The following is a 57,671-nucleotide window of genomic DNA, read 5'->3' on the forward strand; positions in this document are numbered from 1 at the left end:
GGGGGGGGGGGGGGGGGGGGGGGGGGGGGGGGGGGGGGGGGGGGGGGGGGGGGGGGGGGGGGGGGGGGGGGGGGGGGGGGGGGGGGGGGAGAGGGGGGGGGGTGTGGGGTAGAATAATGAAGTTACAGGTGAGTTGGTGGAAAGTCGTGCTGTAACACGATATTCTCAGGCTGGGCAGTAATATGAGATTGAAATTTACCGTGGTTCTGAAAACATTCAAAAATCTTCCCAAACCACACCGGACCGGATTGGTGATCGCCAGTTTTTTACTGGGTGGTCTTATTCTTCTTCCTTCCGAACCGGTCGAAGCAAGTCGTCATCAGGAATCCCTGATTTTAGACGCAGGTGTGCGTTACCCTGTTGCGCTTTCAGTCATTGAAACGCCGGAAATCTATGTCGAAGAAGACGAGGGTAGCTGGGAAACATTCAAAGTGGGTCGTGGCGACACACTGGCTAAAATATTCAAGCGTGCAGGTTTTTCTGCCCGCGATACTTATGACGTGACTCAGGCAGGCGAACTGGCAAAAACCCTGGTCACCCTGATTCCGGGTGACGAGTTGCAGTTGCGCGCCGGTGAAGATGGCAGTTTTGACGGACTGCGTTACGCCATTTCTTATAAAGAAGCGTTGCTTATCAAGCGCAATGCTGAAGACGATGGCCTCACCGCTCAGCTGGAAGCGAAAGAAATCGAAACACGCTACAGCTTTGCACAGGGTGAAATCGACTCCAGCTTCTGGAATGCCGGTGTTGATGCCGGTCTGACCGACAATCAGATCATGCACCTTGCGGGTATTTTCGGCTGGGATATTGACTTCGCTATGGGTATCCGTCAGGGCGATTTGTTCAATATCGTGTATGAAGAAAACTATATCGACGGTGAATTCGTGGGCTACGGCGATATCGTTGCCGCTGAATTTGTGAATCAGGGTGAGCGCTTTGTTGCTATCCAGCATGATGACGGCAATTACTATACGCCGGAAGGCCGCAGCATGCGTAAAAGCTTCTTACGTGCGCCGATTAACTTCAAATACGTGAGCTCTAACTTTACTAAAGCCCGTTTCCATCCGGTGCAGAAACGCTGGAAATCTCACAACGGTACAGACTACGTGGCAGCCGTCGGTACGCCTATCATGGCCGCCGGTGACGGTAAGGTTATTGAAGCGTCGTATAACCGCTTTAATGGTAACTACGTGTTCATTCAGCATGGTGAGAAATACGTCACCAAGTACCTGCACCTTAAAAAGCGTGGTGTGAAGCGTGGTGACACGGTGAAACAGGGCCAGACAGTAGGCTATCTTGGTTCAACAGGTATGGTAACCGGCGCTCACCTTCACTATGAATTCCTGGTAGATGGTGTACACCGTAACCCCAGAACCGTAGAGTTGCCGAAAGCGCGTCCTATCGACTCATCAGAAAAAGACGCCTTTATGAAAATTGCTGAGGTACGCTTAGGTCAGCTGGATAACACCAAGCGTCTGATGCTGGCGATGAAATAAGCCTGTCGCGCAGACAATGAACATACTGAAAATGCCCGCTATGCGGGCATTTTTGTTCCCGCACAATGAAATATAAACAACAACCGGTATGCCCTATGAACACCCATAAACTGGCAGTGCTCAGCAGTGAAGCGCAGGAATATGCGCCGTTGATCCCCGCATTACTCCCTGACAACGTGGTACTTGATTGCATTACAACGGAACCGGTGGATGTGGACAAAGACAGTGTCACCATTCTGCTGGCGGATCCTGACCTTGCTGCCCTGGTGATCCCCCAAATGCCGGCACTGAAATGGTGTCAGTCGGTTTGGGCGGGCAACAGACCCTTACTGGCGCTGGACAGACAAGACTATCTGCTGACAGCAGCAAAGGGGATTTTCGGCGTACAGATGAGGGAATATGTATTTACCTGGCTGTTGCACTATTCCCGCTCTGTTGATGATTATGCACAAGCACAACGCAATGCTGTCTGGTCACCTCCCGGCTATGCTCGCCTGCAGGGTAAAACGCTCGGGATCACCGGCGCAGGTTCCATTGCGGATGCATTGTTGCCGGTGGCAGAAGTATTCGGGTTGAATGTCATCGGGTTAAGCCGCAGTGGTAAACCAAAAGCAGGTTACACCGCGATGTACACGCAGGCGTCAGTGCATGAGTTTGCCGGCCGGTGCGATTTTGTACTGAATCTGATGCCGGATACGCCGGACACAAGAGGTTTACTGAATGCTGATTTCTTTTCTGCATTGCCCGGTGAATGTGTACTGATTAATGCCGGGCGGGGCTCTGCCATCGTTGAAGAGGATTTGCTCTCTGCACTGGATAACGGGCAATTGAAAGCCGCGGTACTGGATGTCTTTAATGAAGAACCATTGCCAGCCACACACCCATTCTGGCAACACCCCAAAATCAAAATAACGCAGCACACCGCGGCGGAATCCCGCCCTGACGATGTGGCTGCGCTATTTGCAGATAACTTACAGCGTTATTTATCCTGTCAGCCCCTGATGCATCAGTTCGATTTTAGACGGGGCTATTAGTGCTTAACCGCGGGGGTCAGTAGCGGTGACCTCTATCCGGTCAATGTGCTGTTCGCGGAAGGCTTTCAGCGCATCAAGACCGGTAAGGGGATGCAGTTCACGGAACTCAACCCAGTCAATAAGTGTAAACAGCGCCACCGACGGATAACCCCAACCATCAAACTCGCCGGCACTGACCATTTCATTCAGCAAGCCAAGCGTAGAAGCAATACGTTCTTTCTGCAGGCGGAAAAACAACTGATCGTTGGTAGCCTCAATGCCTGAACGCTTAAGCATGAAAAGCTGAACAAACGAGTCGTTAGCACCGTCAATCATCGTCAACTGGTTTTCCTGGTCCCAGCTCAAAGGCGGCAGATCCAGCTTTGCCAGCAAATAACTGTGGATCACACGGGAGTCGAAGATTAACTGTCCATCATCTTCAAGACACGGCACTTTCAGGGTAGGGTTTTTAGATGCCAGTATGTCCCGGCCCTCACCCTCAAAGATGTTCAGATTAATAAACTCGTGCTCTGTAGCAGACAGCACGATGCGGATGCGGCGAACATAAGGCGATGTAACGGAGCCGTACAGTTTCATCATAAAATTCCTCAGCAACATTGAGAACAAAGTGATGACGACACAGTAACGGGTATAACCGGAAAATGGTACAGGGTGCACAGGTTAAATCAGACCGGTGCACCTGAGAGAATGATGAGTTACAGGATGCTCAGATACTGAAGCTTGAACCACACCCGCAGGTGGTTGTGGCGTTGGGGTTATCCACCAGGAAGCGGGAACCTTCCAGACCGTCTACATAGTCAACGGTACCGCCCACCAGATATTGCAGGCTCATAGGATCGACCACCAGCGTAACGCTGTCTTTTTCGATGGTCATGTCACCTTCATTTACCTTCTCGTCGAAAGTGAAGCCATACTGAAAGCCCGAGCAGCCACCGCCAGTGACATACACACGCAATTTCAGATTCGGATTTTCTTCCTCTGTGACCAGCTCTTTCACTTTCTTCGCAGCAGAATCAGAAAAATCGATTGGCAGCGCCATTTCTACAGACATAGTTACCTCGCAAAATACCACGGGCTTTCGCCCTGAAAACATCCCTGAACGTCTCACAAACCTGAACCACACATCAGCTCAGTAGCAGAGCCGGTGAACGGGATGTGGCTAATTATCTAATACCTGACCAAATCAATCAACTAATCCGCGCAATCCTGTGCTCCGCGACTCTGACCGGAAACTGCTGAAAACAACATTCGTTTGCACCACACGAAGACGAGCGCACCAAAATAATGCAACCGACATGGGCAACGTGTCCGGGTGAATTTCTAACTCATTGAAATCATGAAATAAAAAAACAGGCATGGTTTTCGCTAACTCTATGTCGGGTTAACATCCAATGCTTTCCAGCATAATGAGTTTTTACCACAGAGCCGGCCGAAGACCGGATGTGACACAATCTGTTATCAGGCAATGATGCCCGGCGTTGAACTATCAGCGCCGGGTTTTTTTATTTAAGGGCACAATCAATGAGTGTTGAAAAATTTAATCTTTTCTCCTTCACCGGAAAAATGAAAATTCTCCACCTGTCATGGATGGTCTTCTTCGTGACCTTCGTGGTGTGGTTCAACATGGCACCGCTTAAACAGGTGATCATGAATGATATGGGGCTGAGCATTGAAGAATGGAAGACCTTACTGATCCTCAATGTGGCGCTGACCATTCCGGCCCGAGTGATCATTGGTGCACTCACTGATAAATACGGCCCCCGCATCGTTTATTCCGCATTGCTTGCCGTCTGCTCTGTCCCCTGTTTTGTATTTGCCTTCGCCGACAATTTCACTCAGTTAGCTATCGCCCGTTTTGCTTTGGGCTTTATCGGCGCTGGTTTTGTCATTGGTATCCGTATGGTCAGTGAGTGGTTCCCTCCTAAAGAGTTGGGCACTGCCGAGGGTGTGTATGGTGGCTGGGGCAACTTTGGCTCTGCGGCTGCAGCATTTACCTTACCGGCGCTGGCGCTGCTGTTTGGCGGTGATGATGGCTGGCGCTACGCCGTTGCCCTTACCGGAGTACTTTGCCTGATCTTCAGTGTGATTTACTTCACCAACGTCACAGATACGCCCAAAGGCTCGACTTACTTCCGTCCGAAAAACCTGGGTGGGATGGAAGTCACCAGTAAAGGCGATTTCTTCTTTCTGCTGGTGATGAAAACACCTATGTATGCCGCGCTGGCACTACTGAACTGGAAATTATCCCCGCAAGGCGTAGCCATGCTCAGCGAAAGTGTAGCGGTAACCCTCTATGTGCTACTGGCTGCGCTGTATCTTTTTGATGCCTGGTCTACCTTCAAAGTGAACCGCGAAATATTTAAAACGCCGGTTGCCCCTGAACACCGTTATGAGTTTAAACAGGTTGCGGTTCTGAACATCCTGTATTTTGCGACCTTTGGTTCAGAACTGGCCGTAGTTTCAATGTTACCGGCTTTCTTTGCTGAAACCTTTGAATTGTCAATGGCAACAGCCGGTCTGCTGGCGGGTATGTATGCATTTATGAATCTGATGTCCCGTCCGGGCGGTGGCTTGATTTCTGACAAATTCGGTCGTAAGAAAACCCTGCTTATCCTCACCGCCGGTCTGGCACTGGGCTACTTCACGTTAAGTCATATTACCGGTCAATGGCCCGTCTGGCTGGCAGTCCTTGCTGTTATGGCTTGCTCTTTCTTCGTGCAATCCGGTGAAGGTGCTGTATTTGCCGTGGTGCCGCTCATCAAGCGTCGCCTGACCGGCCAGATAGCAGGAATGACAGGTGCTTACGGTAATGTGGGTGCGGTGACATATTTAACGGTTTACTCTTTTGTCGATGCCTCCGTCTTCTTCCTGGTGATCAGTGCCACTGCTGCACTGGGCTTTGTAGCACTGCTATTCATGCGTGAACCGGGAGGTACTATTACCGAAGTCAATGAAGATGGTACAGTTGAACTTATTCAGGTAGGTTCACACTAAGGCCCTTCCGTTTGTCTCAATTAGATCTCAGTTTTGGCGGTTACAGTACGCAGGGCATCAAAGATGAAAATCAGGATGCCTTTGCGGCCTGGCAGGCCAGAGACCACGCAGTAAAAGACAAAGGTATCGCCGTCGCCATTGCCGACGGCGTGTCTGCCTGTACACGGGCAAAGGAAGCGGCTAACACAGCCGTCACCAACTTTATTCACGACTACATGCAAACCCCGGCAAGCTGGACCGTTCAGCGCGCCGCAGGCCAGGTACTTAACAGCCTTAACCGCTGGTGTCACGGGCAGTATGACTATTCTCACGGTGGCTACAGCCAGATGCTGACCACGCTCAGCAGCGTGATATTCAAATCCCGCTGCGGATTTATGCTCCACGTGGGAGACAGCCGGATCTACCGCTATTCGCAGGGCAACCTGGAACAACTCACCCGAGATCATTCAGCGAGACAGGGCAGTAATATTGTCCTCACCCGTGCCATCGGGCTGGAGGCAAAACTGGATGTGGATTTTTCCCGTTTTGCGCTGAGCAAAGATGAAATTTACGTACTGACAACCGACGGCGTTACTAACTTTTTGTCTTCAAGGCAAATCCGTCAGCATCTCGACAGTCACACCAATGATCTTGAACAAACGGCATTTAATATCGTCAGTGCAGCCCTGAAAGCAGGCAGTGACGACAACACAACCTGTCTGCTGGTAAAGGTGAATGATTTGCCCGCCGGTGATACCGCGGATGCGGATGCAATGCTGGATTCCTTGCGCCTGTTACCGCCGCTGGAACCCGGCCACAAAGTTGACGGTTACCGGGTGATTGAACAATTTTTTAATGGTACCCGCTCCAGTTTGTATAAAATCGCCGATGAAAAAACCGGTAAAGTGTACGGCTTAAAAACGCCTACAGAGTATTTTGAAGACGACCCCACCCATCTGAAGGGTTTTCTGCGGGAAGAGTGGATAGGCAAACACCTGGATAACCCCGCCGTGATGAAGGTCTTTCCCCGGCCTGACAATGCCAGATTTATTTATCACATCTGCGAATACGTTGAAGGGATCACCCTGCGACAGTGGATGATTGATAATCCGAAGCCCGCCCCTGAACAGGTACGCCGCATCGTTAAACAAATTATTGCCGGACTCAGAGTATTTCAGCGCAATGATATGGTGTACCGCGACATCAAACCGGAAAACATCATGCTAACCGATACCGGTGAAGTCAAAATCATTGATTTCGGTACTGTACAGGTAAAGGCTCTGCTGGAAACCGGTGAACAGGAGCAGGAAGACTACCCGGTGGGATCGGTAAACTATATTGCGCCGGAATTTTTGATCGATAACCACAGCGATTTTCAATCCGACCTGTTTTCTCTCGGGGTTGTGGTGTACGAAATGTTCACCGGCGAACTCCCCTACCAGCCCTTTAAATTTAAGGATTACATTCCGGCCAACGTTTTTGAATACAAGTACCGCAGCCTGAAATCATATCGTCCCGATCTGCCGGCGTGGCTGGATATCTGCCTGAAAAAAGCCACGCAACCGGAACGGGAGAAGCGGTTTAATGCCTATTCTGAGTTCGAAACCGCGTTAAGTAATCCAAAAGAACTCATTGTCAGTGAACAAACATTCTCTCCTTTGCTGGAACGAAATCCTGTCCTGTTCTGGCAAATGATTTGCGCCGTACTTTGCGGGGTCATAGTGTGGATGACCTGGCTGCTCAACCGATGAAGCGTTAACCGTAACTGAACTTATTCTTTAGTTTTCTGTAAAAAACAGTGATGTTATGACAGCCTGACAATCAGGCGCAGGAGACACTAATGAATAAAGTTACATCATTACTAATTGTTGCCCTTACCCTTACGCTGGCCGCCTGTGCCAGCCAGCCTGCATACCGCGAAGCCTCGAATGGCGGCTTCGGTTATACGGAAACCAAACTTACCGATACACAATACCGCGTGTACTTCAAAGCCAGAGGCTCAGATAAAACCAGAGCCATGGATTACGCCATGCTTCGTGCTGCTGAAATTACACTGGAAAATCAATATGACTGGTTTACGGTAACGGAGCGCGAAACACTCGTGGATAAAGAAACCGTATCGACGGGACCTGAGACGATGTTTTCACAGCGCTACGCCCGGGTGACTGAATGCGGTGCACTTACCTGCCGGACAAGCTGGCAGCCTCAGACCATGGTTTCCACCGGAGTTTTCATTGGCGGCCGTGAGCAGAGTGAAATTGAGAGCACACTGAATATAAAGATGGGTAAAGGCACCGCGCCGGAAGACAACGAAACCTTTAATGCAGAGCAGGTAAAAACCAATCTGCTGATGCAACTGGAAACAGAATAAAACTGACGTTTAACTGTCCAGACTCCCCTCCTCTGGCGGGGAGTCGTATACATCAATCCAGTTTACGCTGTTGATATACTCCCCCCGTTTGCTTTTCCATTGAAATACCTCTGTGGAAAACACAATCTGTTCAGGAATAAATCCCGCCGGTAGTGTGAACTCCTCATCAACGGTCTGGAAAAACTTAAATCCCCATTTGATGTTTCCATTGGGTAGAAATCCCCCCTCACCGGCTTTAATTTCGTGAGGTTTTCCACCCAGACTCCCTTTAATGAGTACCGCAAGCTCACCTTTCAGCATGGCTTTATTTTCATTTTGCTGGAGTAACACCGCCTTGAGCCGGTAACGGTTATCACTGGCCAGGGGAGACACCTGGATCCCGTCGATAAAAAAGCCGTCCTGAGTCACTTCCGGAGCAACCACCCGCTGATAAAAGCTGAGCTGTTCTTCTAAAGAACGCCCCTGCTGCTCTCTGGCTTCGAGCATCTTCTTGTACGATGACACCGAGCTGGCTGCCATTACGCTCTCTACCTGTAATGCAGCAACCTGCTTTCGTAACGCTGCGTTTTCATCTTCCAGATATTGCCGGGTCTGCTTTTCACTCAGCGCGACTTTTTCTTCGTTTTGCTGCTGAAACTGCGCCAGCTGATAACCCGTGACCAGCATAAACAACAATCCGGCCACACAGGCCAGGGTAAACCTGTACAGCCCCCATTTTTGGATTAATTCAGCGCGTTGTAACGGTAACTTCATTGTTCTTCTATATTCAATTTTAAACCAACAAACAGGCACACTACTTGATAGGAAAAGCAGTGACTTATGATAGAATAACGCCACAGCAAAAGGATAAGCCACTTTAATGCGACTTTCAGCACTTCGCCAGGAACTAGCCCATCCCAGAACCTCCGTTCAGGTGTGTATGCTGGGCATTGTGGGAGGCCTCATTGCTGCCGGCCTGATAATCCTGTTCCGGTTATGTGTGGAATGGGTGCAAGGTAGTGCGCTTACGTTGTTAAAGCAAGTGGTTTCCGATGAATGGATGGTGTGGTTTCTGATGCCGCTGTGTGCAGTGACCTGCATCCTGATCATTGCCTGGATCACAGGTTTCAAACATTACCGCCTCGGTATTCCTTTCGTTATCCACCGTGTTAAACATCACTACGGACTGATCCCGTTCCGAACCACAATTAATCAATTCTTTGGCGGTATGCTGGCGCTGGCCGGCGGGTTTGTTGTTGGCCGTGAAGGGCCGTCTGTACACCTTGGTGCATTTGGCAGCAGCTTCCTTGGCCAGTGGTTACGTCTTCCCTATAACAGTATTCGTATACTGGCGGGTTGCGGCATTGCAGCCGGTATATCAGCTTCATTCAACACCCCCTTCGCCGCGGTCATCTTTGTAATGGAGGTGGTGCTCAGAGAGTATAAAATTCACATCTTCGTACCGGTGATGCTGGCGGCAGCCATAGGTTCGGTGCTCACCCGTATGGTCTTCGGGGAAGTGAACGAGTTATCCTTTCTCGCCATCGCCGCCTTTGATGAATGGATGTATTTCTATTTCATTTTCCTTGGCATTGCTCTTGGTGCGCTGGCAACCTTATTTAACTCTCAACTGATGCGGGTAATGCAATTTTTCCGGCCGATTAATATGATCTGGCGACTCATTCTTGCAGCGCTTATCACCGGTACCATCGGCATTTTCCTGCCGGAAAGTTTAGGCGCCAGTTTTGATGATGTGGACCATCTTTTCCACACCCATCCGGGCACCTTACTACTCCTGTCGATTCTTTCGGCCAAACTGATCCTGGCGATTTTTACCATCGGACTGGGCGTCCCGGGTGGTATCATCGGGCCTGTCATGGTGATTGGTATGCTGGCGGGCTCTGTACTGCTAATGCCCCTGCAATCGCTGGTAGATGTTGATGACTACACCAGCAGCTTTGCCCTGCTCGGCGTTGCAGGCATGCTTACAGCAGTACTGCATGCTCCCCTCGCTGCACTATCGGCAGTGATGGAGTTGTCGTACAGTCCGGAAATCATTCTGCCGGCCATGCTGGTGATTGTGCCGGCATACGTTACGGCCACCCAGTTTTTAGGCAACCGGTCTATCTTTATCCGTCAGCTCGATTATCAGAATCTGCCGTATGCCGTGACCTCTATCCGCGAAGCACTGGAAAAAACCGGTGTGCTGGCTGCCATGACCACGGAATACAAACTGTTTCTGGATGCGCCGGAACAGGCTATCGAAAATTATCTGTCTGAGAATCCCACTTACGTGGTGGTACAGAAATCCCGCACAGAGCTGGATGTCCATTACAAACTGGTTCAATACGATGTCAGTCTGGACCATAATGCACACCCATTGAGTTATTTCAGTATGGAAGGTGTCAGCAGTCAGGCCACGTTGCACGAAGTGTACGAAAAGCTGAAGAACGGCCGGAGCGGAGCGGTATATGTATACGACCAGTCTGTGCAGGAAGTCAAAGGGGTAATTACCTGGAACATTCTGCAAACCTTCCTGCAAAGAGCACAGTATTAACGGAAACCGGTTATGATTTTGTGGTTAAAAGCGTTACACATCTTTTTTATGGTCGCCTGGCTGGCGGGAATTTTTTATCTTCCGCGGCTGTTTGTTTATCATGCAGAAGCAAAAGAACAAAATATTCGCGATCAATTTAAAATAATGGAAAGAAGGCTATGGTTTTTTGTCACGCCTTTTGCCATATTAACACTTATATTCGGTGTGTCTCTGATTTACGTTTACGGCATGGCCTGGTTCCGGGCTTCAGCGTGGCTACATGTTAAACTAACGCTTTTACTTGCCATTTATGCATATCACTTCTATTTATTTAAACTGGTTAATCAATTTGCCCGCGACGAAAATACCCGGTCGCCTAAGTTTTACCGTTTTTTAAATGAAGCACCCGTATTACTTTTACTGGCAATTGTGATCTTAGCTGTCGTTAAACCGTTCTAAAAACCATTAGCAGGCCAGTTTAACCCGCTTTATCCTAAGCGATATCGTTGTCATAAAATTAAAGGAAGCAATTTTGTGGCGAATTTTCTCCGGAAACGTGACAAGGCAAACCAAAACATGGATGTGAGTAACGAACATTTGAAGTCCTTACTGGAAAAGACCGATGAGGCTTTTCAGGCGCTTCTGAAAGAACCGGATTCAGACGAACTAAACGACGCCTATGAAGCGGCGCGGGTGGAACTGAACAGTTACATCAGCTCAATGCGTCACAATCTCGCCCAGCGACTTAAGTAAAGCTTTTCAAGCCGGCGGACGCCCTACTCTTTCATCTGCACAAAAGTTTCAAATTGATCAGGTAAAACACCGGCCAGTTCTCCTGCCAGATCAACATACTCTTTCAGCATCGCCGGTAACTGTGCAGCCAGTTGCGGAAGATGCTGCTGCAAAGCCGCTGCCTGTTCATCTGTACGCCTTTCCATTGCGAGATCGGGATTCGCCAGTGTTGAAAATAACTTAAGACAGCGGGACAGCCGCTTTGCAGGATCTTCATTCCCCTTCACGCCTTTATCTTTCTCAGGGTTTGCCACTGCCAGTTGCCATGCTTTTTGCCATACCGGTTCAAGCCTGCCATGGGCGCTGAGCAAACCGGTAAGCCATGCCGTTAACTCCTTCCGCTCTTCGGCATTGTCATGCCACTGACAAACTCCGGGCAGCAACGACGTATTATTTCTCATCGCCTGCAAGTCCTGCCTTAAACCGTCCATCAGGCCCTCTGCCATGTGTTCGAACGAGACATCAGAAGCCGCCACTGGCGCATTCGCCACCAGCCAGGGCATCCATTGTTCGGGCATAGGAATTTCAGGACTGGTTGCCACAGCGAAAATGAATCCGCGACAATGGCATTGCGACGGGAGCAAAGCCGCCAGGGCCGGTTCTGCAAATAATGATGAAAACGGCGTGCTGTTATTTTCCATTTATTCTGAACACTTTGATTAACCACGAAGAATCGTTATGCTGCATGCACTATAACAATAACACTTAAATGGAGTACGCAGTATGGCAAGTGACAAATCAGGCTATATTGTTGCGGCGGCTTTTATTGGTCCGGGAACAGTAACAACGGCCAGCATGGCCGGCGCAGGTTTTGGTTTTCACCTTGCTTGGGCACTCCTGTTTTCTGTAATAGCCACTATGGTATTGCAGGATATGGCTGCGCGGCTGGGCACAGGAACCGGAAAGGGCTTGTCGGATGCCTTAATGACACTGACAGAAAATAAAGCCTTACGCATTACCATTGCGGCTTTGATTGTGTCCGCCATCGGTATTGGCAATGCGGCCTATGAATCCGGCAACCTTACCGGAGCAGCCATAGGCCTGGATGCCATTACTCCGTTAGGTACGTCTCAATGGGCTTTCATCCTGGGCGCACTTGCAGCGCTGTTGTTGTACACCGGAAAGTATAAATTAATTGAGTCAGTGCTGGTGTCACTGGTTGCCATCATGGCCCTGGTGTTTGTCATCACCCTGTTTTTTGCCGGGCCGGACTGGTCTGCCATGCTCAGTCAACTTCTTCATCCGCAACTTGATGCCGGCACGATTACCATGGTGCTGGCTCTTGTAGGTACCACTATCGTCCCGTACAACCTGTTCTTACATGCCAGCCTTGTGGCACAGCAGTACGGGAAAACAAACGACGATGCCGCTCTGAAGGCCTGCAGGAAGCAATCTGTGACTGCTATCGGATTCGGGGGCATTATTACGATAATTATCGTTGCCACCGCGATGACCGCGTTTTACGGACAGAGTGAGTCTCTTGATGCCGGTAATATGAGCCGTCAGCTTGCGCCGGTACTCGGGGATTATGCACAGTGTTTTTTTGCCGCCGGTTTGTTCGCTGCCGGTCTCACCAGCGCTATAACCGCCCCTCTGGCAGCATCCTACGCGGTGTGCGGTGCTTTGGGTAAACCAGCGGATATGACAGGCAGGTTATTTAAAGGTGTGTGGCTGGTGGTTATTCTGAGCGGCGTGATTATCGCCAGTATCGGCATTAAACCATTACTCGCCATCTTGTTCGCTCAGGCCACTAACGGGCTGCTTCTGCCCTTTATTGCGGTATTTTTATTAGCCGTTATGAACCGGCAATCACTGCCAGCCACATACAGAAACAGCACGTTCAGCAACCTCACCGGTGCTGCAATCGTGCTGTTTGTGGTATGTCTCGGGCTGTATAAAGTCGCCTCACTGTTTTTGTGAGGCGCAATATCAGCCGGCCGGCTGACTGATCAGGCTTTACCTGCCAGTCTGCCAAGCACATTGTTCAGCATGTTACGGCTGCAACCAAAGTTAATGCGGAAATGATCCGGCGCAAGGAAGTCAGCGCCGGGTGATGGTCCCACGCCCCGGCTTTCTGCCCATTTCTGCACATTCGCCACATCCAGCCCGCTTGCGTCTATCCATGCCAGAAATGTTGCCTGCGACTGATGCACTTTCAGACCGTCAATGGCATTCACCTGTTCAATCAGTGTTGCCTGGTTACCTTTCAGGTAGGTCAGCAATTCAGAATGCCACTGATCACATTGGGTAAAGGCCGCTTCAGTGGCCACCAGCCCCAACAGGTTTACCCACGGCATGTGACCGGCTGCGGACTGCACGAACTGCTGACGCAGCTGACGGTCAGGGATAATCGCAAATGAAGCACCCAGACCGGCCACGTTGAAGGTTTTACTGGCAGCCATCAGGGTAACGCTGACATCTTTCAGCGCTTCTACTCTGCCTGCCGGAATGTGTTTTACTGTTTCATCGAGGATCAAATCGCAGTGAATTTCATCACTGCACAATTTCACGTCGTTTTGCAGGCAAATCTCAGCAACACGATCAACCTCCTGCTGGCTCAGCACACTCCCCACAGGATTCATCGGGTTGCACAGAATCAGTAACTTACACTTTGGATCCGCGGCCTGGGTTTCCAGCTCAGCAAAATCCAGTGTGGGCCGGCCGTCTACGTCAACAGTACCGATATCGACACGCTCCATGCCGTTAATTTTCGGCGCAGCCAGCAACGGCGGATAATTGGGCGTTTGCACCATCACTTTATCACCGGGCTTACAATACGCTTTAATGGCAATGTTAAATGCCGGCACGACGCCCGGCGTCCATACCAGCCAGTCAGGATCAATAACCCAGTCGTGTTTGTCTTCAAGCCAGCGCTGAACAGCCTCAATAGCCGGCTTGTACTGCGCCGGCAATACATAACCCATGATGCCGTGATCAACACTGGAAGAGAGTGCATCCAGAATGGCGGGGGCGCAACGGAATTCCATATCGGCAACCCATGCCGGAATGATGTCCTGACCGGCGTATTTTTGCCATTTAAAAGAATAGGTATCCTGACGGGAAGGCGTATCGTCGAAATTGAAAGGCACGTGAGATTTTCCTGTGTTGCAGTGCTAAAAGAAAGTGCGAGAAGGCCCCTGCGGGCCATATCTTTATGCCTGTAACACTACAACGATTAACGGTCAGCTTCAATCCACCAGTTGCTTAACTTTCTGCACCAGGTTTTCTGATGTGAACGGTTTGGCAAGAAACTGGGTGGCCCCGCCTTTTTTCGCTGCGATTACCGTGTCACGTGTGGCATCAGCCGTCAGTAAGATGAAAGGGGTTTTCAGCCCAGCTTCACGGCACGCTTTCAGCAACGTTAAACCGTCGTATTGGGGCATGTTCTGATCACTGATGATCAAAGACAAATTATCCTGCGGCTGGTTGACTAAAAAGTCATGCGCCATTTCACTCCGGCTGAAAGCAAACACATTGGCACCCAACTCCTCTTCCAGTGCATAGGTCACAATGTCTAACGTTATCGTATCATCATCTATCACTGCGATGGTGTATTCAGCCACACTTTACTCCTTAACAGCATGCTACAGCAGCTCTGAACTATTTATCTTTCCGGACATTCCGGCACTCAGTGTACACACATACATTGCCGGCTCCGGCGCAACATGAAGAATAAGTCTTATTCACCGGGATTGAAACAATACTTCAGGCGAAAAAAAAGCGTCCATCAGGACGCTTTTTCAAAAATACTCAGTACTTATTTCGCACGACCGGCACGTTTACGGTCGTTTTCAGTCAGCAGCTTCTTACGAATACGGATGCTTACCGGCGTAACTTCTACCAGTTCATCGTCATCGATAAATTCCAGCGCCTGTTCAAGAGACATCTTCACAGGTGGAACCAGAGTTTGCGCTTCATCAGTACCTGATGCACGCACGTTTGTCAGTTGCTTACCTTTCAGGGCGTTTACTGTCAGGTCATTGTCACGGCTGTGAATACCGATGATCATACCTTCGTAAACTTCAACACCGTGTCCGATGAACAGACGACCACGTTCCTGCAGGTTAAACAGGGCGTTTGTCAGTGCTTTACCCATTGCATTGGCAATCAGTACACCATTCTTACGCTTACCGATAGTACCGCCTTTGTGCGGACCGTAATGGTCGAACGTGTGGTACAACAGACCTGAACCGGAAGTCAGCGTCATGAACTCAGTCTGGAAACCAATCAGACCACGGCTTGGAATGATGAAGTCCATACGGATACGGCCTTTGCCATCCGGGTTCATGTCACGCATTTCTGCTTTACGCAGACCAAGCTGTTCCATGATTGAACCCTGGTGCTCGTCTTCACAGTCGATAGTCAGTGTTTCAAACGGTTCCTGCAGCTCGCCGTCAACTTCTTTCAGGATTACTTCCGGACGTGATACCGCCAGCTCGTAACCTTCACGACGCATATTTTCAATCAGGATACCTAAGTGCAGTTCACCACGGCCTGATACGCGGAATTTATCCGGGTCAGCGGTTTCTTCAACGCGCAGTGCCACGTTATGTACCAGCTCGTCCTGCAGACGCTCAAGGATGTTACGTGAAGTCACGTACTTACCTTCTTTACCGGCAAACGGAGATGTGTTTACCTGGAACGTCATGGTTACTGTTGGTTCGTCAACCGTCAGCGGAGGCAAGGCTTCTACTGTATTAACGTCACACACAGTATCAGAAATTTTCAGTTCGCCCAGACCGGTAATCGCGATGATGTCACCTGCGCTTGCAGAGTCGACTTCATGACGCTCAAGACCTAAGTAACCCAGTACCTGACCCACTTTACCGTTGCGCTTCTTACCATCAGCACCAACAACAGTAACCTGCTGGTTCATCTTCACGCTACCGCGCTTAACACGACCAACACCGATTACGCCAACATATGAGTTGTAGTCCAGCTGAGAGATTTGCATCTGGAATGCACCGGCAGGGTCTGCATTTGGCGCTTCAACCTGATCCACGATTAACTGGAACAGTGGCGTCATGTCTTCGCCTTTGGTGTCTGCATCCATTGATGCCCAGCCATTCAGTGCTGATGCATAGATAACCTGGAAGTCTAACTGCTCATCAGTCGCACCTAAGTTATCGAACAGGTCAAAAACCTGATCCATTACCCAGTCAGGACGTGCGCCCGGCTTGTCAATTTTATTGATTACTACGATTGGCTTCAGACCCTGAGCAAACGCTTTTTGCGTTACGAAACGGGTTTGCGGCATAGGACCTTCCTGCGCATCAACCAGCAGCAGTACACAGTCAGCCATCGACATTACACGCTCTACCTCACCACCGAAGTCGGCGTGTCCCGGGGTATCTACGATGTTGATGCGGTAGTCATTCCAGTTAATGGCGGTGTTTTTCGCCAGAATGGTAATACCACGCTCTTTCTCGATGTCGTTAGAGTCCATTACCCGTTCCTGGGCTTCGCCACGGCTTTCCAGCGTACCGGATTGCTGTAACAGTTTGTCAACCAGAGTCGTTTTACCATGGTCAACGTGCGCGATAATCGCGATATTGCGTAATTTATTAATATCAGTGGTCATTGGGTCAAAGCCTTGGAAATCAGCGTTGCAGATGTAAGAAAAACATCAGGCAGATTTGATTGCTAAAACGGAATAGTAAAATGTGCGCGGATTGTACAGAAATTCCTTTCGCTTTGCGCATCTTTTTTTATTTTTCTTTGTGACACTTTTCTGGATTGTGTGCGGATCTAATTTATTCCAATGTTTTATCAATGATCCTACTAGTATCCGGGTTTGCTTTGTTCTAGTCTAAGCATCAGTTCTTATCTTCATATACTGCAATTTCTGCATTGTCACAGCCTTTATTCTTCTGCTCCGGTTCGAATCATTCCGGTACGGATAAATCACGGCTTAATAATGTTCAGCAGTCCGATAGAACCCGATGAATCAAAACACCCTTACGCACCAAAACAGAGCTTCACCGCACCATTATAGTGCACTTGCGTTTGTGGATTTTTGTGCTACTGCCTGCTAAGCCGCGTTTTACCGTCTTCATGTAAGTGGCATGAAAATAGCTTTAATGATTCTCAATTATTTTGGAGTGAAATTGTTCATTCCACGTTTATTCTAATAAATCCGGAGGACACGATGTCAATAGAAAAGGCATTAGAGCTGATCAAAGAAAGCGAAGCTAAATTTGTAGACTTACGCTTTACCGACACAAAAGGTAAGGAGCAACACGTATCGATCCCTGCAGGTCTGGTCGATGACGAGTTCTTTGAAGAAGGTAAGATGTTTGATGGTTCTTCAATTTCTGGTTGGAAACACATCAACGAATCAGACATGATCCTGATGCCAGACGCAGCATCTTGCGTTGTTGACCCGTTCGCAGAAGAAACTCAGGTAAACATCCGTTGTGACATCGTTGAGCCGTCTACCCTGGAAGGCTACGACCGTGACCCTCGCTCTGTTGCACGTCGTGCAGAAGAGTTCCTGAAGTCTACTGGTATCGGTGACACTGCTTTCTTCGGTCCAGAGCCAGAATTCTTCCTGTTTGACGATGTGAAATTCCACACTGACATGGCGGGTTCTTTCTTCAAGATCGATTCTTCTGAAGCAAAATGGAACTCCGGTGCAGAATTCGAAGGCGGTAACCTTGCTCACCGTCCTGGCGTAAAAGGCGGTTACTTCCCGGTTCCACCAGTAGACTCAGCACACGACATCCGTGGCGCAATGTGTCTGGTTATGGAAGAAATGGGTCTGGTCGTTGAAGCTCACCACCACGAAGTAGCAACTGCTGGTCAGAACGAAATCGCTTGTGCTTTCAACACGCTGGTTAAGAAAGCTGACGAAGTTCAAATCTATAAGTATGTTGTACACAACGTTGCAAATGCATACGGTCAGTCTGCGACATTCATGCCTAAGCCTCTGGTTGGTGACAACGGTTCTGGTATGCACGTTCACCAGTCTATCGCTAAAGATGGCAAAAACATCTTCGCAGGCGACAAGTACGCTGGTATGTCTGAAGAAGCGCTGTACTACATCGGCGGTATCATCAAGCACGCCCGTGCAATCAACGCATTCACTAACGCTTCTACTAACTCGTACAAGCGCCTGGTACCAGGCTTTGAAGCACCGGTTATGCTGGCTTACTCTGCACGTAACCGTTCTGCGTCAATCCGTATTCCTTACGTAACAAGCGATAAAGCGCGTCGTATCGAAGTACGTTTCCCTGACCCGACTGGTAACCCTTACCTGGGCTTCACTGCTATGTTAATGGCGGGTATCGACGGTATCATCAACAAGATTCACCCTGGTGACTCTATGGATAAAGACCTGTACGACTTACCACCAGAAGAAGCAGCAGAAATCCCAACTGTTGCCAGCTCACTGGAAATGGCTCTGGAAGCGCTGGACAACGACCGTGACTTCCTGAAAGCCGGTGGCGTTATGACTGATGACATGATCGATGCATACATCGGTCTGAAGTCTGAAGAAGTAACGACTCTGAACATGTCTACTCACCCTGTTGAGTTCGACATGTACTACAGCGTATAAGAAGCCATTCGCTGATTTGATTTGAAAAAGCCCGCATCTGCGGGCTTTTTTTCGTCCCGGCTTTTGCTAGACTGAGAATTCTTTCGTTGTGAAAATGGTGTCCGATGATACTTCGCATTTTGCTTGTCACCGCTTTATTCGTGCCTTCAGTACAGTCACAAACAATTTATAAAGTCGTGAAAGAAGACGGTACCGTTCTGTATACAGACGTGCCACAGGACGGCGCAGAGACCCTTGAGTTCGAAGCCAATACCAGTAATGTTGCAGACAGCCCCGACATCAAAGCCACGCAACAGACGCAATCCCGCGACAAACAGCCCAACTATAAAGTATCCATTTCCTCTCCGGAACCGGAAGCCACAATCCGCAATAACAACGGTCAGTTTTCTATAACAGCCGCTACCACCCCGGCCTTCCGTGGCCGTTACCGCCTTACTTTCGACGGCCAGCCAACCCGCATCAACAGTAGCGGTAAGTTTAACCTCGCCGGCATTGACCGTGGCGCCCACACTTATCATATAGACATAATTGATAATAAGGGCAAGACTCTTGCATCATCTCCTCAGCAAACACTTTATTTGCATCAGGCATCAGTGTTTATCAATAACAATTAGCGTTCTTTGGTGGCGCAGCCAGCGCACCATGCGGGTTCATCAGAAAATTTTATTTTGGTGCAATTAACACCGTTTGAACGCGTTAAACTATAATGCACTATAAAAGTGCAAATGAGGAATGCTCGGCATGCAAGCCACCGAGTTTGAAACAAACCATTTATTGAACAACCTGAACACAGCGTTGGTAATGGTCAACGAACGATTGCAAATCGTTTATGCCAATCACGCAGGGGAAGCGTTGTTCGAAACTGGGGTGAAGCAGCTCTCCGGACACAAGCTATCGGACTTTTTTGTGCCGAACGCCATCAATGATGCCCGTTTGCGGGCGGCAATTCGTCATGGCGAAGACTTTACTGAAAACGATTTACGTCTGTGCTTCAAAGACGGGCGTTGTGTATTGTCTGATCTCACTGTCACTAACCTGAATACCGATGACGGCCCTAAACTGATGTTTGAGGTGCGCCGTATCGACCAGCAACGCCGCATCTCCAGAGAAAATCAGCAAAATGCCCAGCACGATGCCGCCAGAGAACTGATCCGCGGCCTCGCCCATGAAATTAAAAATCCCTTAGGGGGAATTCGCGGTGCCGCCCAGTTGCTGGAAAAAGAGCTGACAAATCCCGACCATAATGAATTCACGCAGATGATCATCGAGCAATCAGACCGGCTGCGAAACCTGGTTGACCGTTTGCTCGGGCCCAACGCGCTGCCAAGGCTTGAGTGGAGTAATCTCCATCAGGCGCTTGAGAAAGTGCGCAGCCTGATGAGGGTCGACTCTGATAACCCAATCACTATCATCCGCGATTATGACCCGAGTATTCCGGATCTGAAAGTAGACCAGGACATGATTCAGCAATCGGTGCTGAACATTTTAAGAAACAGTGTTCAAGCGCTCACAGAAGCGAAAACACCGTCACCGCAAATTCGGCTTGTTACCCGTATAGACAGACAAATGACCATTTTGGGTAAGCGGCACTCTCTGGTGGCCAAAATCCAGATCATTGATAACGGACCGGGTATCCCCGCCGCAATCAGAGACACCCTTTTTTATCCCATGGTCAGCAGCAAGCAGAACGGAAGCGGGCTGGGCCTGTCTATTGCACAAACATTAATAAATCACCACGGCGGAAAAATTGAGGTAGACAGCCATCCGGGCCACACCGAATTTACGCTATATCTCCCTGTCCCCAGAAAGGAGTCGGATAATGAATAATGAATCCGTATGGATTGTAGATGACGACAGCTCAATCCGCTGGGTTCTGCAAAAGGCATTACAGGCAGCCAATATCGGGTGTTTGAGTTTTGAGAATCCTGAAGATCTTTTACTGCAATTACAAAGTGGTCAGCGCCCTGAGGTTATCGTTTCAGATATCCGTATGCCTCAGATGGACGGCATGACACTGCTGGGGGAAGTACATAATACTGACCCGCTCATTCCGGTCATCATCATGACCGCGCATTCTGATTTAGATAGTGCTGTAAATGCCTACCAGAGTGGTGCGTTTGAATACCTGCCAAAACCCTTTGATATCGACGAAGCCGTTACGCTGGTGCAGCGGGCGCTGGCCCATGCACGGGAACAGAGCCGGCAAAATCAGGTACCTCAGGATGAAGCGGTTACTGAAATTATCGGTGAAGCGCCGGCCATGCAGGAAGTTTTCCGTGCCATCGGCCGGTTGTCCCGCTCCTCCATCAGCGTGCTGATTAATGGTCAGTCCGGTACAGGTAAAGAGCTGGTTGCTCATGCCCTGCACCGTCACAGCCCCCGTGCGGCCAATCCGTTCATTGCACTGAATATGGCAGCCATCCCGGCAGACCTCGTGGAATCAGAACTTTTCGGTCACGAAAAAGGCGCCTTTACCGGCGCACAAACTGCCCGTCAGGGCCGTTTTGAGCAGGCAAACGGCGGTACCCTTTTCCTTGACGAAATTGGTGATATGCCGCTGGACGTTCAGACCCGTTTGTTACGGGTACTGGCTGACGGACAATTTTATCGCGTCGGCGGACATCAGTCAGTGACTGTTGATGTACGGATCATCGCTGCAACCCACCAGAATCTGGAAAAACGGGTGGCAGAAGGTAAGTTCCGTGAGGATTTATTTCACCGCCTGAACGTTATCCGTATCCACATTCCGTCGCTGGCAGAGCGCCGTGAAGATATTCCTCTGCTGGCAAGACACTTCCTGCGCCGTGCTGCGAAGGAGCTGGATGTAGAGACTAAGTCGCTGAGTAAAGATGCAGAGAAGCTGATGACCCGCCTGCCCTGGCCGGGTAACGTACGTCAGCTGGAAAACGTGTGCCGCTGGCTTACCGTTATGGCAAGCGGACAGGAAGTTTTACCCGGCGATCTGCCGCCGGAAATCCACTCAGAGGGCACTATCGAGAAAAGTGGCGGTACCGCTACCGGCGACTGGCCCGAGTTACTGGCGAGATGGACCGACACTCAGCTTCGTGAAGGACATTACAATATCCTGAATGACGCCATGCTCACGTTTGAGAAAATCATGCTGGAACGTGCACTCAGTTACACTCATGGCCACAAACAGGATGCCGCCAAGCGTCTTGGCTGGGGTCGGAACACGCTGACCCGTAAACTTAAAGAGCTGGATGTGAACGGCTGAATAACGCCAGACGAAAGTCACCGCGGTCCCGGCGGTCTCCGCGGTCTCCGCGGTCTCCGCAATTAGAAAAGCCCGGTGCAGAATTTCTGCCCCGGCTTTTTACATGAATAAATTTACTGTTCAGGCGGCTACGCCCGGAAGGATATTACGGGTTCTTCGTCAGCAGGCTCGTCATGGCCTGATTAAAGTGCCGCACCCATTTCATACTGAACTGCCCTTTGGCAGCCCGGTTCAGTTCAATGACCGCCTGTTTTTTAGACATCCGCGAGTCCTGATTATGTGCCCGTGAGTGGGTCATGGCATCGTAGGTATCGAGAATGGCCAGCAGTTTGGCACCGTCACAAATATCATCTTCTTTCAGGCCCAGCGGATAACCACTGCCATCTACCCTTTCATGGTGCTGCATCACAATTTTACGGGCGTGATCCCACTGATCGAGATGCTCCAGTAAGCGGGAGCTTTTGTACACGTGAGAACGCATGAGATTAAACTCGGCGTCAGTGTACGGGTCTGTTTTGTTAAGCAGGTGCAACGGCATGAACGCCATACCAAAATCGTGCACGTAACAGGCAACAGACAACTGATCGTCATCGATGGGACTGCCTGCTTCATGATTGATGTATAGCGCCAGCTTTGCAATCCGGTCGCCACGCCCGGCCCAATAATTAGAACGGTGTTCAATGGTTTGCATCAGGTCACGGAAAAACAGCATATCGGCCCGTTTGTCGGCACTCAGACCTTTCAGTATTCCGGTATTCGCTACCGTCTGCGGAGGCTTTGCCGGTGGCTTTTCGCCTTCCGCCTCAGCGGTTTGCTCTGTACCGGCAAATTCACCGGTGTCAATGTCCAGATCCGGATTCAGCAGCAATACCGCATCAGCCAGCAGTTTGTCGTGATCAGCATGGTTGTCCGGCGTGATCCGCGTGATCGCCAGCACCAGTTGTTCATGAAGATTACCGTCATATTCAGCACACCCGGCATTCATCACATCCTGAACAAAGCTTTTCACCCTGTCCATAGTCAGCAACACCAGGTCACTCATGGTACTGGTGTAGTTAATCTGCCCTTTACGCAGAAAATCCAGCAAATCTTCAACGTGCTGAAGCAAGGGGATCATCGGACTGAAATTAACCAGCCCCAGGTCACCTTTGATGGTGTGGATAGAACGGAACAGGCTGCGTTGCAGTTCATTATCTTCCGGACGCAATTCCAGCTCTATGAGGGTTTGTTCGCTGGATTCATAAAGTTCGTTGATTTCCTCCATCAGGTCACTGAGGATATCTTCTTCAAGTTCTTCCGGTGTAAACGTCTGCATTTTATCTGGTTACCGCATTAAGCATGTATTTAAGTTATATCATCTGATCGGCAGTTTCGCTAATCAGCAATAGTGTTCTTTTGGCTAAATTTTCAGACTGATCGGATAACTGAACTGCTCTCAATCCCGTATACTTCGCGGCAAAACATAAAACAGGAACAGTAGTGTTAGCAATTCTTCGCGTAATCGCGCTCTTTTTCGCATTCATTCTGATAAACATCGTTGTTTTAGTGGTTTGCGTGCTTCGCCCTTTTCACAAGAATAATGTTCATTTCGCCGGCAACGCTTATGCGCAGATGTCCCGGATTATGGGGCTTAAAATCATTATCCGGAAAAGTGATGCGGTGAAGGAAGACACCCCGTACGTGTTAATCGCCAATCACCAGAGCAGTTACGACATCATCACCATTTGTAAGGCGGCTTTGCCGGGTGTGGTGACTATCGGTAAGAAGAGCCTGAAGTGGATCCCCGTATTCGGACAGATTTACTGGTTATCGGGCAACATCATGATTGACCGGAAGAACAGCGGAAAAGCGCGGGATACGTTAAAAATAGCTGGTAAGAAAATCCGCGAAAAAGGGACATCCGTATGGGTATTTCCGGAAGGCACACGAAGCTACGGCAGAGGTTTACTGCCCTTTAAATCCGGCGCATTCTGGCTGGCACAGGCTGTTAAAGTACCGGTTGTCATGGTTACTGCCAGCGACTTACACGAAAAAGTAAAGTGGAACCGCTGGAACAATGGTGTTGTGCTTATCGATATTGATGCGCCGGTAGAGCTGACCCGTGAGCATTCTCCGAAAGGCTGGACGGAACATTTCCATAAAGCCATGGAAGAGAAATTCGCCCGTCTTAACGAAGAAGTGGCACAAATTGAATCTGCAAAGAGATAGCATCCTGCCGTTCAGTTAATTACACTAGGGCAAGTTGACGTTTTTGAGAGATAACATGAATCAGTTTGATGAACGGGAAGAATGGTACGCGTTTAACCAGGAAACCATAGAAGCACTGCTGGAAGACGGCAGTCAGGCGGATGCGGTGTACACCATTGAGCATCACCTTGCTTCCAATGATTTCGATAAACTGGAAAAAGCAGCCGTAGATGCGTTCAAAGCCGGTTTCGAAGTGTCTGATGCTGAGGAGCTTGTATTAGACGACGGCGGTACTATTTTCTGTTTTGACGCGATTGTTGAGCGTGAGCTGGAACAGGATGCGCTGGACAAAGACACAGATGCGCTGCTGAAGATTGCTGATAAGTGCGATGTGCACTACGACGGCTGGGGCACTTACTTTATGCCCCGCGACGAAGAAGCAGAAGAGGACGATGAGGATTACAACGACTGATACGTTGTCTGACTCATCAACGAAAGCCGGTGTATACTGCATGAAGATCACCGGCTTTTTTGTTCAGCAACGATGTCGCGCTGATCAGTTAGCACCTTCTGTCAGTGAGATAGTATGGTGCAGCAACGCCCGGGTTCCCGGCAGTCCGTGGCCCGGCAACACGATTTTCGCCTCAGGGTATCTGGCTAACACCTTCTGTACTGACGGCCCCCACTCTTCCGGACTGGCATCACCGGTATAACCTAAACTATCCGTTTCTGCGCTGCGGATAAGACATCCGCCAACCAGAATGTTTGCTCCGGCCAGCCAGACCACACTGTTATCCGGCGCATGTCCCGGACCTGGATAGAACACCTCAACACCTTCTGCCAGAGCATAGGTTGGACCGGTAATTTCCTGTTTTGCCAGCGGCTTACCCTGCTTCTCCAGAATAGCATTAGTCATTTTCGACGCATGTGTATCTATGCCTTTGCTGTTCAGCAAACCAATGCCCGCGGTACGGTCTTCATGGGAGTGACTGGAAAACGACATTGTTACCGGCATGCCTCGAGCTGCAGCCCAGTTCAGTAACTCCGCGGTGTCCTGCTCTGTCCACGGCGTATCGATAATAATGCTGCCCTGCTCAGACAGAATAATCACGCCGTTGGACTCCACCAGCCCAAATCCGTCTACCTGCTTGTACGACAGATGCAGCCACACATCATCAGACAAAGGTAACAATTGCATTGGTTTTTGCTCCGGCAACGCTTCCCCGTGCAGGGCGAAAGCAGACAATCCCCACACCAGCAACGCTATCAGTTTTACGAACCGCACCATGAATAATTCCGTAATCAATGAGTCTGCTCATGTTTATATCCCGGCCGGTACATTCCGTCTACAGCTAACCCGTTGCAATGCACAGATAAAGGGCCAAACTGTCAGCGGTTAAGACTGCTTTCAGCAACCGTTCAGTTTACGCAGGCGACACTAAGCCCGTAGTCAGCCAAAGACAAGAGGAATGATGATGCTGAAACAAACAATGAAACCGTTAATTGTTCTGATGGGCATTACCGCTCTGCAAGCGCCGGCACAGGCAGAAACAACGGAACGGACCACTGAAGCCAGAGAGTTTCAGTTCGGTGAAGCGTACACCCCGAAAGACGGCGACTTTATCAGAAACGATACACTGGCCAGCGTTACCAAAGCCACAAAAAGCAGTAAAAAGCGGGCAGCTGTGAATGCCGTTGTGAATACCGACTTCTGGATTTACGATGCATGGACTGAGCGCTTCAACGACGCCGATTATGACGGCTATGCCACGACGGTGTCTGTAAGCTTTGATGCTGATACTGTTTATGCAGAAGTACCGGTTTATGCCGTGCTTTACCTGGGCGATGCTGACAGTTTTTACCCGGTACACGAGTCATCTGTGTTTTATATTTACGGGGAAAGTACCAGCGATGAATTTGTAATAGAAACTGACCTTATCACCGGCTACCGTCCATTCGACTATGACATCATGATTGAGCTGTACGACGCGCAGACAAACGAACTGTTGGCTGTTGCCGATCATACCAGCGATGCAGACTTGTCTTATGTGCCCCTTGAAAGTCAGGATTACGACCGGGTCATTGTTGAACAGGAAACCGTGGTGGAAGTAAGAGAACACGGCGGAGCCCTGCACTGGCCTTTCCTTGCCGGCCTTCTGGGCATGGGGATATGGAGAACAGTATCACGCCGCCCACGCAGATAGCACTCTACTTCCGGGGCTGTTCAAAGAGAACAGCCTTTGTTTTAACGCTTTTTTTGGCATACCTGTCCATTCAGTGCCACAATAAAGTATGACTCAGGACAAAGCGCCACCGGAATGGACAAACAAAAAAAACTGCTGACAAGAAGACGAGTGCTGAAAGGCTCTCTGGCAGGCTGGCTGACCGCCGGCATGGTCCCCTTTGCCATTGGCAAAGAGAAACCTCTGGTAAGAGTGCTTGGCACCCATGTAACCTTGCAGGAAGCCTTGAGACAGCAGGCTATGGAAGACTTAGGGATCCGGCTGCAGTTCGCTCCCGGCGGCAGTGCAACGGTACTTCAGAAAGCCACCATGAATCCGCAGGGCTTTGATTTATATGAGCAATGGTCAAACAGCATCAATGTGCTCTGGCGGGCCAATGCCATTCAACCCATCGATAAACGCCGTATTGGTAACTGGGACGAAATTAACGATCTGACAAAGACCGGCAAGGTCTCTCCCGAAGCGAAAATCGGTGCCGGTGATGCCCCCCACAAAATAATAAACGTTCAGGCCGACGGCTCGCTGGGAGAAAAGCACACGGATGAAATCAGCTTCCTCCCGTACGTGCACAATGTTGATTCCTTTGGCTATCTGGAAAACGCGTTACCGGCCGATATGAACAGTGCAGATGAGAGTTGGGGCTGGCTGCTGGATTCCAGACTCAGCGGAAAAGTGGGTATCGTGAATGACCCGACTATCGGGTTATTTGATTTAGCCCTGGCGGCAAAAGCGAAAGGCTTCATGGAATTTGAAGACATCGGCGCCATGACGCGGGCAGAATTAGACAGCCTGTTCCTGTTACTGATTGAGCTTAAACAGCTGCAGCATTTCAATGGCTTCTGGACCTCCGTACCGGAATCGGTGCAATACATGCGTACGAAGCGGGTCACCATTGAAAGTATGTTCTCCCCTGCTGTGTCTGATTTGAATGGTCAGGATATTCCTGTTCGCTTTGCGGCTCCCCGTGAAGGTTACCGTGGCTGGCACGGCGTGATGTGTCTTTCTGCTGCCACGCAGGGCCGGGTGAAAGATGCTGCCTATGAATACATGAACTGGTGGTTGTCCGGCTGGCCCGGTGCTTTCATTGCCCGTCAGGGGTATTACATTTCAAACCCGCAACGTTCAAAGCCTTATTTAAGTGAAGCTGAATGGAACTACTGGTACAGAGGTTTACCAGCTTCAGAACCGCTCAGAGGGCCGGATGGAAAAGTGTCTGTCAATCGCGGACAGCAACGCTCCGGCGGCAGTTACGAAGATCGTTTCGGCCATGTCGCCGTTTGGAATACCGTTATGCCGACTTATGAATATAGTCTGCAGAAATGGTATGAATTCATTACTTCTTAGTGGTACGCATTCTTTATGTTTCATTCTATCCGTATTCAACTGCTCACTGTTCTGATCATCATGATCGGACTGATCCTTGTGCAGGGTTTTCTCGGCCGTGCCAACGAGCAGGTTTTAACCGAAGGCATGAACAATACCCGCCAGGCGGTGATCGATGTGGGCATCGTAGGTGAACTGGAAAGAGATGTGGTGGATCTTCAGCGCAATGTGCTGATTTTCCGTGAAACCGCCAGCCCGTCTGCGGTAACCCGTTTTGAGCGCCTGATGATTTCCATCACTGACAAGCTGGAAGCCCTTGAGACCTCTTCCATCTCTTCAACCTATGAATACACAGAAGATGACATTCTGGAGCGCATGCGTACTCATCTGGTGTCTTACAAAGAGAACTTTCACGCGGTGGTGGATGACCGGCACCGCCGGGACCAGCTCATCGATTCAGGTTCACTGGTCGTCGTCAGACAAATCGAGAGCTTGTTGCAGGAAGTCGCGGAAAAACGTGAGATGCCGGCGGCAAAAATTGACCTGCTAAAAATGCATGTAACAGAAGCCGAGAATGCCGCATTGCGTTATCTGGTATCACCGGCACAGCAAAATATCTCCGAGTTTAATGCGTCACTGGCACCAGTTTATTCCCTGCTGGAAAGTGAATCATCCGCTAACGAAGTAGCGATCCGTGAACATATTCAACGACTGGAAGAACGCTTTTTACGGCTGACCCAGATAACCCAAAGCAATATGTTTCTGGTTAATGTGGTCATGGCCGGCTCGGCCAACGAGTTTCTGTATCTCAGCCGCGAGCTTGCCGACCGGGTAAATGCCCGCACCAATCTGATTAACCGCAATGCGCAGAATGCCGCTATCGGGGCCCGGCTCAACGGTGAAATATACTCTGTTATCGCTATCATTCTCGCCTTCGCCTTCGCTATTTTTACTGTGCGCCGGGTCCTCAGCCCTATCCGCTCCATTACTTCTGTGTTTAATCAGCTGGCAGACGGTAAGCAGGTAGATGTATTGCCCGATCTCGACCGTAAAGACGAAATCGGCAAACTGGCCAAAGCAGCCAGCGTATTTAAAGACAAAAATGAGCAGACCCGCTCTCTGCTGAAAAATGCCCAGGAACTGAACGTCCAGCAGGAAGCATTAAACAAAGAACTCGCCGAATCCAAGAAGAAAGCAGAACAGGCCACCGCCTCGAAGAGTATTTTCCTGGCTAACATGAGCCATGAGATCCGCACGCCGCTCAACGGCATCATCGGCCTGCTGGAACTGGCTCATCAGCAACCCATGTCATCCATGCTGAAGGATTATCTGGACAAAGCATCTTACTCCAGCCAAATCCTAGTCAGTGTGATAAACGACATTCTTGATTTCTCTAAAATTGAAGCCGGTAAGCTGGAACTGGAAAACGTCAGCTTCTCTCTGCACTCCATTCTGGATAATCTGCTTGCGGTGGTGAGTTTGCGGGCACAGGAGAAGAATCTCAGCGTTCATCTGGAGGTCGACCCGAAACTGCCACCCCGCATAGTGGGCGACCCTTTGCGGTTATCTCAAATTCTCATGAACATCTGTACCAACGCCGTTAAGTTCACCCAGCAGGGAGCGATTAATGTCACCATTAAGGGCATGGTGAACCAGCAGGGTGATAAAGTGGTTCTGCGCATAGAAGTCGAAGATACCGGTATTGGCATGACTCAGTCGCAGGTTGACCGCATCTTCCAACCATTTACGCAGGCTGACGGTTCGACAAACCGAAAATTCGGCGGCTCCGGACTGGGGCTGACGATTGTAAAACAGCTTACCGAACTGATGGCCGGTAAACTGAAAGTCACATCAATGCCCAATCACGGTTCTACTTTCGTGATCACTTTACCCATGAAAATTCAGTCCGGTCAGAAAGGTATTCTTGCTGATTTGCCCCAGTTGCCACTGGGCAGCTGTTATTATTCCGACAAACCGTTGCTGCCGGCAGCCTATATTGAATTATTAAACCTGCGCTCTGCCCGTCAGCCCCTTGCCATGGTGGAAAATGACGTGGGCGTGCCGCCTGCCGTGCTGGTTGAAATTGCTACCTACGCAGAATTCAAATCCCTGCTACCGCAGTTATCGCTGATAGAGCGGCAAAGCATTCCTGTGGGCATTGTCATGGAAACCCAGACCGGGCAATTGCAGGAGAAAATTCTTAGTCAATGGAAAGGTCCGGTTCTGCTTCATCCGTTTACACCGGCACAGTACCGCCGGTTTGTGTTCCGCCTTGCCGACATAGAAGATTTTAAACAGTCAACTGAGGTGCCGGATGAATCCACCATGCTGGAAGGTCACATTCTGCTGGTAGAAGACAACAATATTAACCAGGTGGTCACCGGAGAAATGTTGTCTTCACTTGGCCTCACCTTCGATATTGCCGAAGACGGTTTGCAGGCGGTAACTAAAATCAATAATGCGCCGGTATACGACCTGGTGCTTATGGATGTTCAGATGCCGGTAATGGACGGTTATGAAGCCACCCGCAAAATTCGCCAGAAAGGCTTAAGTGAACTGCCCATCATTGGCTTGTCAGCCAACGCCATGAAAGAAGATGCCCAGCAGGCAATGCGTCACGGAATGACGGATTATCTCACCAAGCCGCTAAAACGCGCAGCGCTGGCCTCTATGCTGAAACGTTTTTTACAGGCGGAGTCCGGCGGACAATCTGCACGCAATAACAGTCAGCATAAATAGCAATTAGCATTTTAGCAGGATCAAAAAAGGAGCGTTTCCGCTCCTTTTTTATTACTTAGCAAATGCGCTTATAACGCGCTGATTGTGGCGTGCTGTTCTTTCAGTTTTGCCAGCGCCGTTTCAGCCTCTTCCAGCTTACTACGTTCTTTGGCAATTACCGCTTCCGGAGCACTGTTTACAAACTTCTCGTTTGCCAGCTTACCCTGAGCACGGGCAACGTCCTGTTCTGCTTTACCCATCGCCTTGGCGATACGGGCAAGCTCAGCGTCTTTATCAATCAGACCCGCCATCGGGATAAGAATTTCCATCTCTCCCACCAGCGCAGTCGCACTGGCCGGTGCCTGTTCACCGGCTTTCAGCAAAGTGACAGATTCCAGTTTCGCCAGCTTATCGATGAACGGAGCGGCCAAATCAAGACGGGCCTGATCCTGCTCACTCACATTGCGCAGAATAGCGTTTAGCGGCTTGTTAGGAGAAATATCCATTTCACCACGGATATTACGGATACCGATGATGAAACGCTTCAGCCATTCGATATCAGCCAGTACCTTGTCGTTCTCACGTTCCGCTTTCACTTCAGGGAAAGACTGGATCATGATGCTGGTTTCACCTTCTTTCACGCCTGCATCGCTTAACGGCGCAACACGTTGCCAGATGGTGTCAGTGATAAACGGCATTAACGGGTGTAGCAGACGCAGTAACTGCTCAAGTACATTAATTAACGTATGACGTGTGCCGCGCTTTTCCGCATCAGTAGACGCATCACTGTTCAGTACCGGCTTGGTCAGTTCCAGATACCAGTCACAGAACTGGTTCCAGGTGAACTCATACACGGTTTGAGCGGCAATATCGAAACGGTAATCAGCCAGGGCAGATTCAAACTCTTTCAGGGTTTTCTGGAACTGCGCCCAAATCCACTGATCCGCCAGACTCAGCACCAGTTCACCACCGTCACGGCCGGTATCTTCGGTTTCGGTATTCATCAGCACAAAGCGTGATGCGTTCCAGATCTTATTGCAGAAGTTACGGTAACCTTCAACGCGGCTCATATCGAAATTGATATCGCGGCTGGTTGACGCCATGGCTGCAAACGTGAAACGCAGCGCATCGGTACCAAAAGCGTTAATACCGTCAGCAAACTGCTTACGGGTATTCTTCTCAATCTTCTTCGCCAGTTGCGGCTGCATCATGCCTGATGTGCGCTTGGTCACCAGAGATTCCAGATCGATACCGTCAATCAAATCGATAGGGTCAAGTACGTTCCCCTTGGACTTAGACATCTTGTCGCCGTTCTCATCACGGATAAGACCAGTAATGTAGATATCTTTGAACGGGATCTTGCCGGTGAATTTCTTCGTCATCATGATCATTCTGGCCACCCAGAAGAAAATGATATCGAAACCGGTGACCAGCACTGACGATGGTACAAAGGTATCCAGTTCCGGTGTTTCTTCCGGCCAGCCCATGGTCGCGAACGGCCACAGTGCAGAGGAGAACCAGGTATCCAGTACATCATTGTCCTGTTTCAGTTCAACGGCGTCTTCGAGCTTGTAGCGACTGCGCACTTCTGCTTCGTCACGGCCAACGAATACATTACCTTCGTTGTCGTACCAAGCCGGGATGCGGTGTCCCCACCACAGCTGACGGGAAATACACCAGTCCTGAATGTTGTTCATCCACTGGTAGTAAGTTTTGTTCCAGTTCTCAGGGATAAAGCGGATTTCACCGCTTTCCACCGCTTCAACCGCAGGCTTTGCCAGCGATTCAACGGCAACGTACCACTGGTCAGTCAGATACGGTTCGATAACCGCACCGGTACGGTCGCCACGGGGTACTTTCAGTTTATGATCGACCACTTTAACCAGCAGACCTTCGGCGTCCAGGTCAGCAACGATTTGCTTACGGGCGTCGAAACGGTCAAGACCACGATAAGCTTCAGGAGCCTCATCGTTGATTTTTGCGTCGTCAGTGAACAGGTTAATCATCGGCAGGCTGTGACGCTTACCCATGTCATAATCGTTGAAATCGTGTGCCGGGGTGATTTTCACGCAGCCGGTGCCGAATTCCGGATCCACATAATCATCGGCGATAATGGGGATCAGGCGGCCGGTAATTGGCAGACGAATTTCCTTGCCAATCATCGACTGATAACGCTCGTCGTCAGGATGAACCGCAACAGCCGTATCGCCCAGCATGGTTTCAGGACGGGTAGTCGCCACGACCAGTTCACCGGAACCGTCAGCCAGCGGATAGCGCATGTGCCACATGTGACCGGCTTCTTCTTCGTTCAGCACTTCCAGATCAGAGACCGCTGTGTGCAGTACCGGATCCCAGTTAACCAGACGCTTACCGCGGTAAATCAAACCTTCTTCATGCAAGCGAACAAAGACTTCTGTAACCGCTTTGGACAGATTGTCGTCCATGGTGAACACTTCACGGTCCCAGTCGGTAGACGTGCCCAGACGGCGCATCTGTTTCGTGATAGTACCACCGGACTCTTCTTTCCATTCCCAAATCTTGTCGATGAAGGCTTCACGGCCTAAATCGTGGCGGGTCTTGCCTTCCGCATTCAGACGGCGCTCAACAACCATCTGGGTAGCGATACCCGCGTGGTCTGTACCCACCTGCCATAAGGTGTTGTCGCCCTTCATGCGGTGATAGCGGGTTAACGCGTCCATGATAGTTTGCTGGAAGCCGTGGCCCATGTGCAGACTGCCTGTTACGTTTGGTGGCGGCAGTAAAATACAATACGGGTCACCGTGTCCGGATGGCTTGAAATAGCCTGCTGCTTCCCATTTTTCGTAGCATTGCTGCTCAATGGATTGCGGTTCGAAGGTTTTATCCATTACTTACTCTCAACTGTCAGCAGATTTAAACTGCAACTGGCAGCCAGCCTGCTGATATTGTTTATAGCGAACCCGTGCCGCCTGTTTGGCGTCATCCGCCACCGGCACGAAGTCATAAATCGTTTGATAAGAATGCGGGGAGCTTAACATTTCCCCGCTTAAATTGACGATGAGATTGCGACGGGAAAGTTGATTTTCCTGCCAGCAGATTTCCACCGGCGTACCGGCGCCCGGCCCTTCCCCGCACAAATTGTGCGGCACAAAGCGGCCGGCCGGCAATTGCCAGAGCAGCTCATCCACTGCTTCAGCGGAAGATTTGTCTGCACACAACACAACGCACTTTTGTCGCTGAGAGTATGCAGTGGCAATCAGATCGCAGGCGCGGGATTCACCCGCATCCTTACCATCACTGAGTTGCCAGAAGGTTACCTGAGGCATTGCGCTCAGTCCTCTTGTTTAATGCCTGAGCGGTTCATCAGGAACTGTGACAACATCGGTACCGGACGACCGGTGGCACCTTTGTTCTTGCCGCTTCGCCACGCTGTACCGGCGATGTCCATGTGCGCCCAGTTGTATTTCTTGGTGAAGCGGGACAGGAAACACGCCGCAGTAATTGAACCGGCTGCACGGCCACCTAAGTTGGTGAAATCGGCAAACGGGCTTTCCAGCTGATCCTGATACTCATCCCACACAGGTAAACGCCATGCACGGTCAGAACTCTGATCGCCGGCGTTCATCAGTTCATGAGCCAGCGGGTTATGTGTACTCATCAGTCCGGTTGCATGGTTACCCAGTGCAACAATCACCGCACCGGTTAAAGTTGCCACGTCGATAACCAGTTCAGGCTCAAAACGCTCAACGTAAGTTAATGCATCACATAACACCAGGCGGCCTTCTGCATCGGTATTTAACACTTCAACAGTCTGACCTGACATGGTGGTGAGAATATCACCCGGGCGGTAAGATTTGCCGTCCGGCATGTTTTCACAGCCAGCCAGCACGCCGATAACATTGACCGGCAGGTTCAGTTCGGCCACGGTTTGCATGGTGCCCAGCACACCGGCTGCACCGCCCATATCGTACTTCATCTCATCCATGCCTTCACCGGGCTTGATGGAAATACCACCTGAGTCGAAGGTAAGGCCTTTACCCACCAGCACGATAGGCGCCTGATCATCCGGACCGCCTTTGTGAGTAATGATACTCATCATGGATTCATTTTCAGAACCGCGACCTACAGCCAGGTAAGAATTCATACCCAGCTCAGCCATCATAGCTTCATTCACCACTTCTGCACTGATGCTGTCGTAGTTTTCAGCCAGCGACTGTGCCTGTTCCCACAGGTAGGCAGGATTGCAGATGTTTGGCGGCATGTTTGCCACGTCTTTGGTCAGGCTGGCACCTTTTGAAATCGCCAGACCATGCTCAATAGCACGCTCACCCACGGTAAGTTCACGGCGTGTAGGTACGTTCAGAACAATTTTACGCAACGGACGACGGGGCTCGCCCTTTTTGGTTTTCAGTTGCAGGAAGGTGTACAGGGAATCCTGCGTCGCTTCTACCGCCTGGCGCACTTTCCAGTAGGTATCACGGCCTTTCACGTGCAGTTCTGTTAAGAAGCAGACTGCTTCCATCGAGCCGGTTTCGTTCAGGGTTTTAATGGTTTTCGCGATGATTTGCTTATACTGACGCTCGTCCAGTTCACGCTCTTTACCGCAACCGACCAGTAACACCCGCTCGCTTAATACATTGGGTACATGATGCAGAAGTAACATCTGACCGGCTTTCCCTTCCAGGTCGCCGCGACGTAGCAGATTACTGATGTAACCTTCACTGATTTCATCCAGCTGTTCAGCCACCGCAGTTAAGCGACGAGGCTCGAAGACACCAACCACGATACAGGCGCTGCGTTGTTTCTCCGGACTGCCACTTTTTACACTAAATTCCACGATAACACCTCGCTCTTTTTATCTTGTGATTTGCATGACGATAATTTCGCATAACGTTTTGCGCTGCTTTATGTTTTAATACGCAGCCATATAAGCGATAAGACTGTGTTTGACGCTTTCTGTCGTGTTTGCCGTACTGCTACAATAGTCTGTGACTTGTGTAACGAAAACGGAAAAATTTGCGTCGTTTTCATGCAATCGGGTTATTGATATACAGGCAAAACTTGTAAAAACAGTTAGTTTACTCAACATCGTGCGCTTTTTCACTATAAATCCAAATTTTCCAGAGGTGCCGGAATGCTGATATTCCGTTATCTGATAAAGGAAACGCTTAAGTCACAGATGGCCATCTTTTTTATCCTGATGGCCATTTTTGTCACTTTGCGTTTCGTGCGTGTACTCGGCGACGCATCAGACGGCGATATTCCCGCCGGGCTTGTGCTGGGCTTCCTTGGCCTGTACGCGCCCATACTCTCTTCTCTCGTTCTGCCCATCAGTGCTTATCTTGGCATTATGCTCGCTCATGGCCGGCTTTACGTCGACTCTGAAATGACCGTTATGCGGGCCTGCGGCATAAGCGAATGGTACATCACCAGAGTGATGCTGTTGCTGTCTGTGTTCATCATGATTATTTGTGGTGTGATTACTCTTTATCTCGCCCCCAGTGCCGCAGAAAGTGAGTACCAGCTTCGCGAGAAAGCCAGAAGTGAAGCGGGCTTTTCTGCCATTATGCCAGGCCGGTTCCAGCAAACCGGTAACGAGAAAGCGGTTATTTTCGTGCACGACATCGACAGTCAGGACGATACCCTAAAGAGGGTTTTCCTATCGCAAACCCAGCAGGACGGTAATACCGACCGCGTACGGGTGGTACAGGCGAAAACCGGACAAATTCAAAATAACCCGGACGGCACCCGTAACCTGGTATTGCGGGAAGGCGTGCAGTACGAAGGTACGCAAACGGAGAAGAAATACCGCAAGGTCGCCTTCGATGAATATCAGATCCAGATTGCTGATGAAAAGCAGGACGAGCCCCGCCGTAAAGTGAGCGTTTTGCCAACCATGGAACTGCTGAGCGACGACTCGATTGAAGCGCGGGCAGAGTTGCAGTGGCGCATTGCCATTCCCCTTTCCATTCCTTTTCTGGTGTTGATTGCCGTGCCGTTAAGTTCTGTGGATCCCCGTCAGGGCCGGTTTGGCAAAATGTTTCCGGCGATCCTGCTGTATCTCGGTTATTTCCTGTTGCTGCTGGCCAGCCGCCGGGTACTCGAAGACGGCAAAATCCCTATCCAGCTCGGTCTGTGGTGGGTGCACGGCATTATGCTGATAATCGGTATCACACTGATAGTCAGGGACCGGCGGACCGGTACTGAACTGCGCGCACGTTTGCTGGGGAGAAAATAGATGTTTCGTATTCTCGACCTGTATATTGCCCGCACCCTGCTTGGCACTATTACCGTAACCTTGTCAGTGCTGATTGGTTTGTCTGCCCTCATTAAGTTTGTTGAGCAGTTAAGAAAACTGGGTGAAGGCAATTACGATATCGTGGTTGCCGGGTTGTACGTTTTGCTCAGCCTGCCCCGGGACCTCGAACAATTCTTTCCCATGGCGACCCTCCTTGGCGGTCTCATCGGCATGGGATTACTGGCCAGTAACAGCGAACTGGTGGTTATGCAGGCCTCCGGCCTGAGCCGCTGGAACATTATTAATTCAGCCATGAAATCGGCGCTGGTCATGATCCTGTTTGTCATGGCGGTCGGTGAATGGGTAACGCCGTACAGCGAATCTAAAGCCAAAGAAATTCGTACCGAGGCCATTTCCGGGGGCAGCCTGTTCTCGTCAGATGCCCTGACATGGGCTAAAGACGGTGAGCATTTTGTCAGTATCGGCCAGGTGGTTACCCGCGAGTCGTTGCGGGATATCAGCATTTTCGATTTCAACAGCGACCTGACGCTGAACACCCTGACATGGGCCAAAGAAGGCAATTACGATGGTGAAGTATGGTGGCTTGACGATGTGTCGGTTACCCGCTTTACCGACAAGCACATTGATATTACCGACCACACACGCCAGCAATGGAACTCTACACTGACGCCGGATAAGTTAGGCATCGTGGCAATTAAGCCCGAAGCACTGTCTATTCAGGGGCTGTATGATTATGTGCAGTACAGAAAAGGCAACGGACAGGACAGTACACGCTACGAGCTGGCATTCTGGCGCAAAGTCTTCCAGCCTGTGTCCATTGCAGTGATGCTGTTAATGGCCCTGTCGTTTATTTTTGGTCCGCTTCGCAGCGTCACCATGGGTGCCAGAGTGATCATGGGTGTGCTTACCGGTTTTGGCTTCTTTATCACCAATGAAGTGTTCGGCCCGTTAAGTCTGGTGTATTCATTACCCCCCGTTGTCGCCGCCCTGCTGCCCAGCCTGCTGTTTGCCGGCGTGGCCACCTTATTGCTGAGGCGCTGATAACTGCATTCAGACTGCCGCCACGACCACATTACTACCAGCTTTTGTGGTCGTTAGCCTCTTTAGACAAGTGAACCACTTCAGTTTTGGCGACCCGGTCCTGCAGTGACAGCTTTTGTTTAAAGTCCACCAGCACCAGCAAGGTACCCAGTCCGCCCAGTGACGTGATCAGGCGTAAAATCAACCTGCCCCAGGTAACCGGCTCATCAACCGTACTGAAAATGCGTAAGCGCCATGCCCGCATACCAATAGTCTGACCGCCCTTCTTCCAGAACCACAGAAAGAACCCCGTGATCCAAAGCCCTACCCATACCTGGATGAGTGTTTTATAAAGCAAGGATTGCTGAATCAAATCAGCGGGCTCTGCAAAGCCCTGTAAACTCAGCACACCGTTTTTCAGTAGAACAACCAGCGTGACTATCATCACCATGGCTGCACACATGCCTACCGCAACAGCTACCAATGTGTCGTATACCATCGCCAGCAAACGGCGAAAAAATCCGGCACGGTTGGGTATCGTGCTTTCTGGCAATGTACCAGCCGGCTCAGCAACCGGCGCTTTCTTTTTTTGTTTTCCCACAAGCTCTTCACTTCATTACGCAACGCACAGCTTTAATAGTAAAGCTCCGGCACAGCACTACAGGTTAAATTTGGTTAAAACAGCCACGCCAGAATAACCCGGAGTCACCGGGAGACAAACACTTCGGGAAAGGAAATCGACAGATGCACGACCTGAATCAAGTACATCAAAGACGGTTGCACATTCTTTAGCCAGACTGCCACACAAACCCTGATTTTCAGGAAAAAGTACTTGTCTCTGCAACGCGTATCGCTATAATGCATCCCTCATCGACACCATGTCGAATGCCAGTGTGATGGAATTGGTAGACATAGGGGATTCAAAATCCCCCGCCTTCGGGTGTGGCGGTTCGAGTCCGCCCACTGGTACCATTCTCTTCCTTAGCGGAAGAAACAATAAACCGACCTTAGCGTCGGTTTTTTTGTAAATGATAACAAAAAATGGAACTACCCCGCCTGCACGGCTGACATTTCTGCCGCGCAGACTTACATATGGATTATTTCGAAGCGGGCAGGATATGTTTTCCGCTGGAATCCGTACTAACACATAATGAGCAAATGCTGGCATTCGGCACCGCTGGTGTCGACAGCATATCAGGGCGTTCATAGTCGGTTTTACATTCCACGCAGGTCATCACTGCACCGGTAGGGTTACCATGCTCATCAAACATGGGAATGCTGATCCCGTCGTGACTGCGGCGCTGATAATATTTGCCCTGGGTAATAATTGCCATCAGTGGCGTCATAACCAAAGCAACTACCAGGGCAACCAGTGGTGAATAGGGTTGTAACCAGGGTCCCAACGCTCCAAAGAAGGTTGCAATCGACAGCCCGGCAGATAATGTTAACGACACAAATCCTACCGGGTTAAACGCGTAGATCATGCCGCGGCGAAATTCCGGCACTTTGGGCGACAGTTTCAGCACGTATTTGTTAATGGCAATGTCGGTAGCAACGGTAACAATCCAGGCAATACCGCAATTAGCGTAAAAGCCCAGAATATTGTTGAGGAAATCAAACATGTTCATTTCCATCAGCAGCAACGCTATGGATAAATTGAACAATACAAACACCATACGGCCAGGGTAATGCTTGGTCACCCGCGTGAATGAGTTAGTCCAGGCCAGTGAGCCACTATAAGCGTTGGTCACGTTGATTTTAATTTGCGAAATCACTACCAGAATCACCGCCAGGGTCATGGCCAGCCAGCCCGGCATCATTTGCTCATAAACGCCAAGAAACTGGTGTACCGGCTCACTTGCCAGCTTAATGTCTTCTGGTAGCAAGGTAGCAATCAGATATACCGCAATAAAGAGTCCGGTAATTTGCTTAAGAGCACCTAATACCACCCAGCCGGGACCCGCACAGATCACCGACGCCCACCAGACTTTTTTATTTTCTTCGGTCCGGGGTGGCATAAAGCGCAGATAATCAATTTGTTCAGCAATTTGTACAATCAGTGACAGACACACACCCGCAGCCAGCATAACACTGCTTAAGGCTACGCCTTCGCTGCCACTTTCTCCGCCATAATTTAAAAAGGCATCGATACTTTCGGGCTGTGTGGCAACCAGATAAATCATCGGCAGTACCATAAGGATCAGCCATAGAGGGGTTGTCCATACCTGCAGAGTGGCGAGCGCTTTCATGCCGTATATTACCAACGGGATCACCATCAGCGTAGAGATAGCATAGCCGAGCCAGAGTGGCACTCCCAACCCAATCTCGAGGCCCTGAGCCATAATGGAGCCTTCCAGGGCAAAAAAGATAAATGTAAAACTGGCAAAGATAATATTGGTGATTACCGAACCATAGTAGCCAAAGCCACTGCCACGGGTTACCAAATCTAAATCAAGATTATACCGGGCGGCATAATAGGCCAATGGAAAGCCGGTACAAAAAATAATTATCGCCGCAAACAAAATGCCCAGCACTGCGTTACTGGTACCATAGGCAATACCGATGTTGGCACCAATGGCAAAGTCTGCCAGGTAAGCGATACCGCCAAGTGCCGAGGTGGCAACCACCGCTGGCGTCCAGCGACGGTAATGGCGCGGTGCAAAGCGCAGGGTGTAATCTTCCAGTGTTTCTGAGGCCGCGGCGGGTTGATTCGATGACCCCGCTGCATCAATATTGCCGTGATGGTGTTTTATAGTTTCCATAATGTCTGTCTCCATTATGATTAAACATTTTTAAGCAGCATGCATCCCGCTGCTTAACTTAACGTTGAATCAGCTAGTAAAATAAAGAGGATTGCGAATAGTAGGCCTGTTCTGCCAGCGTTAGCTCATAACGCTATCGGGCTGGCGCTATTTCTCAGGGGGGGTGTCCGGAGGCAATAAGTACGTCAATTTTTTCGATGGCTTTTTGAAACTGACACTGCGTTGCCAGTTGTTGTAGTTCCCTGGCAATATCCGCAGAGAGTTTATAGTTATTATTAATGTCGTTTAACTTACTAACAAACCCCGACAGATAACCAATTTCTGCCAGCGATTTAAGGGCCTTAAATTGGGTCACGCCAGCGGCTGGTTTAGCCGCTGGCGGCTCATGTACAGAAGCCTTCGCCTCACTCGCCTTGTACTGCCACCGTAAACTCAACCATTCTCCCACTTTACTGAGTAATTGATTGATCATAAACGGCTTCACCAGGTAGTCATTATGGTTACGCCTGGCGCTGGCGACTTTATCGAGCTCCCGCACATTGGCAGATACGATAATAATCGGTTGCTGATACCCGGCCTGACGAATATCTCTGGCCGCCTGCCAGCCGTTAGCACCGGGCATATTGAGATCCAGCAATAACAAATCAATCTGATATTTGGTTAATAAACGCATACCGTCTTCGGCCGAGCTTGCGGTGAGTACAGTAAAGTCCAGCGGTGACAGGATGTCATTCATTAACTGGCGCTGACTAAATTCGTCATCTACCACCAGAATGGTTCGGCGTGTTCCTTCGTAACCCACTATTTGCTTATGTTCGAGGCTCACTGCGGTGTCTTTCTCGCTCAGGCGTGGCAGTAACAATCGCAGATGAAACTGACTCCCGTTGTCGGGTTCACTTTGCAATGTAATTTCGCCGCCCATCAGTTCTGCCAACGCCCGGGAAATCGTCAGCCCGAGTCCGGTTCCGCTAATGGCCGAGCTGTTAGAATCCACCCGTTCAAAAGGCTGGAACACTTTCTCCTGATCAGCCGGCGAGATACCGGGTCCGGTGTCGGATATCACAAAATGCGCGACTTCATTGCGATAGTTAACTCGCAGCGAAACCCCACCCTGCCGGGTAAATTTAATGGCATTGGAAATAAGGTTAATCAGAATCTGACGTAACCGCTGCTTGTCACCGGATACCCTGTTGGGTAAAAAGCGGGGCACCTCATAATTAAACGTTAACCCTTTTGCTTGCGCCTGCTGCTGAAACATATGTAATAATTGTTCGAGCAATTCGTGCAACGCAATTTCCTCGCGATTAACCGATAACCGGCCGGCTTCAATTTTAGAAACTTCCAGAATACCCTCAATGAGATCGTTAAGATGCTCACCGTTGCGTTTCATCGTCAGTAACGGGCCTTTAATATGCGTTGGCAATTGTGAGTCATTGGTAAGCAACTGGGCATAACCAAGCAGCACATTTAAAGGGGTTCTGAGTTCATGACTAAGCCCGGCGAGGTAGCGGCTTTTCGCATTGTTGGCCGATTCAGCCTGGTCCTTTGCCTGTAAGTACGCCTCGGTGGTTTTTTCGTGTGCATTCACCTCGTTGTACAGCGCATCACTTTGCTGGCGCAGTTCTCCCAACGCCTGGCGGTTACTTTGTTTTGCCAGGGTTAGTAACCAGCTCACAACCCCAATAATGATCAACAAAAAGAAGAAGACCTTAACTAAGGTGGTGGACACCACTTCCTTTAAATCCGGCGAACCGGCGCTGATTTGCCAGTAAATCAGCGCCAGCAGAACCACCGAAATGCTACTCAGCACCAAAGTTAATAAAATAGTTTGCGCCAGTGGACGGCTTAATAGCACCGCAGCGTTGTGTGTGGCATAACGGTTCAGAAACTGAGTCATTTGTGCAGACAGGGTGGATTTGTCGCGGCATTTATCTCCGCAATGCACATCCAGACTGCAACACAATGAGCAAATGGGCCGGGCATACACCGGACAATGACTCATGTCTTCGTAGTCAAAGGTGTTTTCGCATATACAACATTGATGGGCCTGTTGAGGTAATACCTGAACGCCATTGCTAACCAGATAGTAACGGCCTCGTGTGGCCCAGCCAATCAGAGGGACGCTAACAAAGGGGATGGCAAAAGCCAGATACGACGCCAGTGCCGCCAATACGGTTCCCAACACACCGGCATAAGCAACAAACCCCACCACTGATGCCAGCAACATCGACAAAACTCCCACCGGGTTCACATCGAACAGCTTTGAGCGTTTAAATTCGATCATCGGCGGGCTGATACCCAGTGGTTTATTGATCAGCAAATCAGCGCTCACAGCCCCCAGCCACGACAGCACCAGCACCGAGTATCCTTTTAATATATTCTCAATCGTCTGATAAATGCCGAGCTCCATGAGCAACAGTGCGATGAGTACATTAAACACCATCCACACTACCCGGCCAGGGTGATTGTGCGTGATCCGGCAGAAAAAATTAGACCAGGCAAGCGAGCCGGCATAGGCATTGGCGACATTAATTTTTAGCTGTGAAAGCACCACAAAAATAGTCGCGACAACAATACCCAGCGTGGAATTACTGAACACATAGGCAAATGCATCCTGGTACATGTGCGCAGGGTCGCTTGCAACCGCCGGAAGCACCCCTTGCTTTAACAACAAAAATGCCAGATAAGAGCCTAAAAAGAGTTTACCGGCACCAAATACAATCCAGCCCGGTCCGGCCATGAGTAAGGCGGTCCACCATTTCGCAGGGCTGCCATGCTCTGCTTTTGGCGGTAAAAAGCGCAGAATATCCGCCTGCTCACCAATTTGTGCCACTAGCGACATTAATACAGCAGAAGCGCCACCAAATAATAAAATATTGAAACCGCCTGCTGCACTGCCGGCCACCCCTTTAAACTGCAACCATTCCTGCAAACTGGACTGAGGATGAGTAAACACATAAAACAGCGGAATAAGTTGCAATACCAGCCACACCGGCTGACTCCAGACCTGGAAACGGCTGATATAGGCAATGCCATGGGTTACCAGTGGCAACACAATTAAGGCACTGATGGCGTAACCAATATACAACGGAATGCCGAGTAATAATTCCAGCGCCATGCTCATAATGGCCGCTTCAAGGGCAAAGAAGATAAACGTAAAAGACGCATAAATCAGCGACGCAATGGTAGAGCCGACATAACCAAAACCAGCCCCCCGGCTGAGCAGGTCGATATCAACACCATATCGGGCCGCGTAATAACTGATTGGCAGGCCGCTAATAAATATCACAGCCACCAGTGCCGCAATCGCCCAGGCCGCATTCACAAAACCATAGTTCAGAGTGATCGCACCACCAATGGCTTCCAGCACCATAAATGACACAATGCCCAGCGCCGTACCGGCAATCCTGGCATAGGGCCATTTTCGCGCCCGCCGCGCAGTAAAACGCAGAGCAAAATCTTCCATCATCTCATTCGCAACAAACTTATTGTACGAACGTCGATTTGATGAAATGTTGTGCGAAGCTGGCATGGCGTAACACCTTCCCCTAAGAGCTGCTACCTGCTTGAAACAGGCTATCTGATTAAGTGATATTTAGAATAACGGGGTTAGCGCTAAACAGCTATGGGCATTGTACGATCCGTGACTACGTAATTTACCCCATATTATTATCACTCCTTGTGACGGTAAGATGGATCAGCGGTGGCAGCATCTTGATTTTGGAGTTGTCATGCGTCTTACCGCATCATGCAAGGAGCAGTTAACTATGCAATTGTTTATGGCGACCACTCGCCAACAGGTTGTCTGAATGACAGCGTTTGAGCCTCTGGCTGCAATAGATTGCAACCACCAGCAATGGCTGGCGCGCTTGCACATGTCGTTTGCGACCAGGCAAGGCCGCACTTTGTTGCACCGGACTAAACGGCAGGGGCCATTATCAGTACAGCGCGCTTTTTATCCGGAAACTAACGGTACCGCGCATTTATATTTATTGCATCCGCCAGCAGGCATTGTCTCTGGTGATGAGCTGCGCATTAGCGCCAGCCTGTCAGCAGACAACCAGGTATTGCTGACAACCCCCGGAGCCAATCGGTTTTACCGCGCCAGAGGCGCATCTTCACCGGCCAGCCGACAAAGCCAGTATACGCACTTTAGCGCTGCACAGAACGCCTGTCTGGAATACCTGCCACACGAAACCCTGGTATATGCTCAGTCGAATGCATTCAGCCACACCGACATACATTTGCAGGATGAAGCCAGCTATATCGGCTGGGAAATCGCCTGTTTGGGGCTGCCGCATATTCAACAGCCTTTTAATGGCGGACAGTTTACCCAAACACTCAGCGTGTATTACAACCAGCGTATTCGTTTTCATGACCGCCTGGCAATTACCGCCAACGACGACCTTTGCACGGCCCGCATCGGGCTGGCAGGACACCACGTCACCGGTACGATGGTGATGGTTAACGGTCAGTCGGTTAGCAGCCAGCAGTATGCTGACATCCTGTGTGCCCGGGTGTTCGATATCACGGTTAAGGAGCAGCAATTCGGACTGCTTGCCGTCACTCAGGTTCAGGGCGTTGTGATAGTGCGTTACTTAGGTGATAACAGCGAGCAATGTCGAGAGTGTTTTCACCGTATTTGGGCTGCCCTACGGCCCGAAGTCAGTCAGCGCGAGGCGGTATCGCCCCGCATCTGGTTTACCTAATCAAATTTCGCCGACAGGACATACCATGGAATTATTACCCAGAGAAAAAGATAAATTACTGTTGTTTACGGCGGGATTAGTCGCCGAACGCCGACTTAACAGAGGACTGAAGCTCAATTATCCCGAGGCGGTCGCGTTTATCTCAATGGCTATTCTCGAAGGCGCCAGAGACGGTCAGACGGTGGCAGAATTAATGGATTATGGCCGCACCGTACTCAGTAGTGAGCAGGTAATGGAAGGCGTCGCCGCCATGATTCACGATGTTCAGGTAGAAGCCACTTTCCCGGACGGCACCAAGCTAGTCACCGTTCACGACCCAATCGTTTAAGGAGCGCCTATGATCCCGGGTGAAATTATTACCGATAACGGTGATATTGAGTTAAATGCCGGCCTGCCGGTAACCGAAATTACCGTTATTAACAGTGGCGACCGGCCTGTTCAGGTCGGCTCTCATTACCATTTTTACGAGGTCAATCCGGCCCTGCAGTTTAACCGTGAGCAATGTAAGGGGCTACGCCTGGATATCACCGCAGGAACTGCCGTGCGTTTTGAGCCAGGCCAGCAACGCACCGTTGCACTGGTGCCTTTTGGCGGTAATCGCATTATTTACGGATTCAGAGCGGATATTATGGGTTCACTGGAGGAAGAAGATGGCTAGAATTGATCGCCACGCCTATGCACATATGTTTGGCCCAACCACCGGAGACAGGGTGCGACTGGCCGATATCGAGCTGTTTATCGAAGTAGAAAAAGACTACACCCGTTATGGTGACGAAGTTAAATTTGGCGGCGGCAAAGTCATTCGTGATGGCATGGGCCAGGGCCAGTTTAGTTGTGCCGAGACCCCGGATCTGGTAATCACTAATGCCCTGATTCTCGACCATTGGGGGATTGTTAAAGCCGATGTCGCCATAAAGCACGGCCGCATTGAAGCGATTGGAAAAGCTGGCAACCCGGATGTGCAGGATGGCATCACCATTAAAATTGGGCCCGGCACCGAAATTATTGCCGGCGAAGGACAAATCCTTACCGCCGGAGGTATTGATGCCCACATTCACTTTATTTGCCCACAACAAATAGAAGAAGCCCTGATGTCCGGTGTCACCACTATGATTGGTGGCGGCACCGGACCGGCCACAGGAACCAATGCAACCACCTGTACGCCGGGCCCGTGGAATATTGAGAAAATGCTACAGGCTACTCAGGATATGCCAATGAATTTTGGCTTTCTGGGCAAAGGCAATGCCAGCCTGCCCATTGCCATTGAAGAACAGATAGAAGCCGGGGTATGTGGCTTAAAGCTGCATGAAGACTGGGGTACCACACCCGCCTCCATCGACAACTGTCTTAGTGTTGCTGAACGTTACGATGTACAAATTGCTATCCACACCGATACCTTAAACGAAGCGGGCTTTCTGGAAGATACCCTGGGCGCATTTAAAGGCCGTACCATTCATACCTATCACACCGAAGGTGCTGGCGGGGGCCACTCTCCGGACATCATTCGCGCCTGCGGTGAAGCGAATGTGTTACCGTCGTCCACCAATCCCACCCGGCCGTACACGGTAAATACCATCGATGAGCATCTCGATATGCTAATGGTTTGTCACCATCTGGATCCGGCGATCCCAGAAGATGTTGCGTTCGCTGACTCACGGATTCGTAAAGAAAGTATTGCCGCCGAAGATATTCTGCAGGACCTGGGCGCAATCAGTATGATTGCCTCCGATAGCCAGGCCATGGGGCGTGTGGGCGAAATGATTTGTCGCACCTGGCAAACCGCCCATAAGATGAAAGTACAGCGTGGCCCGCTGGAAGAAGACAGCAAGCGTAACGATAACTATCGGGCACGCCGCTATGTGGCTAAATACACCATCAATCCGGCTATTAGTCATGGCATCGCCGATCACGTTGGCTCCATCGAAATCGGTAAAATAGCCGATCTGGTATTATGGAAACCAGCTTTTTTTGGCATTAAACCCAGCCTGATCCTCAAATCCGGCTTTATTGCTGCGGCGCCAATGGGCGATGTGAATGGCTCCATTCCCACGCCACAGCCGGTGCATTACCGAACGATGTTTGGTAGTTATGGCGCGGCTGCCGCACAGTTATCTACCACATTTGTGTCGCAGGCCGCCATCGACAATGGTATTGCCCAAAAATACGGTATTCGCCGACATCTTGCCGCCTGTAAAAACACCCGTACGATCACCAAGCAGGATATGTTACTCAACAACTGGCAGCCGCACATTGAGGTTGATGCTCAAACCTATGAAGTAAGAGCCAACGGTGAATTGCTGACCTGTGAACCCATGAAAGTACTGCCACTGGCACAACGTTACAGCTTGTTTTAAGGAACGATTATGCTAACCATTACGCAACGTCTGGGACATTTTCACGGTCGCGCTGATGACACGGTCACACTGGACTTCGATACCCGCCAAAAGGCGCGAATTAAAATCACCACCGACAACGGCAGCCCCGCCGGTATTTTTATCGAACGGGGTAAACCATTGTTGGTAGGTGAATGTCTCAAAAGTGACTGCGGCAAGGTCATTCAGGTAACTGGCGCTCTGGAACCCGTGATCACGGCATCAACGGATGACTGGCACATGTTTGCCAAAGTGTGTTACCACCTGGGTAATCGGCACACCCAGCTGCAGGTAGGTGAACGTTGGCTTAGGTTTAAACCGGATCATGTTCTTGCCGAGCTGGTAAGTATGTACCAACTTACAACCGACGATACGCCGGCAGTATTCGAACCCGAAAATGGCGCCTACCAGCACGGTGGTCACGCCCATCACCACCATGACTGACACCGCCGCGCTGCAAAGCGCCCGCTTGTTACAACTGTGTAGTGCGAATCTGCCGGTAGGCGGCTTCTCGTTTTCACAGGGCCTGGAACAAGCGGTAGAACGCGGCTGGATTGACTCGGCAGAGGCACTGCATGACTGGCTGAGCGTGTTTTTGCAAACCAGTGTGAGCCACACCGATTTGCCTTTGCTTGGAGCCCAGTACGATGCCATTAGCAGCGGTTGCCGTAAAACCTTTGAAGAACAGGATGCCTGGGTAGCCGCGACCCGGGAAAGTGCCGAGATATTACTTGCTGAACAGGCGATGGGAAAAGCACTCAAACGCCTGTTGAATAACCTGAACGACAAACCGGCCGGGGTTGCAGCAAAGTGGCTTGGCAACGTGCACGCAGACTGCTTTATCAGCCAGTTTGCGCTTGCTGCTCATCTGTTTGGTTTACCCCGCGGCGCAGCATTGAGCGGCTATGTCTGGACGTTACTCGATGCTCAGGTCGCTGCAGGCACTAAGCTTATTCCGCTGGGTCAGACCGATGGCCAGAATCTATTATTTCGCCTTGCCGGACAAATACAAACATGCCTGACAACAAGCGCCAGCATCGCTCTGAACGAATCTGGACAGTCACAATTAAATGAAATAGGACAGTCACTGCCTTCCATGGCGATGGCAAGTGCCTGGCACCAACAACAGTATTCACGATTATTTCGATCTTAAGGACTTTATTTATGCAAAAACAAACTCTTAGAGTTGGCGTTGGCGGGCCGGTTGGTTCTGGTAAAACCGCATTACTCCGAACACTGTGCCTGGCCATGCGTGACAAATACAACATGGCGGTGGTCACCAACGATATCTACACTCATGAAGACGCACAGTTTCTTACCCGCCACGGCGCGCTTGAGGAAGATCGCATTATCGGCGTTGAAACCGGTGGATGTCCGCATACAGCGATCCGTGAAGATGCATCAATGAACCTCGCTGCCATCGACGAACTTCAATCCCGGCACGCCGATCTCGATTTTGTGCTGGTAGAAAGTGGCGGTGACAATCTCAGTGCCACCTTTAGTCCGGAGCTCTCCGATTTAACTCTTTACGTGATTGACGTATCAGCCGGAGATAAAATACCGCGTAAAGGCGGGCCCGGGATCACCAAATCCGATCTGCTGATCATTAACAAAGTCGACATCGCAGACATGGTAGGCGCTTCTCTGGAAGTGATGGATAACGACACGCGCAGAATGCGTGGTGATAAACCTTTTGTATTTACTAACCTTAAAGCTGGTCAGGGCCTGAATGAAATTATAAAGTTCATTGAGGTGGAAGGCATGCTCGTAAAATCATAAAACAGGAACCTGTATGAAATACTTAATGACATTCTTAACCTTACTATTTTCCTCACTGGCGTTAGCCCATGACGACCACTTTTTATCCAACAATGCCCATGCATTTTATCATGTAGTGTTTTACGGTCTGCTCATTGCTTTGGTCGCCCGTCTGGCCTGGTCGGGCTTCAGCCAGTTGCGCAAAAAGTCAACTAAATAACCCTGATGTAACACAGCGGATTCAGGTTGATGAAGCATGAGAGGGAGCCCTGCTCCCTCTTTAACTACCTGCAACACAGGCGCGTATATACTTAGAACTGTAATTGCAAACTTGCCGTTATACTGTCTGCACTGCTTTGCTGTGAAACATCCAGGTTGGCGTAACCTATTCCGACCTGGGCATTGTAGCTATCAATGATATAGTTTACGCCCACATCGGTGCGCGCTGTTGAGATATCCGTATCGGCGGCAAAGTTCTGATACCGGGCATAAGGCTGAAATTGCCCCCAACCGACCTGCTGAGCAAAGATATACCCCAGCCCAACCGAGTAAGCACGCCCCTGCTCACTCAAAAAAACATCGCCGGTATCGTAATCAAAGTATGCAGCTTCAAGCGATACCGCCCCGCCGCTGATTCTTTTTTCTATCAATAAATCAATGGTTAACTGACTATAATCGCCCACTGCGGCTGGCGAAGCCGCGCCATCGCTTTTTTGTCGGTAGGCGATCCCAAGAGTAAAAATATCTTTATTACCCAGATAATTACCGGTGCCATAATAGCCTGGTTCTTTACCCCAGAAACTATACTGAAGACGTGAGGCGTACATTAGCTTATCACTTTGCGCGGGATTATCAGCAACGTCATTCACGTCGCTGAAATGAAATATTTTATCGGCATCAAAGGCACCAAAAGAATACACCAGTCGCTGGTCAAAGGCCTTTGCAACCACGGCCACACCATCGTCCCGGCCAATGGTTCCGCCATTCCAGCCATAGCGTGCAGCGATGTCTTGCCAGTAGTCGCCCCCCAGGGAATAATACGGGCCTGCCAGGTTCGCGCGACTGCCGGGTGATAAAAACCGGCCGGCCCAGATTTCTATATCAGGCTTCAGCTTAAAGATTCCGGCCGCATCAATAACCTGCACAGTGTCATTACCACCGGATTTTTCGGTGGTAAAAATACCGCTGATTTTATCGTTTACGGCCCCGGCGATATACAAACGCGCGCTATCCAGAGAGAAATCATTACTGCGATCCCCGCTGTTGTCTGCGTTTTCGGTCGAGCGAAATGCGCCCCGTAACCCCATTCCCACACTAACATACTGATTGTCACCAAACTCAATTTTAGCAGCGGCCAAGGCCTGCTTTTGTGGCATGATCGCGGCTATACCAACCGCTATCAAGCTGACACGATAGATTGTTCGTCCCATGTTATCTCCCAATAGTCATTTAAACACTGAATCCACTGTGTCCTGGAAAGCGTATCGAGAGCTGATCATAGTCAAGTTGGCTTTGCCAACGTATACGTTAAATTGCGTAACCATGGGGGCAAAATGGTTCTTGGGCACATGATTAACGGAGTGTCGATCTGCCGGGAATTACAGTGTAGTATTAAATTAAAAGATACCAATAGCGCCTGGGACAGACAGTCTTTACCACCTATGTACACGGTTTTAGTAGTGGATGATTCGCCGGATTCTCTGAGTCTGATTAACGATATTCTTGAAAAGGAAGGGATCAGCACACTGGTCGCGCTTGAAGGACAACAGGCTATTACCATCGCCGAACAAATTAAGCCTGATATCATACTACTCGACGCCATAATGCCCAAAATGGATGGGTTTGAAACCTGTCTCAAGCTTAAACAAAATCGTCTTTTACGGCATATTCCGGTGGTTTTCATGACCGGCCTGACCGATAGCGACAGTACTCTTAAAGGGCTTAATGCAGGTGGCGTGGATTATATTGTTAAACCGGTCAACCCTGACGAACTCATAGCGCGCATAAAAATTCATGCAGCTAATGCCAAGGTCACCTCCAGTGCCCAGCATGCGCTGGATTCGGTCGGTCAAAAGCTGTTTGCCGTTAATACTGCGGCGGAGCTATTGTGGGCTACACCGCAAACCCATGATTTTTTGTCGGCCATTCCACAATCGGATGATTGGTTTGAACAACAGCTGGTCCCAACAGTGACCGCAATGATTAAGTTGTCAACCCAACAAAATGATCCTCAGCGCATCTGCTACGACAGCGGCGAGTGCGAATTAACGCTGTTGACGCGCCGGGAAAATGGCGACTTTACCTTCAGAATAAATCAGGTCAGTGAAGCGGTTTCCGGCGAGCAAACCCTGCGCGATGAACTCGGCCTGACCAGCCGGGAATCTGAGGTGCTGTTCTGGTTATCCAACGGTAAAACCAATAAGGAAATAGCCCAGATCCTCGACATTGGTGCGCGCACGGTTAATAAACACCTGGAACAGGTCTTTATTAAACTTGGGGTCGAAAATCGCACCGCTGCCGCCGGTATTGCTATTCGTACACTGACCAAGAGCATGATAGGAGTATAAGAAGAATTAGGGCACTGGACAGTTGAAAACCGCGTTATTCCTCTTATGCCCACTGGTACCATTCTCTTCCTTAACGGAAGAAACAATAAACCGACTTTTTAGTCGGTTTTTTTGTGTCTGATATTAAGCAGTTTTCTCCACATCCTTTTGATAAAAATTCTTATATTAAAAAGACACTATCGGAATGTGGAGTAACTAAATGCTAAGATTGATGCGAATCAGAGTTTTTCTATCTCTGCAAGCATCTGGCTGAACTCTGCCAGTTCAACTTCCAGATACTCACCACCATCACGCCATTCAACGCCGACCAGGACATTGTCCCCGGCCAGGTCTTCCAGCCAGAACTCCAGCCAGTCAGAAACGGTAATGGATTTAGGAGTGTAATCTTCCCACTCATCAGTGCAATGTTCACGAGCCATTTCTGCGTCAGACCAGACAGGCATCACATCAGTGTTTTCAAAGTTAACCGAGTCGACAATCACCCAGCCCTCTGTGGTTTTATCCTGTAGCGCCCATAACTCTTGGGTACTTTTAACTTTGGTCATGAAGTCGGCTGAATTTGAAGAAGTATTTGTCATAGAAAACGTTGGTTAGAGGATTAGACTCAATATGATAATTGGTGATCACGTGACTAGCCAGTGAATAACTCATGTTGTTCCGGCAATACGGGCCCCTTTATGTTCTTTTGGGTTGTGTGATGGCGGTTTAGATTTCTGTCTGAATGATGGGGTAAGTACATTTAATTTGTGCGCCGATCTTCTGCTCCTAAAGCTGCGTAGAAATGTCAGAGAAATTCAGGAGAACAGGGAAATGTTTACGATCTACGCTTATTCCTTAGCAGGGTTACTGGTAATTGCAGCGACTGTTTTCGTGCAAAACATCGTGGCAGCCGTCGCCCACAGGAAGCAATCAAGTTATATTCCGGGCAAAGTGAGCGATGAGTTAAGTCACGATAGCTTTGTGTTCCGAAGCCATCGCACGTTTCACAACTCATTAGAGAACGTCCATCAGTTTACCTTGCCTGCACTGATTTGTATTTTTCTTGGCGCGCCCACCACAGTACTCGCCGTACTGATCTGGTTATATGCTGCGGTGCGCATTATTCACATGTCGCTATACTATGCGATTGCCACTGAGAAAAATCCCAGCCCCAGAAGCTACTTTTATATGATAGGCGTGCTACTTACTGTCGGCGTGTATGGTCTTGGCCTTTATGCGTTGTTTACACCCTGAGTTTGGCTTACCGGCTTTTCCGAATGATGCAGTCAGGCCAGTTTCCCCACTGGCCCGGGAATTGATGCACTTCAGGCCGTGAAGTGCATCATTTTTCTCACCTGCTCGGCCTGCTACTGAGAAGGCAGAACATTGAAAGTCACTGAACTCGGGTGCGCCGCATCGTGGTAGATAGTGTGCTGAGCGCGGACAAAATCTTCTTCTGTCGCATGAAAGATATTATCCACGTAAGTTTGCGGATTCATATCAAGGAACGGGAAGATAGAGCTTTGGATCTGGATTTGTAATCTGTGGCCCCGTTTAAAGTCGTGCAGCAAATCGTACAGCTCAAAAGAGACCTGAGTCGGTTTGCCCGGTTCAAAGGGTTTGGGCTCAGAGAAGCTGTCACGGAAACGTCCGCGGATAATGCCCCAGCGCACCAGTTCATGACGGTCACCGGTTTCTTTGTCCACTTCATTGGTGTTTTCATCCACGCCCGGGAACACATCAATAATTTTCACCACAAAATCCGCTGCGGTTTTATCCGTGGACACCCACAGGTTCACGTTCACTTCACCGGCAACGGTCATATCACTTGCCATGGGCTCGGTTTCAAATTTAAGCACATCCGGACGGCGGGCGGTGAAACGCTGATCTTCAGCCATATACGGGCGATCCCATCCACGGCTGATTGCTGCAGAATGAGGAACAGGATTACGGGGATCGGATACATAGTCTGAAACACCGCCATCTTTATCCGGTTTGTTCTCAGACAAACTGTCATCTTTTGTCAGATACAGTGTTTTTTCATTAGTATCTGCAGGGGGCCACTGACCGAAGAAACGCCAGCGGTTCGCACCGGTTTCAAACATGGTCGCAGTCTGCTCGTACTTATCTTCCGACTCTTCCTTCAGGTGCTGATTAAAGAACGGCAACAGAACATTGTCACGGAACCACACACTGGTTTCGAAGCCGAACCGGGCCTCGCCCATATTGGAGCCTTTATCACCAATCCACTGACCGTGATACCAGGGGCCCATGACAATTTGCACATTGTCACGTTTGTTTTTGTGGGACATAGTCTGATAGGTCGCCAGAGGACCGTACAAATCTTCGGTATCGTACCAGCCACCCACAACCAGTACAGCCGGCTTTACCTTATCGAGATGCTGCAGAACATTACGGGCCTGCCAGTAGTCGTCATAGTTCGGGTGTTCAGACAGTTCATTCCAGAACGGTCGCTCGCCGTGGAAGTAGTTTTTATTAACGTTAGCCAGCGGCCCGAGGTCGCGGAAGAACTCGTATCCGTCTGGCGTGGTGGCTTTGCGTCCTTCAAGACGGTAAGGATACGGCTCTGTACGGGGAGCATCGAAGGTATCAAAAAACAGGAATGCCATTGGTGTAGAAAACGCACCGTTGCGGTGAAAGTCATCAAAGAACCAGTCGGCAATAGGCGCCTGCGGAGAAATAGCTTTAAGAGCTTTGTGACTGTTGATACCGGAAACCGATGTGTAGTACCCGGGATAGGAAATGCCCCACTGCCCTACCCGGCCATTGTTGTTGGGTACATTTTTTACCAGCCATTCGATAGTGTCGTAAGCATCTGTGGCATCATCAACAGCGTCTTTTCCGCGTTTGTATGCGTCCTGCGGACGCATATTTACAAACTCACCCTCTGACATCTGTTTGCCGCGAACATCCTGGAAAACAAAAATGTAGCCTTCCTGCTCGAACTTCTCACTGGGGCCTAAACGGGTTTTAAAATCTGACGAGCCATAGGGCGCAACGCGATAGGGTGTACGCTGCATCAGCATAGGCCAGCTTTTACTCTGATCGTAAGGTATATAAACCGAAGTAAACAGTTTTGTGCCATCCCGCATGGGGATGTTGTATTCATATTTAGCGTAGTGTGAACGGATATATTCCGCACGGGTATCTTTGTCAGGTGCTGCAGAAACAGCGGGAGTCATCACGCAACTGGCAATAACCAGTATGGCGTAGCGAAGGTATCGCATAAGCATCCTCTTTTTATATGTGCCGGTGACCGGCTATGGGGGACAGACAACGGCATCTGTCGTGATATCACCTTATCACAGCGGGCTGGAGAAATTATTCCGCAGCGCGCCCCCTTAAGACATTCCCCACAGAATGTATAAGCCGAATAGCAGAAAGCCTGCAGTTACTACAGTATAAAATGTGTGAAAGGCAGCAGAAAAACCGGCCACTGGTACTTTTTGGGTGTAATCAGTGCCGATCTGCCAACCTGCCAGCAGAGAGTTCAGCATCACAACAACAAGAGTGATTGTTGAGTAAAGTTTGAATCCGGTTGACTGATGAAATGCAGTCCAGCTTTCGTAGTCAATATTCTCCATTGTGAAAACGCTCACCAGATAAAATATCGCATAAGCAAAAATCATCACGTTACTGATCCGCTGGAAAATCCACTCTTTTACGCCATTTCGCTTCATGTCAGTTAACCCCAAACCCAAAATCCGAACAACACACTCAGCAATATGCCTGATGCAATAGCCACCTGCGATATCAGCTTGCCACCTTCAAGTGTTTCAAAATAACCAAACTCCTGAATGAGATGTTTTATCCCACCCATCATGTAGTAGCCCAGCGCGGTGAGAAAACCCCAGGTAAAAAATTGCGCGATAAAGTTGCCACTGATAAGTGACTGCACATTTTCAAAGCCTTCAGCACCTTGCAGAGAAAGGAACAATAACGGCAGATACCAGGCCAGAGAGAACCAGATAATCACAGCACATATCCGGTGTAAAATGGAGGCCAGCCCCATCACCGGCAGCTTGATGGTAGTTAAGTCCATATTACGTGGACGGGTGTCTTTCATTCAGAAACTCCTGTAATCATACTTCTGGTAAACACGACAATACCTGAACCTTTGTTCAGTAAACACACTCATTCTGCATTTTCAAATCAGGGAATCAAATAGCGTGCGCAAATTACTTAGTGCTTCGGAAATAAAAAGTTTCCATGATTTAAGCGCTGGTAATTTACTGCCTCGCACGTGATAATAATAATTCTTATTTGCAATAAGATACTTCATTTTATAAACGCCGACAATGAACACCGGAGCTTTTCTTATGCCAGATGCCGTACTCAGATCTTCTTTCTGCCGCACACTATTCGGGGCGTTTATCACGTTAATCAGCCTGAACAGCTATGGAAACGGTGAACCGGCTGAAGCTGCAAAAGCAGGCAAGTGTGCAGCAACACCTCAATACGTGTTTGGCTGGCAATTCGTAGACGAGCCTTGCAACTTCAAGCCACGTGGCGGCACATCAACAGGTAACAGCACAACAAAAGATCTTACCCCTTCCCCGCACTGGCTGAAACTACAAACGGAAGACATGGATAAATTTGAGCGGGACCGGCAGGCCATACTGGCGATGTCGGGGTATTTCCGCGTGGGCTTCGATTTTATAGAAACCATGGGGTTCACTGAAAATTACACGCCTGCGGCCCCCTATCGTTCCTGGGGCACGGAAATGGTGATTGTTGTCGACAATAAACCTGAATTTATCAGCCTTCAGCACATTATGGTGATGTATTTTGTTGGTGAAGACGGCAAGATTAGTGAGCCAATGGTGATGAAACACTGGCGACAGGACTGGGAATACGAGAAGCCTTCAGAGTTTGTGTATACCGGCAATAATGTATGGCGAAAGCACGAGCTCAACGGCCAGGATATTGAAGGCACCTGGTCTCAGTCGGTTTACCAGGTAGACGACTCGCCACGATATGAGTCTCACGGTAAATGGCAGCACAAAGGAAACCGCTCAGAGTGGATAAGCGAGTTAACCTGGCGGCCACTTCCCCGGCGGGAAAGCAGTGTGAGACAGGATTACCAGATCCTTGAAGGGATAAATAAACACATTATTTTACCCGATGGCTGGGTACAGGAAGAAGAAAACTACAAGCTGGTAATAAATAATACCGGCAAACCGGCCTCACCGGCTCCGTACCTTGCAAAAGAACTGGGGATTGCCCGTTACGAGCGCATCAAAGACCACGACTTTACGCCCGGCGAAGCATACTGGGAAGCAACATCATCATTCTGGAGGAACGTACGTGAGGTGTGGTCCTCACTGATTGCTGACAATACGTCCATTGAAATCAACAAGCAGGCAGACGGAAAGTTCATGTTCATGCCATTCTTTGACTACGCCCAAAACATAGGCGACAGCGCCCCTGTTGCCCCTTCAGCGGAACAGCAAAAAATAAGAAACATGCTGGCGCCGTTTACAGAGCCAGCACGTTAGCGGGGCTATCAGCGAAGGCGACTACAATTCCGCCTTCGCTTCCTTCACCAGTCCGCGAACATCTTCCAGCAACTGCCGGGCATCGTACACGATGCCGTCTTTGATGGTGTAACGCACTGCTTTTTTTCGAACGGGCTCGTTGTTCTCATCCAGCTGGAAGTGGCCGGTGCCATAAAGTAACTTGAAGTTTTCCAGCGGATTACCATCCACAATAACCATGTCGGCATTTTTACCCACGGCAAGACTGCCAATTTTATCGTCGAGACCCAAAGCTTCTGCGCCATTTAATGTGGCTGCCTGAA

53 protein-coding genes and 1 tRNA gene (1 of these 54 running past the window's edge) are annotated in these 57,671 nt (G+C 49.9%); 32 read left to right on the forward strand and 22 right to left on the reverse strand.

Features of this window, described 5'->3' with window-relative positions:
• Window positions 1-220 (reverse strand): hypothetical protein (locus ACXAH4_RS12805; protein WP_474882280.1); only part of this gene is annotated, 220 nt, incomplete at its 3' end.
• On the opposite strand from ACXAH4_RS12805, the gene ACXAH4_RS12810 reads away from it, so the two are divergent.
• Both ACXAH4_RS12810 and ACXAH4_RS12815 read left to right on the forward strand, forming a co-directional pair.
• Window positions 183-1,496: an OapA family protein gene (locus ACXAH4_RS12810; protein ID WP_181013633.1), complete on the forward strand. Its 1,314-nt coding sequence runs from the start codon at window positions 183-185 to the stop codon at window positions 1,494-1,496. The two genes, ACXAH4_RS12805 and ACXAH4_RS12810, sit on opposite strands and share 38 nt — an antisense overlap.
• 95 nt (window positions 1,497-1,591) lie before the next feature.
• Window positions 1,592-2,530, forward strand: a complete 939-nt coding sequence (locus tag ACXAH4_RS12815) for a D-2-hydroxyacid dehydrogenase (protein WP_474882132.1) — start codon at window positions 1,592-1,594, stop codon at window positions 2,528-2,530.
• 3 nt (window positions 2,531-2,533) lie between these two features.
• On the opposite strand, the gene ACXAH4_RS12820 is transcribed toward ACXAH4_RS12815, so the two are convergent.
• Both ACXAH4_RS12820 and erpA read right to left on the reverse strand, forming a co-directional pair.
• Entirely contained in the window at window positions 2,534-3,106 is a 573-nt protein-coding gene (locus ACXAH4_RS12820; protein WP_474882275.1) for a glutathione S-transferase family protein, read from the reverse strand.
• 130 nt (window positions 3,107-3,236) lie between these two features.
• Window positions 3,237-3,581 carry an iron-sulfur cluster insertion protein ErpA gene (erpA, locus tag ACXAH4_RS12825; RefSeq protein ID WP_119502295.1) on the reverse strand — a complete coding sequence of 115 codons (345 nt, stop codon included), beginning with the start codon at window positions 3,579-3,581 and terminating at the stop codon, window positions 3,237-3,239.
• Window positions 3,582-4,051: 470 nt separating this feature from the next.
• On the opposite strand from erpA, the gene ACXAH4_RS12830 reads away from it, so the two are divergent.
• The 3 genes from ACXAH4_RS12830 to ACXAH4_RS12840 all read left to right on the forward strand — a co-directional run bounded on the left by ACXAH4_RS12830 (window position 4,052) and on the right by ACXAH4_RS12840 (window position 7,874).
• Window positions 4,052-5,524 (forward strand): NarK family nitrate/nitrite MFS transporter, encoded by a 1,473-nt coding sequence (locus tag ACXAH4_RS12830; RefSeq protein ID WP_474843142.1) that lies wholly within the window; start codon window positions 4,052-4,054, stop codon window positions 5,522-5,524.
• Window positions 5,525-5,535: 11 nt separating this feature from the next.
• A complete protein-coding gene (locus ACXAH4_RS12835) occupies window positions 5,536-7,254 on the forward strand; it encodes a bifunctional protein-serine/threonine kinase/phosphatase (RefSeq protein ID WP_474882134.1) in 1,719 nt (572 codons plus the stop codon).
• Between the two features lie 89 nt (window positions 7,255-7,343).
• Window positions 7,344-7,874, forward strand: coding sequence for a CC0125/CC1285 family lipoprotein (locus ACXAH4_RS12840; protein ID WP_474882136.1), 531 nt, complete (start codon window positions 7,344-7,346; stop codon window positions 7,872-7,874).
• Between the two features lie 9 nt (window positions 7,875-7,883).
• On the opposite strand, the gene ACXAH4_RS12845 is transcribed toward ACXAH4_RS12840, so the two are convergent.
• Window positions 7,884-8,627, reverse strand: a complete 744-nt coding sequence (locus tag ACXAH4_RS12845; RefSeq protein WP_474867156.1) for a DUF6776 family protein — start codon at window positions 8,625-8,627, stop codon at window positions 7,884-7,886.
• Between the two features lie 106 nt (window positions 8,628-8,733).
• On the opposite strand from ACXAH4_RS12845, the gene ACXAH4_RS12850 reads away from it, so the two are divergent.
• From ACXAH4_RS12850 to ACXAH4_RS12860, 3 genes are all read left to right on the forward strand, one after another.
• Window positions 8,734-10,410: a chloride channel protein gene (locus ACXAH4_RS12850; protein ID WP_474882137.1), complete on the forward strand. Its 1,677-nt coding sequence runs from the start codon at window positions 8,734-8,736 to the stop codon at window positions 10,408-10,410.
• A gap of 12 nt (window positions 10,411-10,422) precedes the next feature.
• Window positions 10,423-10,848, forward strand: coding sequence for a protoporphyrinogen oxidase HemJ (hemJ, locus tag ACXAH4_RS12855; protein WP_119502300.1), 426 nt, complete (start codon window positions 10,423-10,425; stop codon window positions 10,846-10,848).
• A gap of 75 nt (window positions 10,849-10,923) precedes the next feature.
• The gene (locus ACXAH4_RS12860) at window positions 10,924-11,142 is read left to right on the forward strand and encodes a hypothetical protein (RefSeq protein WP_474843152.1); all 219 of its coding nucleotides are present in this window, start codon (window positions 10,924-10,926) and stop codon (window positions 11,140-11,142) included.
• 23 nt (window positions 11,143-11,165) lie between these two features.
• Here ACXAH4_RS12860 and ACXAH4_RS12865 read toward each other — a convergent pair whose 3' ends face one another.
• Window positions 11,166-11,822 carry a UPF0149 family protein gene (locus ACXAH4_RS12865; RefSeq protein WP_474882139.1) on the reverse strand — a complete coding sequence of 219 codons (657 nt, stop codon included), beginning with the start codon at window positions 11,820-11,822 and terminating at the stop codon, window positions 11,166-11,168.
• A gap of 82 nt (window positions 11,823-11,904) precedes the next feature.
• Here ACXAH4_RS12865 and ACXAH4_RS12870 point away from each other — a divergent pair, with 82 nt between their 5' ends.
• Window positions 11,905-13,101, forward strand: coding sequence for an Nramp family divalent metal transporter (locus ACXAH4_RS12870; RefSeq protein ID WP_474882141.1), 1,197 nt, complete (start codon window positions 11,905-11,907; stop codon window positions 13,099-13,101).
• Between the two features lie 29 nt (window positions 13,102-13,130).
• Here the strand turns inward: ACXAH4_RS12870 and ACXAH4_RS12875 are convergent, their stop codons facing one another.
• The 3 genes from ACXAH4_RS12875 to typA all read right to left on the reverse strand — a co-directional run bounded on the left by ACXAH4_RS12875 (window position 13,131) and on the right by typA (window position 16,762).
• The gene (locus tag ACXAH4_RS12875) at window positions 13,131-14,270 is read right to left on the reverse strand and encodes a MalY/PatB family protein (RefSeq protein WP_474843157.1); all 1,140 of its coding nucleotides are present in this window, start codon (window positions 14,268-14,270) and stop codon (window positions 13,131-13,133) included.
• 99 nt (window positions 14,271-14,369) lie between these two features.
• Entirely contained in the window at window positions 14,370-14,744 is a 375-nt protein-coding gene (locus ACXAH4_RS12880; RefSeq protein WP_474843159.1) for a response regulator, read from the reverse strand.
• A 194-nt stretch (window positions 14,745-14,938) separates the two neighbouring features.
• Window positions 14,939-16,762 (reverse strand): translational GTPase TypA, encoded by a 1,824-nt coding sequence (gene typA, locus ACXAH4_RS12885; protein WP_119502306.1) that lies wholly within the window; start codon window positions 16,760-16,762, stop codon window positions 14,939-14,941.
• A 567-nt stretch (window positions 16,763-17,329) separates the two neighbouring features.
• Between typA and glnA the strand changes: the two genes are divergently transcribed.
• The 4 genes from glnA (at window position 17,330) to glnG (ending at window position 21,974) form a co-directional block, all read left to right on the forward strand.
• Entirely contained in the window at window positions 17,330-18,739 is a 1,410-nt protein-coding gene (gene glnA / locus ACXAH4_RS12890; RefSeq protein ID WP_474843162.1) for a glutamate--ammonia ligase, read from the forward strand.
• A gap of 104 nt (window positions 18,740-18,843) precedes the next feature.
• The gene (locus tag ACXAH4_RS12895; protein ID WP_474843164.1) at window positions 18,844-19,353 is read left to right on the forward strand and encodes a DUF4124 domain-containing protein; all 510 of its coding nucleotides are present in this window, start codon (window positions 18,844-18,846) and stop codon (window positions 19,351-19,353) included.
• A 127-nt stretch (window positions 19,354-19,480) separates the two neighbouring features.
• On the forward strand, window positions 19,481-20,566 hold the full coding sequence (glnL, locus tag ACXAH4_RS12900) for a nitrogen regulation protein NR(II) (RefSeq protein ID WP_474843166.1): 1,086 nt from the start codon (window positions 19,481-19,483) through the stop codon (window positions 20,564-20,566).
• Window positions 20,559-21,974: a nitrogen regulation protein NR(I) gene (gene glnG / locus ACXAH4_RS12905; RefSeq protein ID WP_303572767.1), complete on the forward strand. Its 1,416-nt coding sequence runs from the start codon at window positions 20,559-20,561 to the stop codon at window positions 21,972-21,974. The genes glnL and glnG overlap by 8 nt, the downstream gene beginning before the upstream one ends.
• Before the next feature lie 145 nt (window positions 21,975-22,119).
• Here glnG and ACXAH4_RS12910 read toward each other — a convergent pair whose 3' ends face one another.
• Window positions 22,120-23,289 carry an HD-GYP domain-containing protein gene (locus ACXAH4_RS12910; RefSeq protein ID WP_474843169.1) on the reverse strand — a complete coding sequence of 390 codons (1,170 nt, stop codon included), beginning with the start codon at window positions 23,287-23,289 and terminating at the stop codon, window positions 22,120-22,122.
• A gap of 164 nt (window positions 23,290-23,453) precedes the next feature.
• Between ACXAH4_RS12910 and ACXAH4_RS12915 the strand changes: the two genes are divergently transcribed.
• A complete protein-coding gene (locus ACXAH4_RS12915) occupies window positions 23,454-24,182 on the forward strand; it encodes a 1-acylglycerol-3-phosphate O-acyltransferase (RefSeq protein ID WP_303572765.1) in 729 nt (242 codons plus the stop codon).
• Window positions 24,183-24,237: 55 nt separating this feature from the next.
• Window positions 24,238-24,633: a ribonuclease E inhibitor RraB gene (gene rraB / locus ACXAH4_RS12920; protein ID WP_474843171.1), complete on the forward strand. Its 396-nt coding sequence runs from the start codon at window positions 24,238-24,240 to the stop codon at window positions 24,631-24,633.
• An 84-nt stretch (window positions 24,634-24,717) separates the two neighbouring features.
• Here the strand turns inward: rraB and bla are convergent, their stop codons facing one another.
• The gene (gene bla / locus ACXAH4_RS12925; protein WP_474882143.1) at window positions 24,718-25,449 is read right to left on the reverse strand and encodes a subclass B1 metallo-beta-lactamase; all 732 of its coding nucleotides are present in this window, start codon (window positions 25,447-25,449) and stop codon (window positions 24,718-24,720) included.
• Window positions 25,450-25,651: 202 nt separating this feature from the next.
• Here bla and ACXAH4_RS12930 point away from each other — a divergent pair, with 202 nt between their 5' ends.
• The 3 genes from ACXAH4_RS12930 (at window position 25,652) to ACXAH4_RS12940 (ending at window position 30,466) form a co-directional block, all read left to right on the forward strand.
• Complete coding sequence (locus ACXAH4_RS12930) at window positions 25,652-26,365, forward strand: choice-of-anchor H family protein (RefSeq protein WP_474882145.1); 714 nt, start codon at window positions 25,652-25,654, stop codon at window positions 26,363-26,365.
• Window positions 26,366-26,479: 114 nt separating this feature from the next.
• A complete protein-coding gene (locus tag ACXAH4_RS12935; protein ID WP_474843177.1) occupies window positions 26,480-27,748 on the forward strand; it encodes an ABC transporter substrate-binding protein in 1,269 nt (422 codons plus the stop codon).
• A 15-nt stretch (window positions 27,749-27,763) separates the two neighbouring features.
• Window positions 27,764-30,466 carry an ATP-binding protein gene (locus ACXAH4_RS12940; RefSeq protein ID WP_474843180.1) on the forward strand — a complete coding sequence of 901 codons (2,703 nt, stop codon included), beginning with the start codon at window positions 27,764-27,766 and terminating at the stop codon, window positions 30,464-30,466.
• Window positions 30,467-30,534: 68 nt separating this feature from the next.
• Here the strand turns inward: ACXAH4_RS12940 and ACXAH4_RS12945 are convergent, their stop codons facing one another.
• The 3 genes from ACXAH4_RS12945 to pepA are packed head-to-tail and all read right to left on the reverse strand — an operon-like array spanning window position 30,535 to window position 35,261.
• Window positions 30,535-33,312 (reverse strand): valine--tRNA ligase, encoded by a 2,778-nt coding sequence (locus tag ACXAH4_RS12945; protein ID WP_474882147.1) that lies wholly within the window; start codon window positions 33,310-33,312, stop codon window positions 30,535-30,537.
• A 9-nt stretch (window positions 33,313-33,321) separates the two neighbouring features.
• Complete coding sequence (locus ACXAH4_RS12950) at window positions 33,322-33,750, reverse strand: DNA polymerase III subunit chi (protein WP_119502319.1); 429 nt, start codon at window positions 33,748-33,750, stop codon at window positions 33,322-33,324.
• Window positions 33,751-33,755: 5 nt separating this feature from the next.
• Window positions 33,756-35,261 carry a leucyl aminopeptidase gene (gene pepA, locus ACXAH4_RS12955; protein WP_119502320.1) on the reverse strand — a complete coding sequence of 502 codons (1,506 nt, stop codon included), beginning with the start codon at window positions 35,259-35,261 and terminating at the stop codon, window positions 33,756-33,758.
• A 297-nt stretch (window positions 35,262-35,558) separates the two neighbouring features.
• Here pepA and lptF point away from each other — a divergent pair, with 297 nt between their 5' ends.
• Together lptF and lptG are read left to right on the forward strand one after the other, a co-directional pair.
• Complete coding sequence (gene lptF, locus ACXAH4_RS12960) at window positions 35,559-36,662, forward strand: LPS export ABC transporter permease LptF (RefSeq protein ID WP_303572758.1); 1,104 nt, start codon at window positions 35,559-35,561, stop codon at window positions 36,660-36,662.
• Window positions 36,663-37,724, forward strand: coding sequence for an LPS export ABC transporter permease LptG (lptG, locus tag ACXAH4_RS12965; RefSeq protein ID WP_349588708.1), 1,062 nt, complete (start codon window positions 36,663-36,665; stop codon window positions 37,722-37,724). It begins immediately after the preceding gene.
• Between the two features lie 34 nt (window positions 37,725-37,758).
• Here lptG and ACXAH4_RS12970 read toward each other — a convergent pair whose 3' ends face one another.
• Window positions 37,759-38,202, reverse strand: coding sequence for an RDD family protein (locus ACXAH4_RS12970; RefSeq protein WP_474882277.1), 444 nt, complete (start codon window positions 38,200-38,202; stop codon window positions 37,759-37,761).
• A 388-nt stretch (window positions 38,203-38,590) separates the two neighbouring features.
• Here ACXAH4_RS12970 and ACXAH4_RS12975 point away from each other — a divergent pair.
• Window positions 38,591-38,675, forward strand: a tRNA-Leu gene (locus tag ACXAH4_RS12975).
• A gap of 125 nt (window positions 38,676-38,800) precedes the next feature.
• Here the strand turns inward: ACXAH4_RS12975 and ACXAH4_RS12980 are convergent.
• Together ACXAH4_RS12980 and ACXAH4_RS12985 are read right to left on the reverse strand one after the other, a co-directional pair.
• The gene (locus tag ACXAH4_RS12980) at window positions 38,801-40,465 is read right to left on the reverse strand and encodes a purine-cytosine permease family protein (RefSeq protein WP_474843189.1); all 1,665 of its coding nucleotides are present in this window, start codon (window positions 40,463-40,465) and stop codon (window positions 38,801-38,803) included.
• A gap of 154 nt (window positions 40,466-40,619) precedes the next feature.
• The gene (locus tag ACXAH4_RS12985) at window positions 40,620-43,997 is read right to left on the reverse strand and encodes an ATP-binding protein (protein ID WP_474843191.1); all 3,378 of its coding nucleotides are present in this window, start codon (window positions 43,995-43,997) and stop codon (window positions 40,620-40,622) included.
• Window positions 43,998-44,274: 277 nt separating this feature from the next.
• Here ACXAH4_RS12985 and ACXAH4_RS12990 point away from each other — a divergent pair, with 277 nt between their 5' ends.
• Genes ACXAH4_RS12990 through ACXAH4_RS13025 form a run of 8 tightly spaced genes read left to right on the forward strand, consistent with a single transcriptional unit; the run spans window position 44,275 to window position 49,524 of the window.
• Window positions 44,275-45,174: an urease accessory protein UreD gene (locus ACXAH4_RS12990; RefSeq protein ID WP_474882149.1), complete on the forward strand. Its 900-nt coding sequence runs from the start codon at window positions 44,275-44,277 to the stop codon at window positions 45,172-45,174.
• A 25-nt stretch (window positions 45,175-45,199) separates the two neighbouring features.
• Window positions 45,200-45,502 (forward strand): urease subunit gamma, encoded by a 303-nt coding sequence (gene ureA / locus ACXAH4_RS12995; RefSeq protein WP_474843195.1) that lies wholly within the window; start codon window positions 45,200-45,202, stop codon window positions 45,500-45,502.
• A gap of 9 nt (window positions 45,503-45,511) precedes the next feature.
• Window positions 45,512-45,832 (forward strand): urease subunit beta, encoded by a 321-nt coding sequence (locus tag ACXAH4_RS13000; RefSeq protein WP_474843197.1) that lies wholly within the window; start codon window positions 45,512-45,514, stop codon window positions 45,830-45,832.
• Window positions 45,825-47,528: an urease subunit alpha gene (ureC, locus tag ACXAH4_RS13005; RefSeq protein ID WP_474882151.1), complete on the forward strand. Its 1,704-nt coding sequence runs from the start codon at window positions 45,825-45,827 to the stop codon at window positions 47,526-47,528. The genes ACXAH4_RS13000 and ureC overlap by 8 nt, the downstream gene beginning before the upstream one ends.
• 9 nt (window positions 47,529-47,537) lie before the next feature.
• Window positions 47,538-47,990: an urease accessory protein UreE gene (gene ureE, locus ACXAH4_RS13010; protein WP_474882153.1), complete on the forward strand. Its 453-nt coding sequence runs from the start codon at window positions 47,538-47,540 to the stop codon at window positions 47,988-47,990.
• The gene (locus ACXAH4_RS13015) at window positions 47,944-48,699 is read left to right on the forward strand and encodes an urease accessory protein UreF (RefSeq protein ID WP_474843203.1); all 756 of its coding nucleotides are present in this window, start codon (window positions 47,944-47,946) and stop codon (window positions 48,697-48,699) included. Before ureE ends, ACXAH4_RS13015 begins: the two co-directional genes overlap by 47 nt.
• 11 nt (window positions 48,700-48,710) lie before the next feature.
• Window positions 48,711-49,325: an urease accessory protein UreG gene (gene ureG, locus ACXAH4_RS13020; RefSeq protein WP_474882155.1), complete on the forward strand. Its 615-nt coding sequence runs from the start codon at window positions 48,711-48,713 to the stop codon at window positions 49,323-49,325.
• 13 nt (window positions 49,326-49,338) lie between these two features.
• A complete protein-coding gene (locus ACXAH4_RS13025; RefSeq protein ID WP_474843208.1) occupies window positions 49,339-49,524 on the forward strand; it encodes a hypothetical protein in 186 nt (61 codons plus the stop codon).
• 91 nt (window positions 49,525-49,615) lie between these two features.
• Here the strand turns inward: ACXAH4_RS13025 and ACXAH4_RS13030 are convergent, their stop codons facing one another.
• On the reverse strand, window positions 49,616-50,734 hold the full coding sequence (locus tag ACXAH4_RS13030; RefSeq protein WP_474882157.1) for a hypothetical protein: 1,119 nt from the start codon (window positions 50,732-50,734) through the stop codon (window positions 49,616-49,618).
• A 249-nt stretch (window positions 50,735-50,983) separates the two neighbouring features.
• Here ACXAH4_RS13030 and ACXAH4_RS13035 point away from each other — a divergent pair, with 249 nt between their 5' ends.
• Window positions 50,984-51,871 (forward strand): response regulator, encoded by an 888-nt coding sequence (locus tag ACXAH4_RS13035; RefSeq protein ID WP_474882159.1) that lies wholly within the window; start codon window positions 50,984-50,986, stop codon window positions 51,869-51,871.
• Between the two features lie 218 nt (window positions 51,872-52,089).
• Here the strand turns inward: ACXAH4_RS13035 and ACXAH4_RS13040 are convergent, their stop codons facing one another.
• Window positions 52,090-52,449, reverse strand: a complete 360-nt coding sequence (locus ACXAH4_RS13040; protein ID WP_474882160.1) for a DUF2750 domain-containing protein — start codon at window positions 52,447-52,449, stop codon at window positions 52,090-52,092.
• A gap of 232 nt (window positions 52,450-52,681) precedes the next feature.
• Between ACXAH4_RS13040 and ACXAH4_RS13045 the strand changes: the two genes are divergently transcribed.
• Window positions 52,682-53,104, forward strand: a complete 423-nt coding sequence (locus tag ACXAH4_RS13045; protein WP_474882162.1) for an MAPEG family protein — start codon at window positions 52,682-52,684, stop codon at window positions 53,102-53,104.
• Between the two features lie 113 nt (window positions 53,105-53,217).
• On the opposite strand, the gene ACXAH4_RS13050 is transcribed toward ACXAH4_RS13045, so the two are convergent.
• The 3 genes from ACXAH4_RS13050 to sdhC form a co-directional block, all read right to left on the reverse strand.
• Window positions 53,218-55,098, reverse strand: a complete 1,881-nt coding sequence (locus ACXAH4_RS13050) for a CocE/NonD family hydrolase (RefSeq protein WP_474882164.1) — start codon at window positions 55,096-55,098, stop codon at window positions 53,218-53,220.
• A gap of 114 nt (window positions 55,099-55,212) precedes the next feature.
• Complete coding sequence (gene sdhD, locus ACXAH4_RS13055; RefSeq protein WP_303572753.1) at window positions 55,213-55,551, reverse strand: succinate dehydrogenase, hydrophobic membrane anchor protein; 339 nt, start codon at window positions 55,549-55,551, stop codon at window positions 55,213-55,215.
• Window positions 55,552-55,556: 5 nt separating this feature from the next.
• Entirely contained in the window at window positions 55,557-55,937 is a 381-nt protein-coding gene (gene sdhC / locus ACXAH4_RS13060; protein WP_474882166.1) for a succinate dehydrogenase, cytochrome b556 subunit, read from the reverse strand.
• Window positions 55,938-56,190: 253 nt separating this feature from the next.
• Between sdhC and ACXAH4_RS13065 the strand changes: the two genes are divergently transcribed.
• Entirely contained in the window at window positions 56,191-57,369 is a 1,179-nt protein-coding gene (locus ACXAH4_RS13065) for a DUF6607 family protein (RefSeq protein WP_474847521.1), read from the forward strand.
• A gap of 21 nt (window positions 57,370-57,390) precedes the next feature.
• Here the strand turns inward: ACXAH4_RS13065 and ACXAH4_RS13070 are convergent, their stop codons facing one another.
• Window positions 57,391-57,671 carry the final stretch of an amidohydrolase family protein gene (locus ACXAH4_RS13070; RefSeq protein ID WP_474882168.1) on the reverse strand. Its footprint extends 1,270 nt past the window's final position, so only the last 281 of its 1,551 coding nucleotides appear in the window; the start codon falls outside the window, past its right edge — the gene reads right to left on this strand; the stop codon is at window positions 57,391-57,393.

Source organism: Alteromonas sp. ABV2_168 (assembly GCF_056161165.1).

What these genes read in the sequence shown, in the direction of transcription:
- ACXAH4_RS12810 (WP_181013633.1), top strand. Translation starts at nt 183, where the DNA reads ATGAGATTGAAATTTACCGTGGTTCTGAAAACATTCAAAAATCTTCCC.
- ACXAH4_RS12815 (WP_474882132.1), top strand. Translation starts at nt 1,592, where the DNA reads ATGAACACCCATAAACTGGCAGTGCTCAGCAGTGAAGCGCAGGAATAT.
- ACXAH4_RS12820 (WP_474882275.1), bottom strand. Translation starts at nt 3,106, where the DNA reads ATGAAACTGTACGGCTCCGTTACATCGCCTTATGTTCGCCGCATCCGC.
- erpA (WP_119502295.1), bottom strand. Translation starts at nt 3,581, where the DNA reads ATGTCTGTAGAAATGGCGCTGCCAATCGATTTTTCTGATTCTGCTGCG.
- ACXAH4_RS12830 (WP_474843142.1), top strand. Translation starts at nt 4,052, where the DNA reads ATGAGTGTTGAAAAATTTAATCTTTTCTCCTTCACCGGAAAAATGAAA.
- ACXAH4_RS12840 (WP_474882136.1), top strand. Translation starts at nt 7,344, where the DNA reads ATGAATAAAGTTACATCATTACTAATTGTTGCCCTTACCCTTACGCTG.
- ACXAH4_RS12845 (WP_474867156.1), bottom strand. Translation starts at nt 8,627, where the DNA reads ATGAAGTTACCGTTACAACGCGCTGAATTAATCCAAAAATGGGGGCTG.
- ACXAH4_RS12850 (WP_474882137.1), top strand. Translation starts at nt 8,734, where the DNA reads ATGCGACTTTCAGCACTTCGCCAGGAACTAGCCCATCCCAGAACCTCC.
- hemJ (WP_119502300.1), top strand. Translation starts at nt 10,423, where the DNA reads ATGATTTTGTGGTTAAAAGCGTTACACATCTTTTTTATGGTCGCCTGG.
- ACXAH4_RS12865 (WP_474882139.1), bottom strand. Translation starts at nt 11,822, where the DNA reads ATGGAAAATAACAGCACGCCGTTTTCATCATTATTTGCAGAACCGGCC.
- ACXAH4_RS12870 (WP_474882141.1), top strand. Translation starts at nt 11,905, where the DNA reads ATGGCAAGTGACAAATCAGGCTATATTGTTGCGGCGGCTTTTATTGGT.
- typA (WP_119502306.1), bottom strand. Translation starts at nt 16,762, where the DNA reads ATGACCACTGATATTAATAAATTACGCAATATCGCGATTATCGCGCAC.
- glnA (WP_474843162.1), top strand. Translation starts at nt 17,330, where the DNA reads ATGTCAATAGAAAAGGCATTAGAGCTGATCAAAGAAAGCGAAGCTAAA.
- ACXAH4_RS12895 (WP_474843164.1), top strand. Translation starts at nt 18,844, where the DNA reads ATGATACTTCGCATTTTGCTTGTCACCGCTTTATTCGTGCCTTCAGTA.
- glnL (WP_474843166.1), top strand. Translation starts at nt 19,481, where the DNA reads ATGCAAGCCACCGAGTTTGAAACAAACCATTTATTGAACAACCTGAAC.
- glnG (WP_303572767.1), top strand. Translation starts at nt 20,559, where the DNA reads ATGAATAATGAATCCGTATGGATTGTAGATGACGACAGCTCAATCCGC.
- ACXAH4_RS12910 (WP_474843169.1), bottom strand. Translation starts at nt 23,289, where the DNA reads ATGCAGACGTTTACACCGGAAGAACTTGAAGAAGATATCCTCAGTGAC.
- rraB (WP_474843171.1), top strand. Translation starts at nt 24,238, where the DNA reads ATGAATCAGTTTGATGAACGGGAAGAATGGTACGCGTTTAACCAGGAA.
- bla (WP_474882143.1), bottom strand. Translation starts at nt 25,449, where the DNA reads ATGGTGCGGTTCGTAAAACTGATAGCGTTGCTGGTGTGGGGATTGTCT.
- ACXAH4_RS12930 (WP_474882145.1), top strand. Translation starts at nt 25,652, where the DNA reads ATGAAACCGTTAATTGTTCTGATGGGCATTACCGCTCTGCAAGCGCCG.
- ACXAH4_RS12935 (WP_474843177.1), top strand. Translation starts at nt 26,480, where the DNA reads ATGGACAAACAAAAAAAACTGCTGACAAGAAGACGAGTGCTGAAAGGC.
- ACXAH4_RS12940 (WP_474843180.1), top strand. Translation starts at nt 27,764, where the DNA reads ATGTTTCATTCTATCCGTATTCAACTGCTCACTGTTCTGATCATCATG.
- ACXAH4_RS12945 (WP_474882147.1), bottom strand. Translation starts at nt 33,312, where the DNA reads ATGGATAAAACCTTCGAACCGCAATCCATTGAGCAGCAATGCTACGAA.
- ACXAH4_RS12950 (WP_119502319.1), bottom strand. Translation starts at nt 33,750, where the DNA reads ATGCCTCAGGTAACCTTCTGGCAACTCAGTGATGGTAAGGATGCGGGT.
- lptF (WP_303572758.1), top strand. Translation starts at nt 35,559, where the DNA reads ATGCTGATATTCCGTTATCTGATAAAGGAAACGCTTAAGTCACAGATG.
- lptG (WP_349588708.1), top strand. Translation starts at nt 36,663, where the DNA reads ATGTTTCGTATTCTCGACCTGTATATTGCCCGCACCCTGCTTGGCACT.
- ACXAH4_RS12970 (WP_474882277.1), bottom strand. Translation starts at nt 38,202, where the DNA reads ATGGTATACGACACATTGGTAGCTGTTGCGGTAGGCATGTGTGCAGCC.
- ACXAH4_RS12980 (WP_474843189.1), bottom strand. Translation starts at nt 40,465, where the DNA reads ATGGAAACTATAAAACACCATCACGGCAATATTGATGCAGCGGGGTCA.
- ACXAH4_RS12985 (WP_474843191.1), bottom strand. Translation starts at nt 43,997, where the DNA reads ATGCCAGCTTCGCACAACATTTCATCAAATCGACGTTCGTACAATAAG.
- ACXAH4_RS12990 (WP_474882149.1), top strand. Translation starts at nt 44,275, where the DNA reads ATGACAGCGTTTGAGCCTCTGGCTGCAATAGATTGCAACCACCAGCAA.
- ureA (WP_474843195.1), top strand. Translation starts at nt 45,200, where the DNA reads ATGGAATTATTACCCAGAGAAAAAGATAAATTACTGTTGTTTACGGCG.
- ACXAH4_RS13000 (WP_474843197.1), top strand. Translation starts at nt 45,512, where the DNA reads ATGATCCCGGGTGAAATTATTACCGATAACGGTGATATTGAGTTAAAT.
- ureC (WP_474882151.1), top strand. Translation starts at nt 45,825, where the DNA reads ATGGCTAGAATTGATCGCCACGCCTATGCACATATGTTTGGCCCAACC.
- ureE (WP_474882153.1), top strand. Translation starts at nt 47,538, where the DNA reads ATGCTAACCATTACGCAACGTCTGGGACATTTTCACGGTCGCGCTGAT.
- ACXAH4_RS13015 (WP_474843203.1), top strand. Translation starts at nt 47,944, where the DNA reads ATGGCGCCTACCAGCACGGTGGTCACGCCCATCACCACCATGACTGAC.
- ureG (WP_474882155.1), top strand. Translation starts at nt 48,711, where the DNA reads ATGCAAAAACAAACTCTTAGAGTTGGCGTTGGCGGGCCGGTTGGTTCT.
- ACXAH4_RS13025 (WP_474843208.1), top strand. Translation starts at nt 49,339, where the DNA reads ATGAAATACTTAATGACATTCTTAACCTTACTATTTTCCTCACTGGCG.
- ACXAH4_RS13030 (WP_474882157.1), bottom strand. Translation starts at nt 50,734, where the DNA reads ATGGGACGAACAATCTATCGTGTCAGCTTGATAGCGGTTGGTATAGCC.
- ACXAH4_RS13040 (WP_474882160.1), bottom strand. Translation starts at nt 52,449, where the DNA reads ATGACAAATACTTCTTCAAATTCAGCCGACTTCATGACCAAAGTTAAA.
- ACXAH4_RS13045 (WP_474882162.1), top strand. Translation starts at nt 52,682, where the DNA reads ATGTTTACGATCTACGCTTATTCCTTAGCAGGGTTACTGGTAATTGCA.
- ACXAH4_RS13050 (WP_474882164.1), bottom strand. Translation starts at nt 55,098, where the DNA reads ATGCGATACCTTCGCTACGCCATACTGGTTATTGCCAGTTGCGTGATG.
- sdhD (WP_303572753.1), bottom strand. Translation starts at nt 55,551, where the DNA reads ATGAAGCGAAATGGCGTAAAAGAGTGGATTTTCCAGCGGATCAGTAAC.
- sdhC (WP_474882166.1), bottom strand. Translation starts at nt 55,937, where the DNA reads ATGAAAGACACCCGTCCACGTAATATGGACTTAACTACCATCAAGCTG.
- ACXAH4_RS13065 (WP_474847521.1), top strand. Translation starts at nt 56,191, where the DNA reads ATGCCAGATGCCGTACTCAGATCTTCTTTCTGCCGCACACTATTCGGG.